The following is a 56,979-nucleotide window of genomic DNA, read 5'->3' on the forward strand; positions in this document are numbered from 1 at the left end:
CGTGGGCGGCGGGGCGGCGTGTCGCGGCGCAGCGGCGTCCACCGGGCGGGCCGCCACCGTTCGCAATACAGAGCGACGGCACGGTGTTCTAGCGCGTCGCGCATGGATCGAACGCACGGAAGCAGGCAGCAGCTAACAGACAGCAGACAACGGAAACGATTCGCTGGCAGCCCCAGGCGTGGCGGGCCCAAGGGCCGCCTTGCCCGAACTTCACGAGAGTTTGTCACTCAAGGAGCGCACCATGAACGATCTGCCAGCCGCGGCTGCGGCCGCGGAGACCTATGTCAACCCCGATAAGGCCACGTCGCCTTCGGTCATGGTCGTGAATCATCCACTGGTGCAGCACAAGGTCACACTCGTGCGCAACGAGGACACCACCACCGACAACTTCCGGCGCCTGGTGCGGGAGATCAGCCAGCTCCTGACCTACGAGGCCACGCGCGACCTGGCGATGGAGATCATCTCGATCCGCACGCCGATCGCGCCCATGCAGTCGCCGGTGCTGTCCGGCAAGAAGCTCTGTCTGGTATCGATCCTCCGTGCCGGCAACGGCTTTCTCGACGGGATGCTGGAACTGCTGCCGGCTGCTCGCGTGGGTCATATCGGCCTGTACCGCGACCCCGAGACGCTGGAGCCGATCGAGTACTACTTCAAGATGCCCGAGGACATCGGCGAGCGGATGGTGATCGTCGTCGACCCGATGCTGGCCACGGGCAACTCGGCCATCGCCGCCTTGAACCGTCTCAAGGAAGCGGGGGTGACCACCATGAAGTATGTCTGCCTGATTGCGTCGCGGCCTGGATTGCGCGCGCTGCAGGCGGCGCATCCCGATGTGTGCATCGTCACGGCGGCCATCGACGAGCAGCTTAACGAGCACGGCTATATCGTGCCCGGTCTCGGTGACGCCGGCGACCGGCTCTACGGCACAAAATGATGGGCGCGCCGGCGCTTGCGCCACCCGTGCGCGAATCGGGAGGCCGTATCCGGCAGGAGAACGAGGCGCAGATCCTGCGCGCCGCGGAACACGTGTTCGCGCGCGCGGGGTTCGCTGGGGCCACGATGGCCGACATCGCGCTGCACGCCGGCATGCCGAAGTCGAACCTGCACTACTACTTCCGGACGAAGCAGGCGCTGTACCGTGCCGTGCTGGCGCACACGTTGCAGCTCTGGCTATCCGAGACCGATATCATCAGCGCCGACCATGCGCCGCGCGTGGCGCTGGAGCAGTACATCCGCGCCAAGATGCGGCTGTCGGCCAGCCATCCGGACGCGTCGCGCGTGTTCGCCAACGAGTTGCTACACGGCGCCCCTGAGATCGGCGGCGTGCTGCGTGAAGCGTTGCGCGAACTGGTGACGCGCAAGGCCATGGTGATTCGCTCATGGATTGAAGACGGTCAGATGGCCCGGGTCGACCCCTATCACCTCTTCTTCACGATCTGGGCCGCCACGCAGACCTACGCGGACTTCGATGCCCAGGTCTGCGCCGTACTGGGCGTCAGCCAGCTCGACACCGAGGACTTCGAACGCGCCACCGAGCACCTGGTGGCGTTGCTGCTGCGTGGCTGCGGGCTGGATCAGAAAGCCTCGCTGGCCTGATCCAGCATCATGCGTGGCAGTTGCCATGCAGTCTTCGTCTACCATTGCCACGTCACCGCCATCGGGATCACAAGGGACGCCTCATGTTCGACACCATCCTGCGCCACTGCAATATGCCTGACGGACGTACCGATATCGATATCGGCATTGCCAACGGCAGGATCGCGGCGGTGGAGCCACGGATCGCGGCAACGGCGGGAGAGGAGATCGACGCCGCTGGGCAGCTTGTCTCGCCGCCGTTCGTCGACGCGCACTTCCATATGGACTCCACGCTGTCATATGGTCTGCCGCGCGTGAACCAGTCCGGCACGCTGCTCGAGGGCATCGCGCTGTGGGGGGAACTGAAGCCGCTGCTTACGCAGGATGCCATCGTCGAGCGCGCGCTGGCGTATTGCGACTGGGCCGTCTCCAAAGGGCTGCTGGCGATCCGTTCCCACGTGGATGTGTGCGATCCGCGCCTGCTGGCCACGGAGGCGTTGCTGCACGTGCGCGAGCGCGTCAGGCCCTACCTGGATCTGCAACTCGTGGCATTTCCGCAGGACGGTCTGTTGCGCGCACCGGATGCGCTCAACAACCTTCGCCGTGCGCTGGACCTTGGCGTCGATGTGGTGGGCGGCATTCCGCATTTCGAGCGCACGATGGCCGACGGCGCGGCGTCGGTGAAGATGCTCTGCGAGGAAGCCGCCGAGCGCGGGTTGCGCGTGGACATGCATTGCGACGAAAGCGACGACCCGATGTCGCGCCATATCGAGACGCTGGCGAGCGAATCGGTACGGCTGGGTTTGCAGGGACGCGTCACGGGTTCGCATCTGACGTCGATGCATTCGATGGACAACTACTACGTCTCCAAGCTGCTGCCGCTGATGCGAGAGGCCGGCGTATCGGCCATCGCCAATCCGCTGATCAACATCACGCTGCAGGGGCGGCACGATACCTATCCCAAGCGGCGCGGCATGACGCGCGTGCCCGAGATGCTTGCCGCCGGCATTCCTGTGGCCTTCGGTCACGACTGTGTGATGGACCCCTGGTACAGCCTTGGCTCGGGCGACATGCTCGAGGTGGCCCACATGGGTCTGCATGTCGCGCAGATGACGGGGCTGGACGCCATGCGCGCGTGTTTCACCGCTGTGACAGAAACGCCGGCACGTATCCTGGGTCTCGAAGGCTATGGGATTTCGCCGGGCTGCCGCGCCGATCTGGTGCTGCTGCAGGCGCGGGACCCGGTGGAGGCGCTCCGCCTGCGCGCGACCCGGCTGGTGGTGATGCGGGCAGGGAAAGTCGTTGCCCGCACGACGCCGGCCACCGCAATGCTGGCGCTCGAGGGGCGACCGGCCAAAGTCGACTTCCAGCTACACCGGGCATGACGGTATGGAGAGTTTTTTGAAGAATCGATGAATTTTGTGTTGACAGAGATGGTCTTGCTCAGCATAATCTCTTTCTTCGCATCGCAGCAGCAATGCAGCGAAACGAAGCCCAGATGGCGGAATTGGTAGACGCACTAGGTTCAGGTCCTAGCGGTGGCAACACTGTGGAGGTTCGAGTCCTCTTCTGGGCACCAAATTCAGAAAAGCCCCGCGCAAGCGGGGCTTTTTTCGTTTCTCCGCCCGGAAAGAAAGGCCCTTGAGGGCCTTTCGCGAGGACGAGAAAAGGTTGCGCTTGCAAGCGCAACCCGGGGTCGCGCATGGGTGACCGAGTCCTCTTCTGGGCACCAGATTCGAAAAGCCCCGCGCAAGCGGGGCTTTTTTCGTTTCTACGCCCGGAAAGAAAGGCTTCCCTCAGCCGTTGCCCACCACCAATCCGCCAACGCCCACGCGCCCTTGCTGCTCCGTAGCGGCGTGGCGCACGACATCCCCCACCATCTCGGCCGTCACGGCGGACAGCGTCCAGCCCAGATGCCCATGCCCTGTGTTGTAGAACACGTTAGCGGCATGGCCCCGACCGACGCGCGGCATCATGTTTGGCATCATCGGTCGCAACCCCGCCCAGGGCACCACGCTGCGGGTGCTGACGCCGGGGAAGCAAGCATGGACCCAGTCGATCAGCGGACGGATGCGATCGGCGCGGATGTCGCGGTCGACGCCATTGAACTCTGCGGTGCCGGCTATGCGGAATCGGTCCACGCCCAGACGGCTGGTGACAAGCTTGGTTTCGTCGTCGAGCAGGCTGACCGTGGGCGCCGAGGCCTGGCTTTCGGCGTCGTTGAGGTTGACCGTGATCGAATAGCCCTTGACCGGGTAGATGTTCACGCGGTCTCCGAGTTGGCGCGCGAATTCGCGGCTGGCAACGCCGGCGCAGACGACCACGGCGTCGAATTCGCGTGATGTCGTCTGGCCATCGTCAGCCGAGACGATCGTTACTCGCCGGCCGCTGGTCGACACGGCGCTCACGTCCTGGTTGTAGAGCATCTGCACGCCCAGTCTGCGCGCCGCCGCAGCGATACCGGTGGTGAACTTGTGGATGTCGCCGGTAGAGTCGCTTTCGGTGTAGTAGCCGCCGTAGTACTCGCCTGCCAGCGTCGGCTCGATGCTTCGCATCTCGTCCGGGGTCACTGCGCGCCGTTCGAGTCCGCCTTCGGTGAGCAGCTTCGAGACTTGCCCTGCGTGATCGAAGCCCGCCTTGTCCCGATAGATATGCAGGATGCCGCGCCGCTTGAGGTCGAAGTCGATGCCCTCCGCCTCCGCCCACGCAAACAGGTGCTGGCGCGCGGCAATGGCAAGCCGCGTGGTCTCCACCGTGTTGCGGCGGTAATGCGGGATCGATGCGATGAACTCGGCGAACCAGCTCAGCTTGTGCCAGGTCGGACGCGGATTGACGAGCAGCGGCGCGTCATTGCGCAGCATCCACTTCAGGCCCTTGGCCAGCGTGGACCAGTGCGTCCAGACTTCCGCGTTGGAGGCGGAGAGCTGTCCGCCGTTGGCGAACGAGGTTTCCATGGCCGCATAGCGGTGCCGTTCGAACAGGGTGACGGAGAACCCGCGTTTGGCCAGGGCGTAGGCCGTCGTGGCGCCGGTGATGCCGCCGCCGATCACTGCAATGGATTTCATGTCGAAGGTCTTTCAGGACGTCGTGGGATGGCAGTCCGCCGCGCACCATGCGCGGTTGCGGACGCCCCCTCTGTCCTTGACCTGAGAGATTCGCGGCACACGAACAATACGCGTGCCGCTTGCTCCTTCGGTACCGCCGGCTGACGTGCAAGCCGGGGTTCTTCAGAGTTCAATGGCGGGTACCGGTCCTTTTGCCTGAGAGTTTCCGGGGCGGTTGCTCCTTCGGCGCTGTGTCGGCCGGGCGGCTGGCACAGACTCTCCCGATACACGCGGGGTAAAACGATGGCAACTATGCCATATAAATCCGCTAGCGGTGCGGATCACCTGGCTTGCGCCCCGTGATCATGGCAGCGACGAGGTTCTCGCGGCCCTTGATGCTCATGACGATGGCCGCGGCCACATGCAGGATCACCAGCGCCAGCAGCCCGTTCGCCAGCCAGCGATGGATGTCGACTGGCAAATCCTCGCCCCAGAACGCATCGAGACGCGAGATCCAGCCGGTGACCGCCAGCGCCAGGATCAGCGCCCACATGGCCAGCATGGCGACGGCGCCCAGCGGCGTATGGCTGACATACCGCGGCGCGCGGCCGGCGACCAGTGCCTTGCCATAAGCCAGCATGGCGGACGGACGTGGCAGCCATGTGCGGAAACGCGCAGGCTGGCTGCCGATGAAGCCCCACAAGACCCGGAACAGCACCAGCCCCGCGGCGATGTAGCCGAGGGTCCGGTGCACCTTGTCTCCGGAGTCCTGGACGAGGTCAAAGCAGACGATGGCCGCCACGCTCCAGTGCGTGAAGCGCACGACCACGTCCCAGACGCGAATCGTGTCGGGGGCGTTCGTCCGGTCCGCGGGCGCCGACATGCTTAGCTGCCGATTTCCGATTTGACGATTTCAAGCGTCTTGGTGTCGAAGTAGATCTCGGCCTTCTTGCCATCCTTGGTCGTGCCGTAGATCTCGTAGCAATTGCCGTCCACCTTGAACTTCTTGATGTTGTAGCCCTGTTCCTGGATCTTGGCCTTGGCATCGGCTTCCGGCATCCATTCGGATTTCGGGTGCTTGGCGCAGTTGGCGCCGGCGAAAGCGGCGGTCGAGAACACTCCGGCAACGAGGAAAGCGGCAATCTTCTGCATGAACTTCTCCGGCAATGAGCCCCGCAAGGGGCGATGGCGGCATCCTAACTCAGAATGAGAGCCATTCTCAACACTGGGTTTCCCAGGGGGTGTCGGGCGCTCGCGGCCCAGCGGCTGGTCTTGGACCATTGCAGTCACCTGGCATACGATGAAACTGCCACGTGGGGGGCTCCAGCTTCTGGCCAATCCGGACCCGCAGGGAGATGTCATGCAGGGCTATCAACTCACCTTCTACACCCAGGAAGGTCGGCGCTATCACGGCAAGCAGCTATCGCACTGGCTGATGCAGGTGATGCGGGAGATGCAGATTCGCGGCGCCACGCACACGGTGGCGGCGGAGGGAATCGGGCACGACCATCGCTTCCACTCCTGGCACTTCATTGAACTTGCCGATCGGCCGGAAGAGGTGACTGTGGTTGCCACGGTCGAAGAGGTGGAGGCGCTGCTGGAGCGCCTGCGTCACGAAGACATCCGCCTGTTCTATGCGAAGACGCCGGTCGAGTTCGGCTTCGTCGGCACGCTCGATATCTGAGCGCCTGGCTCAGGCCGGATTGATGACGGATACCCCGGCACGCGCCGCGGCCCGGGCAAGCCGCGCCACGCCTTCCTCGATCTGCGCCGGATCGGCGCCCACGAACGACAGCCGGAACGCGGGGCGCGCGCGACGCTCTGCATAAAAGCCGGCACCCGGCACGAACAGCACTTTCTCTGCGATGGCATGGGGCAGCAGCGCCGCCGCGTCGTCGATGCCATCCACGGATACCCACAGGAACATGCCACCGGCGGGATCCGCAAACCGGATGCGCGTGCCGAACGCCTGGCGCAACGCCGTCGTCAGCCGATCGCGCTTGTCGCGGTAGACCGCCACTTCCCGCCCGACCTGCGCGGGCAGGTTTCCGGCCTGAAGGTAGTGCGCGGCGGTCAGTTGCAGCCATGGCGGCGTGCACAGGTCCGACACCTGCTTGGCGATCACCGCGCGGCGCACGATCTCCGGCGCGGCCACCATCCAGCCCAGCCGCAGTCCTGGCGCCAGCGTCTTCGACAGGCTCGCGAGATGCACGAGCCACGGGCGCGCGCCGGGTACCTGATTGCAAAGCGCGAGCAGCGACGGCGGCGGCGGACCGTCGAAGCACAGCGCGCCGTAAGGATCGTCCTCGACCAGCACGATCCCGTGCTGTGCCACCAGTTCCAGCAATTGAAGCCGGCGCGCGGGTGACAGCGTGGCGCCGGTTGGATTGGCGAAGGTCGGCACCGTGTAGATCATGCGCGGACGTGCCGGCGCGTCCGCGAGCATCGCCTCCAGTGCGTCGACGTTCATGCCGTCATGGTCAGACGGCACGCCGCGCACGTCAGCGCCGGCCAGCCGCAGTGCCTGCAGCGTGGCCGAGTAGGTGGGTTCTTCCACCAGCACAAGGCTGCCCGGCTCCACCAGCGCGCGCACGAGAAAATCGAAGCCCTGCTGCGAGCCGCTGGTGACCAGCAGTTCGTCCAGGGCGACGGCCGCGCCACGCTCCGCCATCAGGGCCGCCAGCGCCTGGCGCAGCGCAGGCGTGCCCTCCGTCGCACCGTACTGCAGGCACTCGGCAGGACGTTCACGCAATGCCTGCGCGGATGCCGCGCCGATGCCTTCCACGTCGAACAACGCGGCGGACGGATAGCCGCCAGCGAACGAGATCATCTCCGGGTCGGAGAGATACTTGAACAGCTCGCGGATCGGCGAGCCTTGCGGCTCGCGTAGCGCGGGAACGAAGGGGTAGGCGGTCATGGCGCGCTCGTGGTTGCGGACGTCGTGCTTCAGCAGGCCGCGGCGGTCATCTTGAAGATGCCCTGCGCATTGCCGGCGTCGAAGCCCAGGTCCGTGCGCGTGATGGCCTGTGCCTCGTCGACGTAGCGATCGCGCGTGATGAACTCGTAGAACGAACCCGGTACCTCGCGCACCACCTCGTCACCGCTGGCGCCAACGAACGCGCGGCGAACCGGATCGGCGCGGAACGCGGTCTGCTTCACGCGGCCGCTTTGCGACACCTCGACCTTCTCCTTCATGGGGCGGCCCACACGCTTCTGTTCGTCCGATACCGCGAAGACGTCCTCCACGCGGTCGGTGGCGTGGTTGAATGCATTCCCTTCGGTGGCGATCCACGCCATCTCGGACGACTCGGCCAGCAGGCGTTCGTAGTCGTTCAGATGCGGTGTGGCGTGCTGACGCTCGAAGCAGCCGGCCAGCAGGTCGATCAGCTCCCCGGCATCGGCCAGCGGCAGCGCGCCGTCACGTTCCAGTTCCCACAGTAGCGACTGCGCGCGCGGCGTGAGCGGATCGACGGAGTTGCCGACGACGTGGCTCACGGCTTGCTGGAATTCCTCGCTATAGCGCTCGGGATGGAATTCGCTGAGGAAGAACTGCGCGATTTCCTCCGGCGCATCGGCGTGGGCATACGAGCGGCCCGTCATGCCGATGCGGTCGAGCGGATACGTGCCATTGAGGCGGTAGCCGAGCGGGCGCAGGATACGCGTGAAGGCTGCCTCGCCTGCGGGCAACGCGCCGTTCTCCTGCCAGCGCACGGTGCGCAGCGCGCCGTGGTCGAAGTGCACCTTGCCGCCCGCGGCCGCTACATCCTCCGTGTAGGCCTTGCCGGTGGGCACGCGATCCAGGATGCCGGCGAACAGCACCAGGTTCAGCGCATGAGCGATCTCGGCGCGCGTGGGGTGACCCAGCTTGCCGGTCGGCAGCGTGGGTGTGGCCACCAGTTGCGAGAGCCGCGTGGCGGCTTCGGTGCCGAGGCTAAGGGATACGAGCGAGGTGACGTTGGAAATCATGATGAGATGCCGCGCGGGGACGCGCGGAAAGGCAGTTGGAATAACGTAGGTGGTTTTCAGTCCACCGAGGCGCCGGACAGTCGGACGATGTCGCCCCACTTCTGGCGATCCTTCTTCAGAACCTCGGCGAAGGCATCGGGCGTGCTCGGTGCCGGTTCGGCGCCGAGTTCGCGCATCTTGGCCTGCACGGCGGGCTCGCCGAGCACGCGCGTCAGGTCCTGGCTAATCTTCTGCGCCACGGCTGCAGAGGTACCACGCGGTGCGAGCAGACCGAACCACGGGCTGGCGTCGAAGCCTGGCACCGGGCCGGCGGCGGCGACGGTTGGCACATTGGGCAACGCCGACGAGCGTGCCGGCGTGGTCACCGCCAGCGCCTTGAGCTTGCCCGAACGGATGAACGGCAGCGAAGCCGGCAGGTTGTCGAACATCACGTCGACGCTGCCGCCCATCAGGTCGGCGATGGCCGGGCTGCTGCCCTTGTAGGCGACGTGGCTCATCTCCGTGCCAGTCATGCGCTGGAACAGTTCGCCCGCGAGGTGCGTGGAGGTGCCATTGCCGGCCGATGCCATGTTCACGTGTTTCGGATGCGCCTTCAGATAGGCGATCAGTTCGCCCAGCGTCTGCACATGGGCGCGCTCGGCGAAGGCCGGTGACACCACGACCACGTTCGGCACCTTGGCGACCATCGTCACCGGCACGAAGTCGGCGCCGGCGTCGTAGGGCAGCTTCTTGTACAGCGTCGGATTGATGCCGAACTCGCCCACCGAGCCCATCAGCAGCGTGTACCCGTCGGCCGGGGACTTGGCCGCCGTGCCGGTGCCGACGATGCCGCCCGCGCCCGGACGGTTGTCGACGAGGACGGTTTGCTTCCACTGGATCGCGAGCTGGTCGCCGATCAGGCGCGCCACCATGTCGGTGGTGCCGCCCGGTGGATACGGCACGATGATGCGTACGGGTTTGGCCGGGAATTCCTGGGCGGCGGCGATGCCGGGAACAGCCGCGCCGAATGCGAGGCCGGCAGCTGCGAGGGCGCTGATCAAACGCTTCATGTTGTCTCCCTGTCCTGCTTGTCTTTGTTCGTTCTGGGGTGCCGCGTTAAGAGGGGGCGCGGCGGTGCGAGTTCGAATCGTTCCTCATCAAGCTGACGGTTTCAAGCGAGATTTCGGTATAGGATGATGACTTTTAGTCAACAAGTCCGTCCCCGCCTCATGCGCCAACGTCTTCCGAGTCTGTCCAACCTGCGTGCCTTCGACGCGGCGGCGCTGCATCTGAATCTGCGGCGCGCGGCGGCGGACCTGTACATCACGGAGAGCGCGGTATCGCGCCAGATCGCCTCGCTGGAAAGCCTGCTTGGCGTGCAGCTTTTTCACCGGGCCAATCAGCGCATCACGCTGACGGCGGCGGGGGTGCTCTACAGCCGCCAGGTGCGCGAGATGCTGCGCAAGCTGCAGCGCGACACGCTGGACATCATGGCGCACGAAGGTGTGGGTGGCACGGTGGAACTGGCGTGCGTGCCAACGCTGGCCGTCGAGTGGCTGATTCCACGGCTGCCGGGTTTCTATGCCCGCCACCCGCAGGTCATCGTCAACATCCGCGCGCAGTCGGATGTCTTCCTGTTCGAGGGCACGCCGTACGACGCGGCGATCCACTTCGGCGAGGCGGTCTATCCGGGCGCGCGGGTGGACCGGATGTTCGGCGAGGAGTCGGTGGCCGTCTGCCATCCAGACTTTTTTGGCGGCAAGAAGCGGGTCAGCGTCAACGACATCGCGCGATCGCCGCTGCTGCACCTGGTCACGCGCAGCTTCGGCTGGAAGCAATGGATGGAGGCCGCCGGCATTGACGATGTCAATGCGTTGCGCGGCGCGCGCTATGACCACCACAGCATGGTCATCAGCGCGGCGCGCGCGGGGCTTGGCATCGGGCTGGTGCCGCGTTTCCTGGTGGAGGAGTACCTGACGCGCGGGCTGCTGGTGACACCCGTGGCGCGATCACTGCGCGCGACGAGTGCGTACTACCTCGTGGTGCCCGACAACCAGCCAATGAGCGATGCGATGGGGCACCTGCGCGAATGGTTGCTGGAGGCAGCGGGTGAGTTCGTGGGCGTCGCGACGTAGAGGGAGCCTCGAGGGAACGACCTTGTGACTTCGCGTTGTGACTTCGCGTTGCGCCAAGGCTTGAGTGCCGTATACGATGGGGTACGGAACATGGTCGTGGTCCCGGAAACCCATGCCAAGGTGTGGCTTTCCCAACTAGTGCACGTGTTCTAGTCTTGAAGACTGTCTGGCGCAGTCAGCGTCTGAAGCTATAACCATACTCACTCCCCATGCCAAACGACCCGATCGAACCCCAGGCCGTCTATCAACCTATTACCCGCAGCGCGATCTTCATCGTCGCGACGCTGACGCCCGGTGCCGAGCACGCCGCGACCGTGCGCGCCTGGTGCGCGGATGTCGCAGCGCTCGTGCGGTCCGTCGGCAAACGTGTGCCGGGCGGCAACCTGTCATGTGTCTGCGGCTTTGGCACCAACGCCTGGGATGCACTGTTCGGGGGCCCGCGTCCCGCATCGCTACATGCATTCCGCGAGTTCGGCGCCGGCGATCGACGCGCCGTGGCCACACGGGGCGATCTGCTGCTGCATATCCGCGCGGAACATATGGATCTGTGCTTTGAACTCGCGACTCAGTTGATCGGCCGGCTCGGCGCGGCGGTGACCGTGGTCGACGAAGTGCATGGCTTCCGCTACTTCGACATGCGCAGCATGGTGGGCTTTGTTGACGGCACTGAGAATCCAGTGGACCGCGAAGCCGTGGATTTCACGATCATCGGTGACGAGGACCCATCGTTCGCAGGCGGCAGCTACGTGATCGTGCAGAAGTACCTGCATGACATGACCGGCTGGAACGAGCTTTCCGTCGAGGCGCAGGAGCGCATCATCGGGCGGACCAAGTTGTCCGACATCGAACTCGATGAGTCGGTCAAGCCGACGTGCTCGCACAGCTCGCTGACGACGCTGGAAGAGGACGGCAAGGAAGTGAAGATCCTGCGTGACAACATGCCGTTTGGCTCGCCCGGCAAGGGCGAGTTTGGCACCTATTTCATCGGCTACGCGCGCTCGCCCGCGCCAATCGAGCAGATGCTCGAGAACATGTTCGTCGGGCGTCCGCCGGGCAACTACGACAGGCTGCTCGACTACAGCAAGGCAGTCACCGGCAGCCTGTTCTTCGTGCCGTCTCAAGCGCTGCTCGAAGCGCTCGCGGAACGCAACCCATAGACCACGGGCCTAGAGCGGGGCTGCGGGCTGGGAAGTGACCTGTCCTGCTTCTTCGATGGCATGGAGCCCGGCGCGGGCCGCGACGATGATGACGGCCTCGGCATGTCCGTCGAGGCCGAGCGCCAATCGTTGAATCGACTGACGTGTTCAGCGAGCAGGCGCTGGGGCTGCCGCAGCGCGCCAAGGCCACTTCAGACGCCACTGCATCCGATTCGCACCAAAAAAACTGACCCTGTCATACTCCCGTAATACCCACACTGAGAGCATGGACTCCATCATTGTTCGTGGTGTGGGACAATCGCGCCCCATCGGGTAAGGGTTTTCCCGGTATTCGCGTGAACAAGGTGCGCAATGAAATCGATCGACTGGAAGGACTGGGAAATCTTCTGCCGCGTGGTGGAAGGGGGCGGCTTCACACAGGGGGCCGAACTGGCCGAAGTCCCGAAGTCATCGGCGAGCGCCGCGGTGGCGCGGCTGGAAGGGCAACTCGGCGTGCGATTGTTCGAGCGGACCACGCGTCGGGTGCGCGTCACTCAGCGCGGCCAGCAACTATATGATCGCGTGGCGCCACTGTTCGGCGAACTGCGCGAGATCAGCGCGGAAGCGGCGTCCGTCAGCGAAGAGGTCAGCGGCACGATCCGCATCGCCACACCCTATGAAGTCGGTTCGCAGCACCTTTCGCCGACGGTGAACCGGCTGCTCAAGCTGCATCCCTCGCTGCGCGTGCAACTCGATGTGAGCTGGGACCAGCCAGACCTGATCCGCCACGGCTACGACCTGGCCTTCGTCATGACAGACACGGGGTTGAGCGATAGCTCGTTTGCCAGCAAGCGGGTGGTGCTGATCGAACGCGCGTTCTATGCCGCGCCGTCCCTGATTCGCGAGCGCGGACTGCCGCGCACGCCGCAGGATTTGCAGGGCTGGCCCACGGTCGGCAATCTTGACGATACGCGTTGGGAATTCCTGCGCGATGGGGTGGAAACCTTCGCCATGGATGTGGAACCCCGCATCTGCACGCACAACGCGGAAGTCCGGTTTAATGCCGCGGTGGATGGCCTGGGCGTGACGCGCCTGTCGCCGCGATTTGTGCGCGAGGCACTTGTGGAGGGCAAGCTCGTGCGCGTGCTGCCTGGCTACGCATCGTCCCCGCTGAAGGTCTATGTGCTGATGCCCGCCCGCAAGCTGATGCCGGCCAGCGTGCGCGCATTTCTGGATGCGCTCGAGGAAACGCTGGGTGTGCCGGAAACGCGTCGGCCCGGAGTGCGCGTGACGGCCGCAACGCGCATTGAGGAGCGCGCGGAAGATCAGAACGATGACGATGGCGAGCCCACCGTCATCACCCTCGACTGAGCGTCAGAAAGGCTGGTCGCCGCTGCGGGCGTCGAAGCCCAGCGTGTCGGCGATTTCCAGCATTTCGTCGTCGTCCTCGCTGCGCGTGATCCAGCCGGCATAGGCATCGCCGCCCGTATCCCAGTTCCAGAGCGTGTAGCCCGCCACGCGGAGCTGATCGGCCGCCAGCTCCATGAGTTCGGGCACGCTGGTGCCTTCGAGGAAATCCTCATCCTCGGTATCGTCGGTGCCCCAGTCGATCTCGAGATCGATACGCTCGCATAACTGGTTCAGGCAGCCGATGAAGGACTCCACGTCCTTCCAGTCGACATAGAAGCCTGATTCCCAGTCGATGATCTCCTTGATCTGAGAGAGCAATGCCTCCGCATCGACGTCGTCTTCCTCGGCGTCTTCCAGGGCTTCCTCTAGGAGCGTGAGCTGCCGTGTGGTCTGTTGCGTGTCGCCCAGGTTGATCAGCGCGAACAGCCGGCTTACGGCGTCCTGCGCATCGTCTTCCAGTTCTATCGCCATCTGTTCTCTCCTGCCGCTACCTTTCCGATTTCATTTTGCCCACGCGGTGTCACGCGCAGCGCGCGCGACGTGCTTGTAGGTTCTATCCAGCCGCGCGCCAGCATCGCCTGCAGCATCGCGGCCCCGAGCGCCCCGCCCAGATGCGGCTTGCGCTCGCTCCAGTCGGGGCACGTGCAGGCGAACTGCCGCCGCTTGCGCCGCGCCGCATCCACGTCGATCCCCAACTGCCCCATGGCCTGCGTGCCATCTCCGGTCAGGTCGACCCGCGTGCCGTCCACGGCGATCCAGCCCGCCTGCGACATTCGTTCGAAAAGCCCCACAGCAAGTTCCCCGGCCAAATGGTCGTAGCAAGTTCGTGCCTGCTTCAGCGCAGGCGGCGTGGTGCGCGAAACGGGCACGGCACGCATGCGCGGCGGCTGGCTGGCCAGCGACGCGGTGGCCAGCGCCTCGATGGCCACGCCAATTTCCGGCGTGGCAAGCCGATAGTAGCGATTGCGCCCGCGAGTTTCCACCACCAGCAAACCGCCTTCGGAGAGGCGGGTCAGGTGTCCGCTGGTCGATGACGCGGACAATCCGGCGATCAACGCCAGTTCGCCGGCGGGCCGGGCGCTGCCGTCCATCAGCGCCCATAGCATCGCAGCGCGACCCGGGTCGGCCAGCAGCCCCGCAAGCTGGCTAATGCCAGGAGCGAATTCCATAGTTCATGCTTCCGTGAAGGGACGGATGCAGTATAGGGGAGTCGGGGAGGGCCGCACTGAGCAGTGCAAACGAAGTCCTTGCTAGCAGACTATGTTCTTACTAGTAAATTAAGCTCTTGTGAAGAGACGAAATCGGCGCACGCGAAGCGACCGTCCTGGCGGTCCAAAAAGGACGCTGGAGAAACGTACGGTGGCGGGGACAGGCTGGATCGCGAGCGTTGCGACCTCATTTATGTCGATGATGAGCGGGCGCAAGTCATCGTCCTCCAAGGCCACGATTCGGACCGAGTCGAACGAGCCACTCCAGTCAAGAAGTGCAACGCCTTGACCACGTCGATTGGTAGCGATTGTTTCAAACGTGCTGTAAGTGCCGGGCCATTGTGGTTATCCGATAAGCTGATCGAGGAGGACCATAGTCGACCCTGAGCGGGCGTCGAAACTTCCCAAAAGCAGACGTTCTCAGGACTTACCGGCTCAAGGTAGGGGTAGGGCTTCGCCATCGCGCCGCTACGCACACATTTTGCGCGGGTGGTTGGGTGTGAGGGCAAACGGGCGGTCCGGGCGATCCCACCTGCGTCCCCGCCCTCAAGCATCGCCCTTGTTCCGCCGATTTCTCGTGCAATGTACCTCCGCCATGTTGCGTGGCGGGTACTCCGCATCGGCGAGAAGAACAATGGGTAGGTTCGATAATTTGATTCCGAGCTTTGACGGCGAGGGTGACGATAACAGCCGCAATCACGGCGGTACGGCCGCCGGCGGACATCACTCCGCGGGGAATTACGCCGACAACGTCCCGTTTGGCGCCAGGTAGGGGCACGGTTTTGCCGCGGAGCGTGCAAATGACCTCTATGACCGTCTAACGGGCCGAGACGCTCAACTGGTGGGTGGCAACAACGCGAAGGACGGTCCTGATGGGATCGTGGACGGGAGTGTCATCCAGACCAAATACTGCGCAACGGGTAAGAGATGCATTGAAGAGTGTTTCGACGGTGACCGCTTCCGGTACACCACCGACGGCAAGCCCATGCAGATCGAAGTCGCTTCGGATACATACCCCGAAGCGCTCGTCGAGATGCAGGAGCGGATCCGTAAGGGGCAGGTCCCGGGCGTAAAGAACCCCAAAGAAGCCGAGAACTTGGTTCGCAAGGGGAACTTCACGTACGCCCAAGCGAAGAACATCGCCCGTTTCGGCACCATCGAAAGCCTGACCTATGACGCGGTCAACGGCATATCGGTGGGTCGACCATGGGCGTTACCGCCATCATTACCCTGACCGTCAAGCTGTGGAACGGAGAACATACAAGCGGGATTTCGCCATCAAGCTGTGGTTGCCATTCGTCGAAGAGCAAGTTCGCAAACGCGCGTACGTTGCGCTGCCGTCATCCAAGCAGCTTTCCGATTCGATCGTCCGGATAGCAGGGCAGATCGAACCCGACGAGCCATTTGCAGAGTACGCCAAGGCGGAGACCTTGGATGTGCCGGACGAGATCTATCGAAAGATCACTGGCAAGGGCGGCGAGCCGGCACCAAAGGTGCCTGCGCAAAATGCGATGCCCACTGGCGATGAATTAGGCAACAAGGACGTGCGTGAACTCATTCGCGAGCATTGGGGGGGCGACGTGAACAAACTCGAGGCACCTCGGAACAAGGCTGCCAAGGAGGGCGCGTCCGAGGGTTTCTTCGCGCGGACAAGAGTTCGTGGAGCAAAATTGGCTGGGCAGTGGTCGCGCCTGCTCAAAATTCGCACACTCTGGCAAGGTGACAGCTCCGAAGGAGACTTGGATACGCCCATGTACGGGAGGGGGTAATGCGGTTTGCCACGTCGCTATCTGGAGCAAGGTCTGTCCACAAAGGAGATCGCGCGGCGACTGGACGCGAGTCTGCGCACCCTCCACTAATGGATCGACATAGGGCAACTCGATCGCTCACGGGATAACGAGTCACTGCGGTACAGATGCCGCCCGTCCGTGCCGCACAAGATCGAAGAGTTTCGCGGCATCATCACGGCGCGCCTGGCTGAATATCCTAGGTTGACCGCGATGCGGCTGTTCGAGGAGATTTGCGCTGCCGGCTACCAGGGCGGCTATTCGCAGGTCAAGGACTTCGTGCGAGGAGTTCGCACAAGTGCCGTCTCCCAGCCAGTCGTGCGTTTCGAGACGCCGCCCGGACGGCAGGCTCAAGTTGATTTCGCCGCATTTCGGCTGCCGTGTGGCAGACGCTATGCCTTGTTCGTCCGCTTCACTACGGTCGCTGCCATCTGGCCTATTCGCGTGCGGGGGCGTCTTGCGCCAGAGGCAGCTACAGACTCTTCTGGGACATCAAGCGTCTGAGGTGGATTGTCGGTAGCGCTTCAACACTCAGTCATTCACTCTGGTGTCTCAATGGCCGCCACGTTCCGACATGCCTGGCGCGGCGCTAGCACGGCCGGCTCTGCGCTCGTGTGAGCAGCACGTGCAATCGCGCTAGCGACGTCGTCAATCAAACCGACGTTGGAATCAAGTACACCGCTGACGGCATGACCTACGCCGGTCAAGACCAATTGTTCGACGTGCTCGGCGTGAACCGCGTTGCGAACGAGATCGCCCCCAATGGCTGCTGGTACCACGTCGTCTTCACTAGCCTGAATGACGGTAACGCGGCCAGCGAAGGATTGGATCGCCGAGAAGATCTCGGATCTTCGCCAACTCTCATGGTTGCGCAGAATCTCGGTGAATCTAGGGCCAAAGGCGACATCGAATGCCGCAGGGTCGTACGCGGCGCCGACAATGGTGACAAGTCCCGAAATTCTATGCGACGCTTGCACCGCAAGACGCACCGCAATCTCACCGCTCATGCTCACACCGACAACCACGCGCGGCTCATCGGCGTCAACATAGCCTAACGCGTGGCAAGCTTCCGAGTATCGCTTTGCAAGCGAGCCAGGAGTTCTGGCGCTACTGTCACCGTGTCCCGAAAAATCGATGGCAACGGAGCCAACACCTTGCTTCGCAAGCGCAAGGCGCAAATGCAACCAACGCGCACGACTGCTGCTACCGGCGCCATGAAGGAACAAGCACTGCGTTTTTCCGTTCGCCGAAATACGGTCTGCGGCCAGGGTTTCGGTTCCTGCCTCAATTGCGAAAGTGTCTACTGAATGCATGTGCAGCGCATGAGCCTCTGTCGAGATTGCCGTTCAACGCTACTTCAGTGATCCGCCTTCGTCCCAAAATAGCCATGGCCTGAATGGTACGTTTTTTAGCTCCAGGCGTCAGACTTTGAGCTGAGCGGGGCTTGGTGGCTTTTCGCTCGGCCCCACTCCCATCACACAGTCACTTTGCTGTAGGCATCGCGAACTCAGCCCCACGCGCCGTGTCGTTGGGCCAGCGTTGCATGATGCTCTTCTGACGGGTGTAGAAGCGCACGCCTTCTTCGCCATAGGCATGCATGTCGCCAAACAGCGAGCGCTTCCAGCCGCCGAAGCCATGCCAAGCCATCGGGACAGGAATTGGCACGTTGATTCCCACCATGCCCACTTCGATGCGTCGGGCAAACTCGCGTGCGACTTGACCGTCGCGGGTGTAACAGGCGACACCGTTGCCGAACTCATGGCCGTTGATGAGCTTCACGGCCTGGGCGAAGTCGTCGACACGCACGCAGCCAAGAACCGGGCCGAAGATCTCTTCCTTGTAGATGCGCATCTCGGGAGTGACATTGTCAAACAGTGTCCCGCCCGTAAAGAATCCTTGCTCGTGGCCAGGAACCTTGTAGTTCCGTCCGTCGACGAGAAGCGTGGCGCCCTCTTCAACTCCCAGCGCAATGTAGTTTTCAATGCGTTCGAGTGCTTGGCCCGTGACGACTGGGCCCATTTCCGCGTCGGCCTCCATGCCGTTCTTGATAACGAGTTCGCGTGCTCTGGCTTCGAGCTTTGGCATGATCTTGTCGGCTACGTCGCCCACGAGCACTGCCACGGAGATGGCCATGCAGCGTTCGCCAGCGGAGCCATATGCAGCGCCGATCAATCCATCCACGGCCTGATCAATGTCCGCATCGGGCATCACCACCATGTGGTTCTTCGCACCGCCCAGCGCCTGGATGCGCTTGCCCAGCTTTGCGCCCGTTTCGTAGATATAGTTGGCGATAGGGGTCGAGCCAACGAAGCTCACGGCCTTCACGTCATCGTGGTGCAACAGTGCATCGACAACCGTCTTGTCCCCCTGAATGACGTTGAACACGCCGTCGGGAAGTCCCGCTTCCTTAAGGAGGCGAGCCATGAAGAGCGATGCCGATGGGTCGCGCTCGCTGGGCTTCAGAATGAAGCAATTTCCTGTGGCGATGGCGACCGGGAACATCCAGCACGGCACCATGCATGGGAAGTTGAACGGCGTGATACCCGCGACAACGCCGAGGGGCTGGCGCAGCGTCCAGTTGTCCATGCCCGTCGACACCTGATCAGTGAAGTCGCCCTTCAGCAGTTGAGGCACGCCGCAGGCGAATTCGATGATGTCGATGCCACGGCTGACTTCGCCTGCTGCATCGCTCAGTACCTTGCCGTGCTCGGCTGTGATGATCGCCGCAAGCTCGTCCTTACGTTGGTTCATCAGTTCCAGGAACTTTAGCATCACCCGCGCTCGGCGAATGGGGGGTGTGTCCGCCCACTTGGGAAATGCAGCTACCGCCGAGGCCACAGCGGCGTCGACGTCCTCGGCCGTGCCCAGGCGAACTTGGCGTGCTACTGCGCCAGTGGCGGGATTGAACACCGCCTGAGCGCGCTTGCCATTGCCTTCATACGGCTCGCCGGAAACGTAATGAATCACCTCGGAAGGGTTGGTGTAGGGCGCAGTCATGGGCGTCTCCTGTCAGTACTGGGCGGGGCGGAATTGCCCGTCGCGTTATCGATGGTTGGAGTGTATGGACCGAGTCGCCGCCCGGGTAGTCGCTCGAGAGCGAACTTACTGTTCAGGATTTTGATCTGCTGCCATGCTATAGATGTGAAACACGGTCGACTACATGTGCTGATTAGAGAGGTTCATGATGCGTAAAGAGCAGGTTGAGGAACTTTGGGAGCACCTACATTGGCTCGTCGTACTGCAGCAGCAGGGCAGCTTTAGTAAAGCCGCCGCGCGTCTCGGCGTTAGCAAAGCCTCCATGAGCCAGCACATTACGGATCTCGAGAAGGCGGCAGGTATCGCCCTGGTTCAAAGGACCACGCGTAGCGCTAGTTTGACCGACGCCGGTCGGCAACTGGTGGAGTCCATGCGTGGCGCATTCGAGCAGATTGCAACGGGGTACGCCAATGTCCGTGACCTTGCCGGGGCGCCGCGAGGCTTCCTGCGCGTGACAGCGCCGGTGGCCTTTGCGAGGCAGCAACTTGTGCCGTGTCTGCCTGACTTCTTGCGGAAGTATCCCCAGATTCAGCTAGAGCTGGATATGTCGGATCGCTTGCGGCCGTTGGCTCAAGAAGGCTTCGATATCGCCGTCAGACATACCTCCGCCCCACCGGAAACCCACGTCGCATGGACGTTGGCGGCGACGCGCGCCGTTCTCGTAGCTAACCGAGCATACCTGCGTAGCCGAGGAGCGCCAGAGACGCCGCAAGCGCTAGTCGATCATGCGTGTCTCCACTATCCACGGCGACAAGGAACGACCACTTGGACGTTTGTTTCGTCCGTTGCTGGCTCCGGCGGACGGTACGCTGATCCGGTGACAGTCCCGGTCACGGGGCCGCTAGCGGTGAACAACAGCGAAGCGCTGCGTGATGCTGCGATCGAAGGCTTAGGTATCGCGCTATTGCCGGACTTCAGCGCGCAATCTGCCTTGGAAACTGGCCGTCTTGTCGAGGTCTTGCCGCACTGGCGCTCCACCGGAGCATTTGGCGACTGGCTCTACGCCATCCGGCCTTATTCAGCGCACGCCTCGCGGGTCTCGCAGGTGTTTGTGGACTACTTGCGCGAGACGTTTTCAGAGGGCTTTACGTCCACGCCACCCACACTGATCTGAGATAGTGAGAAACAAGTAATCCATAAGCCATTTTTTGTTCTTTAGTTCAAAAAATATCAAGTAATAAATCATTGATTCAGAAATATCGATTACTTAAACTCATTTCAACTCAACCACAAAAGACTACGGCCGAAAAACGGCCGGGTACGGAGACAAATGCTCGGTTCCGAACTCGTCATTCGAGCGCTCGCGCGCCGCGGTGTCACTACGATCTTCAGCCTGTCTGGCAATCAGATCATGCCGCTGTATGACGCCTGCATCGATGCCAACATCCGCATCGTGCATGTCCGGCATGAAGCCGCAGCGGTGTTCATGGCAGATGCTTGGGCGCAGATGACAGGGGAGATCGGCGTAGCCATGCTCACGGCTGCGCCTGGAATCGCTAACGGCATTGCGCCGCTGTACTCGGCATCCCAAGCGGAAAGCCCGGTCCTGTTGCTCTCGGGCGACTCCCCCGTCTCTGAGGACGGGATGGGATCCTTTCAGGAACTGGACCAGGTCGCGATGACTTCGCCTTTAACCAAGTGGTCGAAGCGAGTAACCGACGCGCGGACCTTGGCTTCCGCGGTCGACACAGCGATCTCCATAGCGATGGCAGACCGCCGTGGCCCGGTTCACCTGGCGCTTCCATTCGATCTGATGACTCGCGAATCCGAGGTAGATGCTTTGCCTCAACAGATTCCGAAAACGCCGCCGGTGGAACCGGGGAGCGCGGCCGTTGAATCGATCGTAAACCTGATTGGTCAGGCACATCGACCGCTGGTCCTTGTGGGACCGTCGCTGTGCCGCGGGGCGAGCAAAGCTTCCCTGCGTCTGAGCAGCAAGGCATTGAGTGCTCCCATTGTGCCGATGGAGAGCCCGCGTGGCCTGCGCGATCCTTCCCTCGGCGCCATCGCCGAGGTAGTCGCGGAGTCGGACCTGATTGTGTTGTTGGGCAAACGCCTTGATTTCACGACTGGATTTGGCCGCGAAAACGTCTTCGGCAAAGCAGCACGGGTCGTCGTCGTCGATGCAGACGTCGAGATGGTACGGCGGGCAGAGCGGCTACTCGGTGACCGCCTGGCTGCCCGTTGCGTAGCGGACGTTTCCGCGACGCTGAATGCTCTGACGTCCGCAACTCATACTCCCCGCGGCGACCGGGGGGCATGGATGGAGCGTGTAGCGGCGACGAGCCTTGAGCGTGGCGCCCCGGCTTCCCCAACCACCTCCGGCATCCATCCTCGCGCACTTTGCGAGATGGTAGACGCCTTTCTGCGCAATGCCCAATCGCCCGTTCTTGTTTGCGACGGCGGTGAATTCGGTCAATGGGCGCAGGCGTACTGCAACGCTCCGACGCGGATCATCAATGGCATGTCAGGTGCCATCGGCGGTGGCATCTGCTATGCCATCGCGGCAAAGATCGCCCGGCCTGAGTCAACGGTGGTGTTGCTGATGGGTGACGGCACAGCCGGCTTCCATCTTTCTGAATTTGATACGGCCGTACGCGAACAGGCTGCAGTTGTGGCCGTAGTGGGTAACGATTTGCGCTGGAACGCCGAACACGTGATTCAACAACGCACCTATGGCGAGGATCGCCTGCTTGGCTGCTCTTTGAGCGCAACCGCTCGTTATGACGCTGCAGTGGCTGCCCTTGGCGGATTCGGGGCCTTGGTGGAGCGCCTCGACGAACTGGCCCCCGCCCTCGAAGCCGCCATCGACAGCCAGCAGCCCGCTTGCATCAACGTTCAGATGGAAGGACATCCAGCGCCGGTCTTTGCACGCAACCAGGTTGGCGCGTCAGCGCATTGAATGAAACGGGAGAAAGTGATGGAGGCGACAAAGGCCGCGCAACGCACGCTTACGGTACGCATTGCCCGCGGCACAGAGGAAGGAAACTTTGAGACGTATGAGGTGCCATGGCGCGAGAACCAGACCGTGCTTGATGTGGTGACCGAGGTGCAACGTCGCATTGATTCAACGTTGTCCTACCGCTTCGCATGCCGCGTAGGTGTGTGCGGGTCCTGCGCGATGACGGTGAACGGCAAGCCGCGCTGGACATGCCGAACCCACGTCAGTCGGGTCGAAGAGGATGGCGTGATTGTCATCGAGCCGTTGCGTAACATGCCGCGCATCAAGGACCTGGTGGTCGACATGTCGGAGTTCTTCGAAAAATGGAAGAAGGCCGGTAGCACCTTTGTCGGCACCGCCACCCGTAACGACCCGCCTGCTGCGGTGTCTCCGCAAAGCAAGAAGCGAAAGATGGCGGATGCCGCTATCGAGTGCATCAACTGCGGCGTCTGCTATGCCTCCTGCGACGTGGTGGCGTGGGACAAGGAATACCTGGGGCCGGCGGCGCTGAATCGCGCGTGGACGCTTTTCAACGACGAACGTCACGCAGACCCGAAGGATGTGCTGAAGAAGGCAACCTCTGGTAGCGGATGCAATTCCTGCCACACGCAGGGAAACTGCATGACCCACTGCCCCGTCAGCCTGAGTCCGACTGGCAGCATTGCGGGTCTGAAGAAGAATGCACTGCTGCAGTTCCTGAAGGGAGGTGGCTGATCATGGAGCAGCGTCTCTTCGCCCTCCAGCGCCTAAGCGCGATGGTCATGGCGCCGTTCGTGCTCGTGCACCTTGGCGTGATTCTGTATGCGGTGCGCGGTGGACTGACCGCAGCAGAAATTCTCTCCCGCACACAGGGCAGCCTCCTCTGGATCCCGTTCTACTCGCTGTTCGTGGTGAGCGTGGCAGTCCATGTGCCAATCGGGCTGCGCAATATCCTGATCGAGTGGGCAAGGGTTGGCCGCAGTGCTGCATCGGTCTTCTGTTTTTTGTTTGGGCTGTTGCTGCTGTCGATGGGTCTGCGCGCCGTGGCAGCCGTGGGAGGGCTGCTGTCATGAAGTCTCCGAGAAATCACCGTGCATATTGGGCGTTTCTTGGGCACCGGCTGTCGGGTCTTGCGCTTGGCATCTTCCTGCCCGCTCACTTCTATGTCCTGGGTCTCGCACTTGACCAGCGGGACCGTATGGACGCCTTCCTGAAGTTTGCCGATATGGGCGCCGTCAAGTTTGGCGAATGGGGTCTGGTATTGCTCTTGTCCATTCACATGTGCTTTGGCCTACGACTGTTGGCGCTGGAGCTTCTCCCATGGAGTACCACGCGTGATGCGCGCTTGTCGTGGATCAGTTGGGGAGGTGCGCTTTCGCTCTTCATCGGCGCCATCTTTGCTCTGGGGGTAATCTGAAATGCAAATCGATAATCACAAGACAGACATCCTGATCCTGGGCACGGGTGGGGCAGGATTGTTTGCAGCCTTGCATGCCAAGAAGGCTAATCCCGCGCTCAAGGTATCCGTGGCTGTCAAGGGCCTGCTGGGAAAGTGCGGCTGCACGCGGATGGTCCAGGGCGGCTACAACGTGGCGCTGTCCACTGGCGATTCGATCGAGCGACATTTCATGGACACGATTGAGGGCGGCAAGTGGCTACCGCGTCAGGACCTAGCTTGGCGCCTCGTCGAAGGTGCAATCGAGCGCGTGCGTGAACTTGAGAATGAGATTGGATGCTTCTTCGATCGCAACCCGGACGGAACGCTGCATCAGAAAGCATTCGCAGGTCAGAGCTTCGATCGTACGGTTCACAAAGCTGACCTGACTGGCATTGAGATCATCAACCGCCTGATGGAGCAGGTGCGGGCGCTCGATGTGGAGGAGTTGGAGGAGCATCGGGCCATCGAGCTGATTCCGGCGGCGGATGGCTCGGGTATCTCCGGCGTGCTGTTCATCGATATGCGCCGCGGTACCTATCGATTTGTCCAGGCCAAGGCCGTTCTGCTGGCGACGGGTGCGGGCCCGACGATGTATCGTTACCACACGCCTTCCGGCGACAAGACCTGTGATGGCCTGGCGATGGCCATGCGCTACGGCCTGAGTCTCCGGGATATGGAGATGGTCCAGTTCCATCCGACGGGTTTGTTGGGCGGTCCCGATACCCGCATGACGGGTACGGTGCTTGAGGAAGGACTGCGAGGCGCCGGCGGTTGGTTAATCAATGGCAACGGTGACCGCTTCATGACCAACTATGACCCTCGTGGAGAGCGCGCGACGCGGGACGTGGTCAGCCGTGGCATCTACTCCGAAATGCGCGCCGGTCGGACTGGACCAATGGGGGGCGTCTATATCCAGATGAGCCATCTTGGGCCGGAGAAGGTCGCAAAGACCTTCCCAGGGATGGTTAACCGATGCAAGGATTGCGGCTTCGACCTCGCTGGCGGACGCGTGGAGGTCGTGCCAACCGCCCACTATCTGATGGGTGGCGTGGAGTTCGATGTCGATTGCAGTACTGCGTCTCCGGGCCTGTTTGCGGCCGGGGAAGATTGCGGTGGCGTGCATGGCGCCAATCGGCTGGGCGGAAACGGCGTGGCAAATTCGACCGTATTTGGCGGCATTGCGGGTGATTCCATGGCGGCGTATGTATCGAAGGTGCAGCACTGGAAGGAACCGGACAAGCGGGTCATCCTGAGCGGCGTCGAGCGCGCCGAGTATCCCTTCTCGAAGACGCCGGGCGCGATACACGAACTGCGCGATGTACTGGCGCAAACGATGTGGGATGACGTTGGCGTGCTGCGCAATGAGCAGGCGATGCGCCGAGGACTTTCTTCCATCGCTGGCCACCGCGAGGCCCTGCTAGCCATGGGCGTTCCGGATGGTGACCGGCGCTACAACGTCACCTGGCACGACTGGCTCAATCTGCAAAGCCTGGTGGACATGTCTCGGGTGATTACCGTATCTGCGCTCGCTCGCGAGAACAGCCGGGGAGCCCACGCGCGCGAAGATTTTCCGGAGCCCGGCGATCTGCACAGCAGTTGCTATACCCGCGTGACGGCAGATGGCGATGACATTCGCCTGGAAATGGTTCCGGTGAAGTTCAACATCGTTACGCCAGGCAAATCACTGATAACCGGTGAGGCCGGTCAACCCCCAAAAGTTGCAGCATAAGGACCGCTACGATGACCATCTCTATCGATCGGGTCGAGGAAGCCGCGCTCGAAATCATGAAACGCGCCGCGATCGAGATCCCCAAGGACTACAAGGAAGGCATCCAGGCATTGCAGAAAACGGAGACTGGCAAGCTGCCGCGATTCGTGATCCACGCGATGCAGGACAACTGGGACGCCGCCGACCAGGACCGCCGTCCAATGTGCGCCGATACTGGATTGCCTCGCTACTACGTGAAGGTGGGAAACAACGCGGCGGTGCAGCGCGGTTTCGTTGCAGTCGAGCGCGCTTTACGCAAGGCAACGGCAGACGCCACGCTGGCGGTTCCGCTGCGCCCCAATCGCGTGCACCCCCTCTGGCGCACTGATAACAACAACAACGTTGGCATCAATGCACCCGAGATCGAGTGGTCATTCGAACCCGACGCCGATTGGGTAGACATCACTACCGTCCACAAGGGCGGACTGTTCGGCACCGATTACCGGATGTTGTTTCCCGGGGACGGCATTGACGGGATCAGGCGGTTCGTGCTCGACACCCTGATTGCATTCGGCAAGCGTGGCCTGGCCTGCCAGCCAGCGATTGTTGGCATCGGCCTGGGCGGCTCCAAGGATACGTGCATGCAGCTTGGCAAGCAGGCGGCTTGCCTCCGTGTCGTGGGTGACCGCAATCCCGACCCGAAGATTGCCGAGCTGGAACTTGAACTCATGAAGCTCGGTAATTCGATCGGCATGGGTGCGATGGGCTTCGTGGGCTCGTCAATGGTGGTCGACTGTCATATCGAAGTAGGCCACACCCATACGGGAGGGATGCCCATCAGTCTCCATACGTTCTGTCTGTCTTCGCGACGTGCCACGGCTCGTATCCATGCAGACGGCAATATCGAATATCGCACGGACCCTCAGTGGTTCACCCCTTATCTGCGCAGGGAGACGGTCGAATGGTAAGCCCTCAAGATGATGAACTGAAAGTATTCCACATCAACCTGCCCGCGACAACGGAAGACATCGCCAAACTCGAACTCGGATCCGCCGTCTACTTGACGGGGGTAATTTATACGGCCCGGGAAGGCGTCTACAAAAAGGTGCTCGACGAAGGCCTGGAACCCCCGGTTGATTTGCGTGGGCTCAGCAATGTCAATTTTCATTGCTCACCAGCCGCCGCGCCCAATGAGGACGGGAGCTATAACGTTGGCGCCGTCACTGCCACTGCGAGCTTTCGCTTTTCCAAGTGGATACCGAAGTGGATGGAAAAGACGGCGTGTCGCATCTTCATCGGTAAGGGTGGCATGCCGGCTGACGACTACAAGCGGGTGCTCGCGCCTGGCGGGGCCATCTACCTCACGACCGTTGGCTATGGAACCGGGGCGCTGCTCGGCCGTGGCATCAAGCAGGTGAAAGACGTTTTCTGGCTCGACGAACTAGGCATCGCGCAGGCGATGTGGATGTTCGAGGTGGAGAACTTCGGTCCGTTCATTGTTGAGAGCGACCTGGAGGGCAACTCGCTGTTCGCGCAGCACGCCGAAGTCATCAACGCTGGGATCGAAAAGCTCTACGCTGGTCTCAAGCCACCGGCATTACACCGATACGGCGAAACGGATGACCGCAAGAACGAGGTGATGTAAGGACATTCTTGAACAGAGCTAGAGCCAGGAACACGACATGATCATTGATTTCAGACTCCGCCCTCCGGTTGGTGGCTTCCTCGATACGCTGATGTATGCGGCGGGTGAGCGCCGTGATGGCTTTACCCGCACTGTTGGCTTCGAGCCGTCGCCAGCCGCTCAACAGCAGTCTATGGAACTGCTGCTCAAGGAAATGGATGAGGCCGGTGTGGACAAGGGCGTCGTGGTTGGGCGTCTCGCCGGCACACTGGGCAGTGTTTCGAACGAGGATGTCGCGCGAATCGTGCGTGACTATCCGCAACGATTCATTGGTGCCGCGTCCATCGACCCGACGAACCGGGTGACCGCGTGCAAAACGATCTCCGACGCGGTCGCTAGCGGGTTCAAGGCCATCAATATCGAGCCGGGCTCTTACCCCATCCCGATGTATGCCGATGACAGGCGTCTGTACCCGATTTACGCTCATTGCGAAGATCTGGGCGTACCCGTGATCATGATGGTGGGGGGAACTGCTGGTCCGGACCTGAGCTACTCGGATCCCGTCAAAACCGACCGCGTTCTGACCGACTTTCCCAGGCTGAGCGTGGTCGTTGTGCATGGCGGGTGGCCATGGGTGACGGAAATCCTGCATATCGCATTCCGTCGGCCGAACATGTATCTGTCGCCGGACATGTACTTCTCGCGCATGCCAGGATGGGAGGAATACGTGAAAGCTGCGGACTCGTTCCTGGCCGACCGCATGCTGTACGCAAGTTCCTTTCCGTTTTGCCCGGTACGGGATTACAAGCAATGGTTCGAGACGTTGCCGATTCGTCGCGAGAACATGGAAAAGGTGATGGGCGGGAACGCCCGTCGTCTGCTGGGGATCTAGCCCGTGTGCGCAACGTCCATGCGGCAGAATGACGGCGCAACGCGCTAGCGGATTGAATCACATATCAATTTGTCAGACATGGACGTCAAAACCCTTTACACCCTGGTAGCCATTGCCGACCGAGGCAGCTTCGCCGAGGCGGGCAACGCCATCGGGCTCACGATCTCTGCTGTCAGTATGCAGATGCGTTCTCTTGAGGAAGAGCTGGGCATCACGATCTTCGATCGCAGTCGCAGACCGCCAGTATTGACGGACGCTGGGCTTGCGTTCACGAGTCGCGCGCGTGACCTCCTGACCCATTGGGAGAGCATGAGCGCGGCTCTCAAACGCGAAGCGGCCGGAGGTGTGCTTAAGCTCGGCTCCGTACATACCTGCGTTTCGGGCGTCTTACCGCTTGCATTGAAGCGGTTGCATCAGCAGGGGCACCGAATCGACATCCACCTCACCACGGGTCTGACCCATGATCTGGAGCGGGCGGTATATCGACGGCAACTGGACGTGGCTGTCGTTACCGAACCAGAGGTTCCGCGCCTGGACCTGCAGTTCATGCCTTTCTTTAACGAAGAGTTCGTGGTGATCACACATGCCACGACCAGAGGGGACTCGGACAAGGGGATTCTGGAGACAACGCCCTATGTCAGATTCAATCGCACCGCTCGCGTCGGACTTCTTGTCCAGGAGGAAATGGTGCGACGCCAGATTGCGGTACGGTCGACGATGGAGATCGATACGCTTGAAGGAGTGATCGCCATGGTGGCCAACGGTCTGGGCTCGTCAGTCGTGCCGGCTCGAGGTGTCGAGAACGAGTTCCCGGCATCTATCCGTACCATCCCGTTCGGCTCGCCTCCGTTGATGCGTCGCCTTGGTATCTTGGTCCCTCGCGATAATCCTCGTGCACATCTTTCGCACTTGCTTTTGGAAGCGCTGGCCGATGTGACCAAGCCGAGCATTACGCCGGACGACGGGCGACCGAAATTGGTACAGAAGAGCTAATCATGGCGACGTTCCGATTCTCCCTCCGGCAGTTGGAACTGTTCTCGATAGTGGCGAGGACGGGATCAACTTCTGCCGCGGGAGAAGAGGCAGTGCTATCGCAGTCGGCCGTGAGCGCGGCCGTCAATGAATTGGAGCAGACGCTAGGGGTGACCCTATTCGATCGCGTCTCGAAGCGACTCGTACTCAATGATGCGGGGCGCGCACTCCAGGAACGGGCAACCCGACTCATATGGGACGCGCGTGCAATTGAACGGGATTTTTCTGGCGGGCATCCGCCCTGTCATCTGAGGGTCGCAGCGAGCACGACCATTGGCAATTACCTTATTCCGAGGATTCTGGCGTACTACCACGCCAGTTTTCCGGAGTGTCGGGTGGACACGCAGATCGGAAATTCGCACGAAGTCATCCGGTTGGTTTCCGAAGCACGCGCCGATGTGGGAATCATTGAGGGGCCAAGTCCAGCGGCGGACTTGGTCAGCCATAAATGGAGCGACGACGAATTGATTATCGTTGCATCGCCTCACGACAGGCTCGCTGTGACACAAACAGAATCCGGTCAACCGGTTTCCCGTGAGCAGCTTCAGGAGGCAAACTGGCTTTTTCGGGAAGAAGGGTCGGGGACTCGCGATGCGGTGATGAGTGCCTTGTTTTCTTACCTTGGGCCGCTCACTCCTCAGACCGTATTGGGAAGTTCCGAGGCGATCAAGTATGCGGTGGAGCTTGGCCTGGGCATCAGTTGTTTGTCGCGGATTCTGGTGCAGGGCATGTTGGACAAGGGGGCCATAATTGAATTGCGCACTGACTTTCCTCGGCTGATACGACCGCTATCCATCGTGTCGCATCCGGCGCGGCCGCCTTCGGTTGCCATGTCTGAGTTTCTGAATCTGTTTCGAACGGGATAGCGAAAATCAAATAATCACAATTATCAAATCACATCCAGAAGGATGTGGGTGGGATTATTTTGTCATAAAAAAGATAAGAACTTTAATTGCTATATATAAGTTCCATATCTCGTTTCCGTTTTATTGAATTTGTAATTAGGATTAAAAAAATAAAGCAACGCACACGATAGTCGTCAAATCATGGCGACGCCACAAAGGAGACAACGATGAACTCACGAGACACAGGCAATGCCATTGGCAGTTGGCTAGCGGGAGGGCGGCGGTGGTTGCGTCGCATACGCCAGAATCCCATCGTTAAGGAGCTGTGCCAGGACGCGGATGCCCCGCGGTACAAGACATCGACTGCCGTGGCCATGTTTGCGTTTGCCATTGCGCCTTTGGCGATGGTGCCTGCTCACGCGGAGGAGTGGCCGAACAAGCCGATCCGACTCGTTGTTCCGTTTGCGTCGGGTGGAGCAACGGACCTTCTGGCTCGTGCAGTTGCTGTTGAGCTGGGCAAACAGTGGAAACAGACAGTTGTCGTGGATAACCGACCGGGCGCCGGCGGCGCGGTGGGGGCGGAAGCGGTTGCCAAATCTGCACCAGATGGCTACACGCTCTTGCTCGCGTCGGGAAGCATGTTCACGGTCAATCCGTTCATTTATCAGAAGCTCCCGTACTCAGCCGAGAGTTTCGAGATGATCAGCAAGATTGCCAGTGGGCCGATGGTGCTGACGGTGAACACCAAGGTACCGGTGAAAACGATGGCTGAGTTTATCAGCTACGCCAAGGCCCACCCTGGCAAGCTGACCTTCGCGTCGGCGGGTAATGGCAGCCAGGTGCACATTGCTAACGAGGCCTTTGCCGAGGCCGCAGGAATCGAAGTGGTGCACGTGCCGTACAAGGGCGAAGGTCCGGCGTACTCAGACCTCATGGCGGGAACGGTTGACATGACCGTGGGCAACATCAATGCCATCTCACCGCTGCTAAAGGGCAACCGTCTTCGCGCGCTGGCGGTGACTGGCAAGGAACGATCCCCATTGCTGCCCGACGTACCGACCACTGCTGAGGCGGGTCTGCCGGGATTTACGTTTTATGGATGGTTCGCACTGATGGCTCCGGCGGGTACGCCTAAGGAGCTCATCACGAGGATGTACGCCGATCTGGAGAAGGCCACCGCAGGGCCAAGTATGCAGCAGTATCTCTCTGCGCAAGGCATGACCAGGACACTGACGCCAAAGGGTCAGCTTCCCCAGGAAATCGCACAAGAATCGGGCCGGTGGAAGCAATTGGTCGCCAAGCGAAAGATCTCCGCCAACTAAACGAACCGACCCCTCATCCTCCGGCGCTTGACTGGAGGGCGCGGCTCACAAGCAGAATCGCACGATCACGTGGCAGTGTTCGGTACTGCCACAGTCCTGGCGAGGAGACAGTCGAATGAATAGGATTGTCGGAGGATGCATCAAGGCGCTTGGCATCTGTGCCGCCGTAATCGGAACCACGGTGGCCGGGGCCGCACCTGCGGCGGCACAAGCCTATCCCAGCCGCCCCGTCACAATCGTGGTGCCCTTTGCGGCCGGAGGCGACGCGGATCAGTCCGCGCGGAACCTCTCCGTTACCGCGTCAGCACTGCTGGGCCAGCCCGTAGTTGTCATGAATCGCCCTGGGGCCAATGGCGCGATCGGTTCGCAGATAGCTAAGGATGCGAGTCCGGATGGATATACGTTGCTGCTGGCTCGGGTCGGCTCTCAGGTTCTCCTGCCGGCTATCCAGGATTCCGGACTTGCTTACAAGTGGAATGACTTTACGTTCATTGGCCTGCTTGAGTTGAATCCGGTGGTATGTGTTGTGCACCCGGACTCCAAGTTCAAGACGCTTGCAGACTTGGCGGCGGAACTTCAGGCGCATCCTGGAAAGCTCAATTACAGCGCGTCGGGCCCCGCCACGGTACAGAACCTCGCTCCACAGTTGTTGCTGCAGAGTCTCAATCTGAAGCCAAACGGAGCGGTGAACGTGAACTATAAGGGTGGAAACGAAGCTGCACTGGCAGTCATCTCCAAAGAGGTGGACTTCAGTTGCAACAACCTAAGCTCCATGGCGGGCCTGGTCGCAGGTCGCAAACTGCGTGCTCTAGTCACGACGACTCCAGAGAGGCTGAAGCAGTTCCCAGACGTTCCCACAGCGAGGGAAGCAGGCTTTCCAAAGCTGGAAGCGGTGATCGGGTGGAGCGCGTTGTATGGGCCCGCCAAGATGCCGCCGGACATCGTCAAGAAGTGGGCTGGTGTCCTGAAATCGGCATCCACGGACACCCGATGGATCTCCGCGAATGCGACATACGGTGGCATTCCAAGAGTTCTGACACCAGAGGAGACGGCCAAGTACGTTTCCGAGAACTTCAGCGCGTATCAGTCGCTCGCGAAAAGCGCTGGGATCAAGATGCAATAGGCTTCGGAACGCATTCCAAAAACAAATCGGACAGCCATGGGGATGGAACACTACGCAGTGCTTGGGGCAACCGTTGCGGGAGCCTACACAGTATTTGGACTCACCGGTTTCGGCGCGGCGATGGTGGCCGTGCCGATTTTGGTGCAGTTCATTCCCTTGCAGTTCGTGGTTCCTATGCTTCTCCTACTCGATCTGGTGACGACATTGATGGTTGGAATGCGCAACTGGAGTTCAGTGTCACGGCCGGAACTGCTTCGCCTGATTCCCTTCATGACGGTGGGTGTAGTACTAGGTACGACGGTGCTCGCGAAGATCGAATCACGTTGGCTCCTGGTCGGCCTCGGTCTCTTTGTACTTGTGATGACGGGACGGGCCCTCCTGATGTCCTCGGCTCGAGCGGAAGAGGAGGTGGCAAGGGGGTGGTCCGTACCTGCCGGCGTAGTCGGGGGCGTATTCAGTGCGCTGTTTGGAACAGGAGGCCCCATCTACACGATGTATCTGTCCCGCCGGCTTCCGCAGATTGATGCATTTCGTTCCACAATCGCTGCCGTCATTCTCTTTAGTGCACTGGTGCGCCTGGCAGCTTTTGCGAGCAGCGGGCTGCTGCATCAAGGAGACTTACTGCGCAGCGCCGCGTTCGCGATGCCGTTCAGCCTTGTCGGACTTGCAGTCGGATCGCGCTTGCGCAAAAGAATCTCTGCGGACAACGTGCGACGTGCCCTGTTGATATTTCTTTGCGCCAGTGGCGTTTCGGTGCTTTGTCGTGGCCTATCGATGCATTGAGATAAGAGCACATGATCAACCCCATAGAAGGGTTCGAGGCCGAATGCATGACAATTTCGACTATCAAGGTCCGGTTGCTGTTGCAGCGGATACGGAGCGCTATCTGGCCCACTGGAGCGCTGCAGTGCCGGGTAGTACTCGTTGTTCCGTTCGACCGCGCACCACGGAGGAGACCGTCAGAGGAATCGAGGGAAGATCATCCCCTTGCACCGATTGGTCCGGGGATTGCGCGTACTCGTGTCGCAGCGTAGCCACGGGCAGATACACGATCCGCCCAGACCAGGCAACGAGGCTGAAGACCAGCCCAAATGGAGCTGCTTTTTTGCGCGATAACGCTCCGTCATTGAGGGGTCCTGAGGGCCGATACAACCCGAACGCGTTTTAATGCCAGGCCCAAAAACTAACGCAAGGGGGTATTGGGTTTGAACCCCGTTGGGGTGCCTGTAAGAATCAAGGACTTAGGGTGGCGAAGTGACAGGTTCTTGATGTGCGAATTCAGCCGCGCGATGGGTGATGACACTAAAGTCCGCACAAGCCAATGTCGTTCGCCCAAGTTCTCCTGCCGTACCTTGAGCGGAGAAACTCTTACCAACGGTGCCGCTGTCTCCGGTGCCAGCAAGTTGCTTGCACGGAGCGATTCGCATGGAGTTGGGTAAGACGCCAGGACAAATGCTGCGACGGCAATCGCGCTACGTCCAGCGGCGGTGATCACACGCTTCCGAGAACACGCACGTGTCCCACGCTTGCAAGCGATAAAGCGGGATTTAGTGGCACGTGGCGACCGGAACCTCCTGGACGACCCATTCGGCCCATTGCGGACTGACTCGATTCCACCGTAAGCACCTGATTCGCGGAAGTCATTATTTGACTGGGTGTCAAAAAATCCGTATCTTTAATTATGTTGGTGTCAATTGTTGCGGCGCCGTAGTGCATGCCCCCATGCCAGCCGCACAAGGACAGCACATCGCAGGCTGCTTCAGGCCGCGATCGAAGAGAAATTTACGGAGGAGTAATGAAACGAAGTCTGGCCATCGCCGGGACGCTGCTAGCGACCGGCGCGACCGCGCACGCTCAATCGTCTGTCACGCTGTACGGCGTGGCGGATGCGGGCATCGAATATCTGAATCACGTACCGAATGCCGCCAGGCAATCGTCCAGCCTCGTGCGCATGACGTCCGGCAACATTGCCGGTAGCCGTTGGGGTTTGCGTGGCGTGGAAGACCTGGGTGGTGGGCTGAAGGGCGTGTTCTTGCTCGAAGGCGGTATGGTGCTCGATACCGGCATGGCCGCACAAGGCGGGAGATTGTTTGGCCGCCGCGCCTATATTGGTCTGGACACACCATACGGGCAGATCACCATGGGGCGTCACCATAATCTGACGTTCGACCTGATCATCGGCTTCGATCCGATGTACTTTGCACCCAAGTATTCGTCGTACTCGCATGACACCTGGCTGGCAGGGCGTACCGACAATGCAGTGAAGTACACCGGCAAGTTTGGTGCGCTGACGGCCTCGGCGCTCTACAGCTTTGGCGTGGACTCGACGATCGCGAACGGCAGCGAAGTTCCGGGCAACAGCCGCGTCGGCAGGGAAATGAGCGCGGGCTTTTCCTATGGCATGGGCAAGTTCCGCGTTGCGGGTGTTTTCGACCAGCTCAATGGCACCTCCGCCGCGACCGCGGGGCGGACCGAGCGTCGCTACGTGGTTTCGGCAGCGGCCGACTTCGGCCCAGTATCGGCCTACTTCGGCTATCGGCGGCTGGTCAGCCAGATCCTGACATCAATGACCCGCACGGACCTGTTCTGGGCTGGTGGTACCTACAACTTCAAGCAGGCACTTGCGCTGACCGGCGCGGTGTACAAGACCAATGACCGCACCTCGGCGAAGGATCCGATGTCCTTGGTGATGTCTGCCGATTACCGGTTCTCGAAACGCACGGACGCCTATCTGACGGCCTCATACACCTTGAACAAGGGCGGCTCGGCGCTCGGTGCCAACGGGTACGACGGCTCCGTGATTGCCGGCGCCAATCAGTTCGGCGCCGTTGTTGGCCTGCGACACAACTTCTGATTGGTGTCGACCGGACGCGCCGGCTGGGTCGCGTCTTTCGGGTGTGCCGCCTTCGCGGCACACCTTTTCTTTCCGGCGCGGCGTAGTTCGCGGGGCCTCTGGAATTATTTGACAGCATATCAAATAAGCACTAGATTATTGAGACGGTCGCATTTACGAAGGAGACAGCGTGAGCGAACAAGACAAGCCGCAAGTGACGGCAGGAATGCGAGGTGCCTCATGGGACGCCCGGCTGATGGACCGCCCCTATCAGATGGTGCCCTATGCATTGGGCACGGCCGATGGGCAGCGCACGCTCGGCTTCCTCTTCAGCATCACTGGCAAGGAAAAGACGGTTGTATCCCTGATGCACCCGCGCGAAATGGCCATCACTCACTACCTGGTGCCGTTCGTGCTCGATGCCGGATGTGCTTGCTGGGTGCAGGGCCCGCGCTCGATCGGCAACGACCTGCGTCTGGAGCATGAGATCGCGCTGTTCGATGTCGCAGCCGGTATGACGCACCTGCGCGATCTTGGTTATGAAAAGATCGTGCTGCTTGGTAATTCGGGCGGCGCGGGCTTGTACACGTTCTACAACCAGCAGTCGCTGACGCCGCGTGAAATGCGTATTGCCCGCACGCCGGGTGGCCGCCCGACGAACCTGGGTGAACTGCATATGCCGGAAGTCGATGCGTTCATCCTTGTGTCGCCGCACCCGGGCCAGGGCAAGCTCCTGATGAGCGGCATTGACCCGTCGGTCACCGATGAAGACGATCCCATGCAGACGGACCCGACGCTCGATCCGTTCTCAAAGGCCAACGGGTTCGATGTGGAATCCGGCAAGGGCCGATACGCGCCCGACTTCATCGAACGATATCGCGCCGCACAGACCGAACGCGTCGCACGCATCGACGCACGCGCGAGGGCAATGCTGCGGGCCAAGCAGGAGGCCCGCAAGCAAGTGAAGTCCGGTGCCGGCACCGATGCTGACCGTCGGCTCGCAGCCCATGCCCCGATCTTCGAGGTCTGGCGTACCGACGCCGACCTGCGCTCATGGGACATCTCGCTGGACCCGTCCGATCGCAAGACCGGTTCTCTCTGGGGCAAGGATCCCTTTGTGTCCAACTGGGGAAGTGTGGGTTTTGGACGTGTTGTCACGCCGGAATCCTGGCTCTCTACCTGGTCGGGGCTGTCATCCAACGCGGCGCTGGACAAGACGATTGGCACGTTGCATCAGCCCACGCTGCTGCTCGAATACACCGGCGATCAATGCACGTTTCCGGCGGATATTCAGGCTATCTACGATCAGATCCCTGCGGCGCACAAGCAGCATATTCGTGTGCGCGGCAACCACCACGGCATGGCGTTGAGCCGCGAGGAGGAGCCCGGGCAGCGCATTGCCGGACGTCATATCGTCGAGTGGCTGCGGGAATCGATGGCCTGAGCGGCACCGCAGACGAACTATATAAATACAGAGGTAGACAACGATGCTGCAACCCACCCACGTACGCCCATCCGTGTTGCTCGATGGCGTGCGCTATCCCGATGAAGACCGCCTTCGCCGTTATGTCGGCGACGGTTACCTGACCGGCGAAACGCTGGTTGGCGCCTTCCGTCAATCGTTCCGCGATCACCATGATCGGCTGGCCCTGGTGGGGCCGGAGGGCGAGTTCACCTATCAGGAGTTGGACGAACGGACTGACCGACTCGGGGCGGCGCTGCTGGCCCTGGGCCTGCGGCCGCTCGACCGTGCGGTCTTTCAATGCGGCAACAGCAATGAGCTGCTGTTCGCATTTCTCGGATGCCTGAAGGCCGGCATCATCCCGCTGTGTTCGCTACAGGCATTCCGCAAGCTGGAAGTGGGTTACCTGGGCAACTTGTGCGAGGCACGCCTGCATTTCGTTCAGGGAGATGACCCCAAGTTCGACGACGTGGCGTTTGCCGAGGAGATGCAGGCGGAAGTACCAAGTTTCCAGTTCATCCTTCAGGCGCGCGGTGAGCGCCGCGGACGAGCCGTATTGCTGGCTGACTTGATCCGCGATATGCCGCTGGCGCGCGCCCAGGCGTTGTTGGCTGACGTCGACCACGAGCCGTTCCAGGCGGCGGTGTTCCAGTTGTCGGGTGGCACCACCGGTGTGCCGAAGATCATCCCGCGCTTTCAGAACGAGTATCTGTACAACATGCGCGCAGTGGCTGCATGCAACGGATATACGTCTGAAGACGTGCTGTTCTTCCCGACGCCGTACATGCATAACCTCAACATGGGCTGCTTCTTCGGTCCGTTTCTGTTGTGCGGCGCGAAGGTGACGGTGGCCCCGGATATCGGCGAGGAAACGCTGCAGTCCCTCGTTCGCAACTACGAACCGACCTGGTTCGGCGTTGCCGGGCCGATCCTGAATCGCATCGCGCCGGAACTGCTGCGTGGCACCGCGTCGGACAAGGCGCGACGCAACTTCATTGCCCCGAAGAACGCTGCCAACCTGACGCGCCTGACCGGATCGCCGACACATCACATCTTCGGCATGACAGAAGGCGTGATCATGTTCACGCGCCCGGAAGACCCTTCGGAGATTCGCGAGCAATCGATTGGTTATCCGGTATCTGATGCTGACGAAGTGCGGATCGTCCATCCCGGCACCGAAGACCCCGTGGCCGATGGCGAGGTTGGTGAAGCGTTGTTCCGGGGGCCGTACACCATCCGCGGCTATTACAAGTCCGAGAAAGAAGATGTCACGCGCTTTACCGCCGATGGCTTTTACCGCTCCGGCGACCTGATGTCTGCTCAGGTGGCTGACGGCAAGCGCTACTACTTCTTCCTCGGGCGGATCAAGGATGTCGTCGATCGCGGCGGTGAAAAGATCAATGCCGAAGAACTCGAGAACGTCATCAACCAGCACCCGTCGATCCTGGCGTCAGCGGTCGTTGGCATGCCAGACAAGGTCTACGGCGAGCGTGTCTGCGCCTTTGTGCTGCTCAAGCCGGCAGCGGCTTCGGGCCTGACACTGCCCGAGCTTGCCCAATACCTGCAGGAAGCCGGCCTCGCCAAGTTCAAGTGGCCTGAGCGGCTGGAAGTCATCCCGGAGTTTCCGCTGACGGCATCGGGCAAGCTCAGCAAGGTCCTGCTGCGTGACCGCATCGTCCAGATGCTGCGCGCCGAAGCGGAAAACGACACTGTTCACCACGCAAAGTGAAGAAGGAAGAGACATGAACCAATCCACGCAAGGCGCCCACGCCAACGTGCCCGTCGTTGCACTGCACGGCGTCCATCACACAGCGCGGCCCACCTGGAAACTTGCGGAAACGGTGCACTTCTACCGCGACCTGCTGGGCCTTCCGCTCGTGCATGCGATTTCGGCGAAAGGGTGGGGACCCGACAATCACGCGGACTTCCTGCATTTCTTCTTCGATAGCGGCAATGGCAGCACGATCGCCTTCTTCTACTACATCGGTACCGAGCGGCCCGACTGGCTGACCGTGCGCGAGCACTACCAGGACCGCGCCACGCACACCGCATGGCGAGTGCGCGACGAAGCCGAGTTGCTGCAGTGGCGCCAGCGCGTGGAGGCGGTGGGCATTCCCTTGCGCTACCAGATTCGCCACGAGGTCATCGAGTCGATCTATTTCAACGATCCGAACGGATACCCGATCGAGATCACCTGGCAGCTGCGCCCGTTCAGCGACGCCGACAAGCAGGATGCCGCGTTCACGATCGATTCCGCCATCGAACTCGAACGCGCGCGGGAGGAGGGCGCCGCCTTTGCATCGATCGAGCCGGTCTGGCAGCGCAAGGCGGAGCGTATCGAGCGCGCCGCGCCGAATGGCGAGAAGGCTTCGGTCTATGTACTCGATGTGCCCGAGTTTGCGCCGCTGATCGACGTGGCCCGTAAGACCGCTGGCTATCAGACCACGGCCATTGGCAATGGCTACGTGCGCATCGACGGCAATCCGGTACTGCAGTTCCGGCGCAAGGAGCTCGGCTTCAAGCCGGCGGTCTGGTACGGGGCGCTGACCGGCGGCCTGGCGGGCAGCATTCGCCAGTTCGACATGGATGCGCTCGTGGTGGCTCCGGGAGATGCGCAATGAAGGTGGCGATCATTGGTGGCGGACCGTCGGGGCTGTTCCTGTCGATCCTGCTCAAGGAGCGGATGGCGCAGGTCGACATCGACGTGTTCGAGCAGAACCCGGAGGATGCGACGTTTGGCTTCGGCGTTGTCCTGGCCGACACAGGCCTGTCGAATCTTCGTGCAGCTTCGCCGATCGTGGTGGACCGCCTGGCCAAGGCCATGCGGTTCAACGACCAGCATTCGATCGTTAGTCACGAGCATCCCATCGTCATGAAGAAGCCCGGTGCAGGTGGTGGTGCCATTCCCCGCATCAGTCTGCTGTCTGTACTGCAGCAGCGCGCAAAAGAGCTTGGCGTACGGGTGACGTACAACAAACGCATTGCCGATTTCGATGCGCTCGATGCCGATCTCGTCGTCGGGGCGGATGGTATCGGCTCGCAATTGCGTACCGCCAATGAAGCGGCCTTTGGCACGACGCGCCGCACACTGACGAATCACTTCGCCTGGTTCGGCGTGGCAAAGCCCTTTGCGAGTCCGGCTCTGGTGTTTCGCAAGTACGAGGGTGGCTACTTTGTGGCCCACTATTACCCGTACTCCGATTCGATGAGCACATTCGTGGCCGAGTGCGACCACCAGACCTGGGTCGACTTCGGCATGGAAGAAATGAGTGCCGAAGCGCGGCAAGCGCTCTTCGAGAAAGTGTTTGCCCCGGAACTGGCTGGCCACGGATTGGTTTCGAACAATTCGATCTGGCGACAGTTCCCGGTGATCCTCAATGCCAACTGGCATGTCGGCAAGCAGGTCCTGATTGGCGATGCGCTGACCAGTGCGCATTTCTCGATCGGATCTGGCACCCGGATCGCGATGGAGGATGCCATGGCGTTGGCGGACGCCATCGTGGCGCACCCGGACGATGTGCCGGCCGCGCTGGAGCAGTACGAAGCCGTGCGCAAACCGGAAAAGGCCAAGCTGATCAGCGCTTCCGAGGCGTCGTATAACTGGTACGAGCGCATTCGGGAATGGATGGATCTTCCTACGCCGCACGAGTTCGTGTTTCGCTTTATGACGCGTACCGGCCGTATTGACGCGGAACGTCTGCGGGCTCAGTTTCCGGCGTTGATGGCCGAGTTGGCTGCCGGCGGAGTCGCGGCCGTGGCGGCAGAAGGGCAATCATGATGCGCGCCACGGAGTACGTGCTGAGCGAAAGCCCGTTCGTGGTGCGGCGTACCGTGCGTTGGGGCGACTGTGATCCGGCTGGTGTCGTCTATACCGGCCGCTTCACGGATTACCTGCTCGGCGCGGTTGGACTTTATACCGCGCACATGGCGGGCGGCGACGGCCGGCTGGGAGAGGTCCACGGCGTCGGTACCCCATGCAAGGCCATGCGTTTCGAATTCATCGGCACGCTTTGGCCGGATGACGTGATCGATATCACGTGCACGGTTGAAGCCATTCGGACCAGATCGTTCGATATCCGCTGCGTGGCCCGCCGACCCGACGGCGCCCCGGTCTTCGACGCCATGTTCTCGCCGATTTGCGTGCGGCTGGACCGGCGCGAAGGCACGCCGATTCCTGATTCGCTGCGCGCGGTGCTGAACCGCTTTCTGTCGCCAGCGCTCTGAACTGTTTCTGGAAACAACAATGTCGAAGTACCGAATCGGGCAAATCGTGCCCAGCTCCAACATCACGATGGAGCGCGAAGTCCCTGCCATCTTCAATGCCCGCATGCAGGTGCTCCCAGAGCAGTTCAGTTTCCACGCGAGCCGCGTGCGCATGCATCGCGTGGTGGCTGAGGAACTGGAGAGGATGAACCGGGACATGGGCCGCTGCGCGCTGGAACTGGCCGACGCCCGCGTGGATGTCATGAGCACGGCGTGCCTGGTGGCCACCATGTGCATGGGTAACGGTTATCACCGTCAGGTCATTGAGGAACTCGGTGCCGCCATCGGGGACGCGCCGTATCGCCCGCAGATCATGACATCGGCCGGCGCGCTGGTGGAGGAACTGAAGGACTTCGGCGCCCGGCGCATTTCATTGATGGCCCCGTACAGCGATGCCCTGACGAAAACCGTCGTCGAGTACATCGAGCAAGAAGGCATCGAAGTGAAGGATGTCATCAATTTCTCGATCCTCGACAACCTTGAGGTTGGAGAGCGGGATCCGCTACGACTGCTCGAAGACGTGAAACGGTTGGACACCAAGGGTGTGGACACCGTGGTCCTGTCCGCCTGCGTGCAGATGCCGTCGCTGGCGGCGCTTGAGCCCGCTCAGCAAGCGCTTGGCATTCCGGTGACGTCGACGGCAGCCTGTACCGTGAGGCAGATGCTGCGCAGGCTCGGCCTGGAAGCCACGGCGCCGGGCGCAGGCGCCTATCTGGGCAGCCAGACCGGACTGCGCTGAGCCCCTGCGCAAACCACAAGGCGGCCGCCCACGTAAGGCGCCGCCATGACCACGGAGACCGTGATATGCATGACGCCCCCCAAGTATTGCCCCGTGCTGCCGGCTGGATTTACGTTAGCGTGATCCTCGGTGCCGCCCTCGGGATGCTGGCTGGATACGCCCCTTTGTTCAATGCCACGGCTGGCGTCTTCGTCAGGCCGCTGGCCGCTGAGTTCGGCTGGGGACGCTCGCAGGCGTCCCTGTCGTATGCGGCGTCGATGTTCGGGCTGGCCGTTGTCAGCCCCATCGTTGGCGCCATGATGGACCGTTTCGGTGTTCGTCGGGTGATCGTGTGTTCGGCGATCGTCTTTGGCCTGGCCACTGCCGCGATGTCACTGCAAAACGGCAGCATGTTGATGTGGGTGGCGCTCTCGGTTGTTGTCGGCGTGTCCGGTGCGGCGACCTCGGTGCTGGGCTACCTTGCAGTGCTGCCCCAGTGGTTCGATCGTCGTCTGGGCCTCGCGCTGGGCATTGCGATGTGTGGCCTCGGGGCTGGCACCGTCATCCTGCCGATCACGGCGCAGTTTCTGGTCACGACATTCGGCTGGCGTATGGCCTATGTGGGTCTGGGTGTTGGCTCGGTCGCGCTTTCGTTGGTGGCCTGCGGGCTATTGCGGGAGCGGTTCTCCGGTAGTCGTGGGGTAAAGCATGTGCCGGAAGGTGTAGCGCTGGCTGTGGCGATGCGTAGCTACCGGCTTTGGGCGATCTGGCTGGTGTTCGTATTGAGTTCTGCGGCCACCTTGTCGCTGGGGCCGCATCTCCCATCGCTGTTCGCGGATCGCGGCTTCGATGCGGCCATGGCTGCGCGGAGCGCCTCGATGGTCGGCGTTGGGCTCCTCGTCGGGCGTCTGCTCACCGGGCTACTGATCGACAAAATCCATGCGCCACTGGTGGCAAGCGTCTTCTTCGTCGGGGGCGCGGTCGGGGTATTCCTGCTGCGCGGGACTCACGACTACGCCGCGTTGCTGGTGGCAACCACGCTCATCGGCCTGACTATTGGGGCGGAGGGCGACCTGATTTCCTATCTGGTCCGGTCATACTTCGGTCTGGCCTCGTTTGGCTCGCTGTTTGGCATTGCCTTCTCCGGCTACGGCTTGGGTGCAGTCATCGGTCCAATCGGGCTGGGCGCCTGGTTCGATCGGCATGGCAGCTACGATGTGCCGTTGCTGATCCTGCCCTGCATGCTGCTGGCTGCCGCCGCGCTGGTCCTGTCTCTCGGACGCTACAGAGCCGGCGCGAAAGGGCAGGACGTAACGGCGGTGGCGTCAGCCTAGGGGTACGCGGTGGATGGCATGTGGGGTGATCGGGGATAGAATTGGCATACCACCAATTTCTAGTCGGTCTGATCGTCCAACGCCCATGCCTGCCGCCCGTAAGTCGCCCGCTGCCAAGGTTGCCGCACAGCCCACGCCCAATCCGGTGCCGCGTCGACGCGGCCGACCACCGAAAACGGAGTCCCCGATCGGCGCCGAGCCCATGCTCAGCCGCACGACGATCCTGCAGCATGCGATCAAGCTGACGAAGACCTTGCCGCTGGACCAGATCTCGATGGTCCAGCTTGCCAAGGACTTTGGCGTGGCACCGGGGCTGATCCACTATTACCTTGGTGGCCGCGATCAACTGGTGTCAGGTGTACTGAATGATTACTATCGCCAGCGCACCCTGCGGATCCCGCCTTTGACGGGCGACTGGCGCGCGGACGTCGAGCGCATCGCGCGGCTCAGTTTCCAGGTGGCAGTGGAAAACCCCGGCGTCAGCAACTATGTGGCGTCGCATAACCGGTACCGTCTGTTCCAGGATGTGCAGCCGGGCGAAACCGACTATGGCCTGGAGTTCTTCAACCGGATGACATCGGCGATCATGCAGGGCGGTTTTTCCGCCGAGCAAGTCGCCTTGGGTTACCACTTGCTGGCGCAGTACCTCGTCGCGGCAAGCATGGCGGAAGCCTCGCGCCAACTGCCTGCCTATCACCAGGCATTTATTCAGAACAAGCTGGATTCGGTATCGGCCGAGCAGTATCCCGGTGCGCGCTTTGTCAGCCGATCGTTCTCGCAACTGTCCTCCGATACCGCCTTTGAAGAAGGACTTCGCATTACGCTCGACGGCATCGCTGCTTGGCAGCGCGAAGCAAAACCTGCGAAGAAAAGAAGCGCGCGTTCCGCGTAACCGGTAGGACGGGGGCCCCCACTTTCTCGATGCCACCTCGCTAGTGGTATCTACTTATTTGAGATGCAGTCAATAAAACTACAATCATTATTTGACGGTATATCAAATAAGTGCCGCGACGATGGCGTCGCCGGTACGCCAGACGTGGAGACAACATGAAACGCCCCTTTCTCGCACTGACGTTGCTAGCCTTGGCCCTGCCGGCCGTTGCCAGCACGTATCCAGACAAGATGGTTCGGATTCTCGTGCCATCAATTGCGGGCAGCGCGCCGGATATCATCGCCCGGCAGGTTGCCGAACGCCTGACCAGCGCCTGGAAGCAGCAGGTGATTGTGGAGAACAAGCCCGGCGGTAACGGCATCGTCGCGATGAGCGCGCTCAAGCAGGCGCCGGCCGACGGGTACACGCTTGTGCTGTTTCACGCAGCGGCGGCTGTCACGACGCCCGTCATGTACAAGGAAGCGAAATTCGATATCCAGCGCGACACGGAAGTGGCTGCGACGCTGGCGTACACGCCGATGATGTTCGTGACCGGCCCCGCGACGCCCTACAAAATTCTTGGCGATGTCATCAAGGACGCCAGGGCACGTCCTGACGACGTCGTGATCGGAAGTCCGACCCGTGGCTCCGTTCCCCATCTCACGGCGGAGATGATGGGGCAGTTGCAAAAGGCAAAGTTCCGGCAGGTGAGTTTCAGCGGCACAACTCAAGCCATCCAGGCTGTGGTGAAGGGCGATATCCCGGTCTATGTCGATGGCATCGCGCCGCTCGTGCCCCTGGTGCGTGGCGGTCGCCTGAAGGCGCTTGCCGTGACTTCGGATGTGAACCTGCCCGGTCTGGAGGGCATTCCGCTGGCCAAGGACGTCGCGCCCGGTCTTGTCGCCAAGGGCTGGTTCACGATCTTCGCGCCCAAGGGGACGCCAGCGCCGGTGCTGGATCGCGTCAACGCTGCCGTCAACCAGTCGTTGACGCAGCAGCCGTTTGTCGATCGGCTCAAGGACCTGGGCACGTATCCAATGCCGATGTCGCGGCCGGAAGGCGCAAGGTTCATCGAGGCCGAGAAGCTCCGTTGGGAGAAGGTGATTTCGGACGCCGGCGTGAAGCCGGAATGATGCCGATCCAGTGCTGATCTTCCTTCGGAGAACATATGCGTGATCTTTTTTCCCGGGCAGGGACCGGCCCGGTCATCGGCTTCCGCCTGTTTTGTGCGGGAGCATGCGCGGCGCTCGCCGTCCTGGCTTCGACTTCCTATGCAGATTCGATCGGACAGCCGCACAGTACCTCGGCGGCGCAGTCCGGCGCCAGCCTCGTACTGCTGGGAACGGCCGGCGGCCGGACCTCCTGGCGAGGTTCGCAGTCTGCGGGAATCGCTTCCGCGGTAGTGGTCAATGGCCAGGTCTACCTTGTCGATTTCGGCGCGGGCTGGCTGCGACGCTACTTCCAGGCGGGCTTGGGCGCGCCGCCACCAGGACGCGGCCTCGAAACATTACGAGCGGCATTTATCACGCATTTGCACGCCGACCACATCGTGGACTATCCGTCGCTCGTCCTGTTTGGTGCGTCGGACGGCTTGGCCGAACGGCGTCAGAAACTCAAGGTGATCGGGCCCGGCTCACGCGGAAAACTCCCGCCCGCGAGCGGTGGCAACGACGGGGTGGCGGATGTCGTGGCACCCGAGCAGCCGATGCCTGGCACGGTTGCCATGACCGAGGCGCTGTACCGTGCGTTCGCCGCGGACATCAACGACAACATTCTGGATAGCCGCAAGCCGAATCCCCATAGCCGCGTCGATGTGATGGATATCACGCTGCCTGCAGGCCTTGACGTTGATCCTGATCGCGATCCCGCGCCGGCGATGGCTCCGTTCGAGATCTACCGTGACGAGAACGTCAGGGTGACGGCAATACTGGTGAACCATGCCCCCGTCTATCCGGCATTCGCATTTCGGTTCGACACCTCGACTGGGTCCGTTGTCTTCTCAGGCGATACCAGCCCTGACCCGAATCTGATTCGGTTGGCGCAAGGTGCCGATGTGCTGGTGCATGAGGTGATCGACACCGCCTGGGTGGATTCCCTGTACCCGAAGCCCCGGAGCGCGGCAGAGGAAGCCAAGGCGCACCATCTTGTTCATGCGCATACCGCCGCATCGGATGTCGGTGCCGTCGCCGAAGCGGCTCACGTCAAGACCCTCGTCCTGTCGCATCTGGCGCCCGCCGACAGCGATCCCCACCGATGGGCAGCAGCCAGCCAAGGCTTTTCGGGGAAGGTGATCGTTGGTCGCGATCTCCTGTGGATTCCTCTTGTGCCTGCTGCACCGGAATCGAAACTGCGCGCGGGTAGCACCCCCTAGCTTTCCAGATTTTTTCCTATGGCAACTGCGCGCCCTCGGCGTGCGGCCTGCGCTCGTCCCGACGGCGAGGCTGAAGATGCCTGCAAGCCAGATGTATCACGACAACAAAGGAGATAGTGGTGAAATTGAATCGTTTTGCAGCAGTTGCCCTGGCCGCGTGCTCGGGTTCCGCATTGGCCCAGTCGAGCGTTACGCTCTACGGGGTGGTCGACGCAAGCATCGAGTACGTGAACCACGTGGGCGCGGTGCCTACAGCGGCCAATGGCTTCAATCCAGGGCCGGGGCGTGACGTCGTTCGCATGAATTCGGGCGGCTTGTCCGGTTCCCGTTGGGGTATCCGCGGCGTTGAGGACCTTGGCGCAGGAACGCAAGCTGTATTCGTGCTCGAAAATGGATTCAGCGGCGACACCGGCACGATGCAACAGTCGAGCCGACTGTTCGGTCGGCAGGCCTTTGTGGGGATAAAGAACGCGACCTATGGCCAGATCAGTCTGGGGCGCCAATACACCTCGTTGTTCGACAGCATCGTCAACTTTGTGCCGGCGTACTTTGCTACGCAGTACGAGCCGATCACGCTCTTTGCCGGTGCGAACTTCCGTGAAGACAATACGATCAAGTACACCTTGAATGCGGGCCAGTTCACCGGCGTTGCGCATTATTCCTTTGGCACTGGTCTGGCTTTGCCGCAGACCGTGCAGTCAGGCCTGGCGATCGGTGGCAATGGCGAAGTGCCGGGTCAGGCGCGAAGAGACAGTGCTTATGGCGCGTCTCTGTCCTACGCTGGCGGTTCGCTGTGGGCAGCCATCGCGTACGACCAGTTCAATCCCACCATTGGCACGACAACCAGCGCGAGCAGTGGCAGTTTCAAGAAGGCGACGGCGGCGCTGAGCTACAGCCTGCCTTGGGGGCGCATCATGGGTGGCTATCGTTGGGGGCAAAACAAGACACCGGCGGGCGCGACAATCGGGCGAGATGACTTCTTCTGGGTTGGTGGCATATATCAGGTAGGGCCGGCGCTCAGCCTCACGCTCGAGTACGACTATGACAAGGTCCGGAATGTATTCGGTAACACGAGCGTCGCTAATCCCTGGCAGGTGAACCTGATTGCCGATTACAGCTTCTCGAAGCGAACGGATGTGTACCTGTCGGCCGCCTACGCAAAAAATGCAGGGTTGATGCTTGACTCTGCGCTGATTGCCTATGCGAATAGCCTCTCGCTCGGTAACAGCTATGTGCTTGGCAACGGCAACTCGTCGATGGTGGGTGTGTCGGTTGGCGTTCGTCACAAATTCTGACGCATAGGAACACATACCGTCCGGTCCCGTGCTGCCGATTGTTGGCAGGCGCAATCGGACGGAAATGCAGCGGCATCCCAGCGTCGTCAGTCGGCCAGAGTGCTCGACGCTGCGTCCTTCCGATGGCCGCTGGATTGCGTATGGCTACACTGCTTCTCACTATTTGGCTGTTCGCGCTCGCGCTCCTCAGCTCCGGCTGTTGCCGGGGGCTGTCGGCCGTGCGGCATGTCTGGAGCATAGTCATCGACGTTCGAGATGAAGTGCTATGGTAAGGTCGCTACGATGAGTTCCTAGACTTCAACATGTGGTGCATGGGCGAGCACTTTTGTGCTGGTCGAAGAGAGTGAGGCAGTGTGAGTGATGCCAAACAGGACGCGCAGCGCGCGCTTCGGGCTGACAGAGTTTCAATCAGCAGGGCTTTGCGCCTGAGTGTGCCGCCAGAGGCCAGGCCGGCCCCGGTCAACATGAAGGACTGGATTCGGCAACGGAAAGAGCAATTGCAAGCTGCCCGTGCCGCAGCCAAGCAAAGGCGTGATCTGCTAAAAGCCGAAATCCTGTCGGCGGCGCAAGACGTTGCCCGAGAGGAACGTATTGCCGCACGGCAGGAGGCCGTGCGCCGGAAAGCGGAAGCCAGGACCGCACGAACCTACGCGCGGGAGGACGCACGCGCTATTGTCGAATTCGAGCGCGGCAAAAAAACCCGCCCGGAGTCAAAGCCAAAGACGCTTGCCCAGGAGAAGCACAAGCTGGTCTCTTACGCGGATCTGCTGCGAATGCGTGGGTGATTCCTGGACAACGACGTCGGTTTGGTGAGCGGGCAGGTTTTGGTGCCTAGTCGACACGAAAGCGTTCCAGGGACTCCCCAACATTGAAGGCTGCGTTGCAGCGATTCTGGCACTGGCCGGAGTCTGACGATGGAGTAGAGCTATTGAGCCGCCCAACTGGGCGGCTTTTTGTTCGCCGGCGCCGCATCAGGCGAGACAGGCAGGGGGTGATACACCCGGAACTTTCGGTACCAATATGATTGACATGGTACCGAAATGGGACTTACATTGCCTTCAGACCTAAAACAAGGCGATGGAGACAGAATGGCCCCCCAGGCATCCGCCCGATACGGCTGCGCCACGATTGCGCAGCTCTACACCTCTGCTTTTCGTGCTTGTCCCCAGGCCTTGGCGCTGGTCGAGGACGGTGTGACACTCACCTATGAAGCGTTGGCCCGGCGCTCGTACCGCATGGCCAGGTTGTTCCATGCACGCGGCCTTGAACGTCAGGATGTCGTGGCCTTTCTGGTGGGCAATCGAGTCGAGGCAGTCGTGGCGATCATCGCGGCGCAGCTTGCAGGACTCAAGGCGGTTTCATTGCATCCGATGGCGTCGGAGGAGGACCACGCCTTCGTGCTTGGCGACGCCGGTGTGAAAGCGCTGGTGGTCGACGATGCGCGTTTCGCGGCGCGCGCGCAGGTCCTGCAGGCGCGTGTTGCAAACGTGCTGATGATGCCGCTGGACGACGGCGTGCTCGGTGCTGGTCTCGCGAGTCAGGCGGCGGCCATGGACGACGCGGAGCTCGAACCGGGCGACGACGCCGCGGAGATCAGCAAGATCTCATACACCGGCGGTACCACGGGTCGCTCCAAGGGCATCCTCCATACGCACCGCACGGTGGTGACGATGCTGCAGGCCATGCTGGCGACGTATGAATGGCCGCAGCAGATCCGCTATCTGGTGACCACGCCGATTTCACATGCTTCGGGCAGCCTGATCCTGCCGACGCTTTTGCGCGGCGGTACCGTGTACCTGTGTGACAAGTTCACCCCGTCTGACTTTGTGACGCGGGTAGCAACGCATCGCATCAATCTGACCTTTCTGGTGCCAACGCAGATCTACGCCTTGCTGGATCACGCTGGCCTCGCGGAGGCGGACTTGTCCAGCCTGGAGCTGGTGCTGTATGGCGCCTCGCCGATTGCGCCGTCTCGCCTGCAGGAAGCACTGAACAGGATTGGCCCGGTATTCGGCCAGGTCTACGGTCAGGCCGAGGCGCCGATGACCATCAGCTATCTGTCCAAGCGCGACCATGACTTGTCTCGCTCGCACCTGCTGAGCTCATGCGGCAAGGTCATGGTCGGCAATCAGGTCAAGTTGTTAGACAGTGCGAGGCGAGAAGTGGCGGTCGGCGAAGTCGGCGAGTTGTGCGTGCGCGGTCCGCTGGTGATGGATGGTTATCTCAACCGGCCCGAAGAGAACGAGAAAGTATTCGCTGGCGACTGGCTGCATACCGGTGACATGGCGCGCCGCGATGCGGCGGGCTACCTCTACATCGTCGATCGTGCCAAGGACATGATCATCACCGGTGGGTTCAACGTTTATCCGAGCGAGGTTGAACATTGCCTGGCACAACACCCGGCCATCGCCATGTCCGCGGTGTTCGGTGTGCCCGACGAGAAGTGGGGCGAATCCGTCACGGCCATTGTGGTGCCGAAGCCGGGACAGACACCAGATGCGGGCGAGCTTGTCGAGTTCGTCAAGAGCAGGAAAGGCGTGGTCAATGCGCCCAAGACGGTGATCTTCGCGGAGCAGTTGCCGATGACCGCGCTTGGCAAGATCGACCGCAAGGCCATCCGCGGCAGCTACTGGAACGGCAAAGACCGACAAGTAGCCTGAAGTCGCAGCGGCACCGGCCATGAAGGTGTCGCGCAAAGCCATCCAAAAAAGAGAAGGAGACAATCATGGGTTTGACCCGCAAACTGCTGGGCGCGTGCGCCCTGACGCTTGCCTTTGCCGGCACTACCGTGCACGCGCAGGACAGCTATCCCTCCAAGCCGATCCGCTTCATCGTGCCGTTCGCGCCCGGCGGCGTGACAGACCTGACCGCGCGTACTTTCGCCAAGTACATGGGCGATGCCCTCAAGCAGCCGCTCGTTACCGAGAACAAGGCGGGCGCTGGCGCTACCATCGGCGCCAATTTCGTTGCCCATGCCGCACCTGACGGCTACACGATGCTGCTGGGTACCAACGTCACCCATGCCATCAACCCGCGCCTGATCGCCGCAACGCCGTATGACCCGCTCAAGGATTTCCAGGCCGTGGCGATCTTCGGCCTGAATGGCAACGTGCTGCTAGTGAGCAATTCGTTCCCGGCGAAGACCTTCGCCGAGTTCCTGGCGTACGTGAAAGCGCGCCCTGGCCGCGTCAATTACGCTTCCGGCAGCGTCGGCAGTTCCGCGCATCTGGCGGCCGAATTACTCAAGCAGGACGTGAAGGGCCTCGACTATACGCATGTGCCATATGGCGGTCCCTCCGAAGCCATGAGCGCGCTCATGGGTGGGCACGTCGATTTCCTGTTCGCCAACATTGGCGCAGCGGTCACTCAGATCCAGTCTGGCAAGGTAAGGGCGCTCGCCGTTACCACCGCCAAGCGCGCGCCTCAGCTTCCCGATGTGCCGACGGTGGCAGAGTCCGGCGTGCCTGGGTTTGAAGTCGTGGGCTGGATGGCGGCATTCGTACCAAAGGGCACGCCGGCGCCTACCATTGCGCGCCTGAACCAGGTCATCAATCAGGCGCAGAAGAACCCCGATCTGCGCAAGACCCTGGATGCCGCAGCGCTGATCCCCATTGTGGATAGCCCCGAACAGAGCAGCCGATTTGTGCAGGAGGAATACGAGAAATGGGGGCGCGTCATCCGAGCCGCCAACATACCGCCGCAGTAGGCGGCGAGCGTCGGCTCGGCGCCTTCCCTGCGTGGGGTGAACGGGGGTATCCGTTCAGCCCCCGCAGGAAGGCGCGTTTGGCCGTGGCCTTGTCGCAGCGTTCCTGCAGTCATGTCACCGCGAAGGCAATGCAGATCTGCCACGCACGACGACGATCTTCGGGCTATCGCCCGGTCAACGCGACGCAAGCGGCCTCCAGGCTCACCGGTTCACCCTGCAGGAGCAACCGGTCTGCCTCCGATTCCCCCTTGGACTCCGGCGAACCTAGCGGATCGCGGGGCAGCAGATAGTGCTCGAGGACAGCATGCGCGAGCAGCAGGCGACGCCCGTCCACACCGGGCTGCGTGGCTTCCCAGGCAAGGATGGTTGCTGCCGTCGCGTAGTAGAGCGCGCTTGCTGCGCGGCGGACTTCCGCCTCCAGCGCTGCATCGCTGGCAACGGTTTCGGCCAGCGCGATCGCTCGGCTCAAGCTGCGCTGCAAGACTGCCCGCAGGTCCGCCGGCAAATGCGTGGCTTGCTCGAGCCGCGCCGACATCAACGCCAATAGCGCGTGTTGCGCACCATCCTTGCGCACCGCACGTTGGATGGCATCGAGCGCATTGATGTTGCTGGTCCCCTCCCACAACACCCCAATGTGGGCGTCACGCACCAGGCGCGCATTGACGAAGTCCTCGATATAGCCGTTGCCGCCTCGTACCTCCATCGCACCCGTAGCAACCTCGATGTTATCGCGGCAGGTCCGCAGCTTGAGCAGCGGCGTAAGGAGGCGAAGCGCCAGTGCCGCGGTCTTGTCCCCCCTGCCAGCCCGGGCCATGATGTCCGCAGTAGCCATGACCATCGATAGTGCGGCTTCGGTCGGCACCATGACTTTGAGTAATTGCCGGCGCAGCAACGCATGGCCGACGACTTCGCGGCCGAAGGCGCGGCGGTGTCGTGCCGCGACAAGGGCTTCATTCAGGCAGCGACGCATCATGGCGGCCGCGCGCACCGCGTGCGACAGCCTGGACAGGTTGACCTGCTCCATCATCTGCTTCAGCCCTTGCGTGGGATCACCCACCAGGTAGGCCACGGCCCCATCAAGGCGTATCTCGCCGCTAGCCATCGAGCGTGTGCCCAGCTTGTCCTTGAGCCGCACGATGCGATAGGCGTTACGGCTGCCATCATCGAGCGTACGGGGCAGCGCGAACAGCGCCAGACCGCGCGTGCCATCCACCGCCCCTTCGGGACGAGCCAGCAGAAGCGCGACATCGGCATCGGTATGCGAGCAGAACCATTTTTCTCCGTACAGGCGCCACTCTCCATCAACCTCGCGCGCAATGGTCTCGATGGCGCCAACATCCGATCCGCCGGCCTTCTCGGTCATGAATTGCGTGCCCTTCCACATGGTGCCCGGGTCCAACGAGAGTAGGCGCGGCAGCAGCTTTTCCTGTAGCGCGGCGCTGCCGTACTTGCGAATCAGGTGGATCGATGTATCGGACACGCTGATCGGGCACATTTGTCCGAACTCTGCCTGTACGAACAAGTACTGGAATGCATACTTGGCCGCCGCAGGCAGTGGCTCTTTCCATCCCAGCACACCGCCACGGTGGCTCATCGCATGGAACTGGAAGTCACCGAAGGCAATATGCTCCATCTCCTGATAGGCGGGGTGATACTCGATCCAGTCAGCATCTTCGCCCCAGCGAGTGCGTACGTGCAGCACCGGTGCGTGCTTGTCCGCAACGATGGCAAGGGTGTTCAGTCGACCGCCTGCCAGTTTGCCCATGCGCTCCAGGTGTGGCAGCAGGTGAGCGTGCGCGTCGGCCGGGAGGTAGAGCCGCAGCATGTCCTGAAGACCCCGGTCAAGGGCAAGGAAGTCGAGCCCAGCGCAGTCGGGCGCGAGATGCTGCGAACTCTGGCGGGAGCGCGCTGGACGGGGGCTAACGTAATCGGCGTAGTCGGGTTCAAAGGACATATGGAAGTCTCACTGGCACAGGTTGGATGCAATCCGCGCCCGGTCCCGGGCATACGGAAATCAGATGGCCCCGGCCTCGCGCAGGCGGGAAAGTTCGGCAGGTAGCAGGCCCAGACACTCCGTCAGCACGGTGTCGGTGTGCTCACCCAGGGCCGGCGGCGCCGCGCTGTGTTCAAGCGGCGTGGCAGAAAAGCGCATCGGGCTCGCAATCGACGGGCAAACGCCGCCATCCGGCAGCGGCAGGTCCACGCGGATGCCGCGGTGCCGTACCTGCGGGTCCTCGAATGTCTGGCTGAAGTCGTTGACGGGGCCGCATGGCACGCCGGCAGCCTTGAGTCGGGCAAGCCATGATGCGGTGGAATCGGTACGCATCACATCCACCAGCATGGGCAGGAGCACCTCGCGGTTGACAATGCGTCCGGTCACCTTGGCAAATCGTGTGTCGATGGCCAATTCCGGCTTGCCGACTGCGCGGCAATAGGCGGCAAACTGACTATCGTTGCCCACGGCGACAATGAGCTTGCCATCCAGACTATCGAAGACCTGATAGGGGACGGCGTTGGCATGTGCGTTGCCCTGCCGCTTCGGAAGCTTGCCTGAGACGAGGTAGCTGACGGCCTGATTGCTGTTGAAGGCGAGCATGCAATCGAGCAGTGCCATATCGATATGCTGGCCCTGGCCGCTACGCTCACGCCATGTGAGGGCGGCGGCTATGGCCAGGCTGGCATACATCCCAGTTGTAATGTCGGCCACCGCGATACCGACCTTCTGCGGACCGCCGCCAGGCAGGTCGTCGCGCTCCCCGGTAATGCTCATCAGGCCACCCATGCCCTGGAAGACGAAGTCGTAGCCTGGAAGATGCCGGTATGGCCCAGTCTGTCCGAAGCCAGTAACGGAGCAGTACACCAGACCTGGATTGGTCTCTCGCAGGTCGTCATAACCCAGCCCGTAGCGCGCGAGCGTACCGACCTTGTAGTTCTCGACCAGCACGTCGGCGCTTGCCGCAAGGCGACGGATGATCGCCTGGCCGTCAGTACTTGCAAGGTTCACCGTAATCGACTTCTTGCCGCGGTTGGCTGAGGCGTAGTAGCTGGAATCGCGGCGTTCGGACTCTTCCGCGGCCGGCAGCCATGGCGGTCCCCATCCGCGCGTCTCGTCGCCGACTTCCGGTCGTTCCACCTTGATAACTTCCGCACCCAGGTCGGCGAGATTCTGCGTACACCAGGGCCCGGCCAGCACACGCGTCAAGTCCAGTACTCGAATATGGGAAAGTGGCTTGATCATGGTTGTACGTTGCGTTCAGTCGGCATGTATGCGGGCGTCAGCGATGACCTTTCCGTACCGGGCGGTCTCGTCACGCAGGTACGCGGCGAAGGCGCCGCCGTAGTAGCCGGCGGGCTCCGCGCCATTCTTCAGCAGCGTTTCCAGAACCGCCGGATCGGTCAGGGCATGCTCGACCTCACTTGCAAGCTTTTTCACGATCGGCGTGGGCGTGCCCGCGGGGGCCATCAAGCCGACCCAGGCCGCCATTTCCATCCCGGGATACCCTAGCTCAGCCGTCGTGGGCACATCGGGAAGCACGGCCGAGCGCTTGCTACTCATGACCGCCAATGCGCGCAGCTTGCCGCTAGAAATCTGTGGCAGACCGGTGAACGCTGGCTCGAACGTCATGTTGACCTCGCCGGCTATCACTGCCGCCTTGGCGGGTGCGCTGCCCTTGTATGGCACATGCAGGAGTTCGGCTCCTGCGCGTGCGGCCAGCATTTCACCAGCCAGGTGCGCCGTGGAACCGTTGCCGTATGAGGCATAGCTCAGTCCGCCATGCCGGGCCTTCGCGAGCTGCATCAGCTCGCTCAATGTCTTCGCCGGCACGAGGGGGTTGACCACAATCACGCTCGGCGCGGAGGCTACCAGCGCGATTGGCGTGAAGCTCTTGCCCGCGTCGTAGCGGAGCTTTGGATACAGCCATGGGTTGATGGTGAGCGTGGTATTGGTGGCTGCCAGCAGCGTATAGCCGTCCGGTTTCGCTCCGGCCACCACTTCTGCGCCGACGATGGTTGCGGCACCGGGACGGTTATCGATGACGACGGGCTGCCCGAGATGCTCGCCGAGCTTCTGGCCAATAACGCGAGCGACGATGTCCGTCATGCCGCCCGCGGCATATGGAACGACGATCCTGATTGGCTGGCTGGGGAATTCTTGCGCGCCAGCATTTGCAACGCAGAACAGAAGGCTCGCGGCAATGCTATGGGCGAGCGCGGCCCGACGGGGCAGGTTCATCAATGGGTCTCCTCGTTCTCGTTATGGCGCTGTGGCCTGACAGACTCGCCGACGCGCTTCTGGCCATTCTTGTCTCCGTGCTCACCTGTGTCCAATAGAATTGTTGGGCTCATTCATACACGGCTTGAATCAATCCCCGAGGCTTCCATGGATCTCAGGCAACTACGCTATTTCGTCGCGCTGGCAGAAGAGCTGCATTTCGGGCGCGCGGCAGCCCGGCTGGCCATTACCCAACCCCCGCTGAGTTTCAATATTGCGAAACTGGAGGCATCACTCGGGGTGCAATTGCTGCAACGCACTACCCGAGAGGTAGCGCTGACGGCAGCGGGCAAGGAGATCTACAAGGAGGCGCTGAAGATCCTGGCGCTAACGGCGAATGCACGTGAACTGGCCGGGCGCGCAGCGCGCGGCGAGATTGGCGCAGTCCATGTGGGTTTCGTTGGGTCCGCGGTCTTGACCCCATTGGGGGAACGCATCCGAGCCTTCGGAGCTACTCACCCGGATGTCGATGTGGTGCTGCACGAGCTGAATAGCTTCGAGCAGATCGACGCGCTGCAGGGCAGGCATATTGACATCGGCATTATTCATCCGCGCGTGATCCCTAACGGGATTGCCTCCCACTCCCTGCACGGCGAGCACTTCATTTGCCTGCTGCCCGCAGATCATCCACTGGCGCGCGACAGGATCATTGATGTCCGCGAGCTGCGACACGACGACTTCGTCCTGTTTCCGCGACATTTTTCGCCAGAGTTCCACGACCAGATTGTTGCGCTGTGCGCGAGTGTCGGATTCACACCAAATATCCGCCACCAAGTTCGTCATATGCTGACCATTGCCACGCTGGTCGCGAAGCGCTTTGGTGTGTCGATTGTGCCGCGGTCAGTAGATGTGGTTACTTTGCCTAATCTGGCATGCCGCCCCTTGGGAAAGCAAGCGACTCCGTCGGAACTGGTCGGGATTTGGCGTGAGGACGAGCAAAGCTCAGCCGTGCTTTCCATGTTGCAGGCACTTGGCGCGCCAGTACAACAACGCGAGCTTGCAAACTCGCCGCCTCTCGCCTGACGGATACCGGCTCAGCCGCGGGGTTGCTTTGCCCGTGGGGTGGGCGCTGACGGCCTGACCAAAAGGCCGTTCAGAATGAGTTCGTAGAATTCGCTGAAGGCATCGCCGATCTTCATGCCGGTCTGCTGCAGGAACTGCTGGTTGCGCAGACGGTGTGCCGCGCCCAGGATGGCTTCGGAAACCAGGCGCGGATTGTGCGGGGCCATCAGCCCCTGTCTCACACCTTCCTCGATCATGCTTTCCAGTCCGCGCACGCGCGCGAGCTGGTAGTCATCGAACACCTTGCGGCCGGTCTCGATGGCGTCCAGGTCGGTAAGGGCTGCCTTGCTCAGCCCCGTGGCATTCAGCGTGGCATGCATATAGGCCGAGATGGCGCGCGCTGCGTCGGGAGCGCGCCTGGCTGCCGCGTAGCCTTTTTCCAGATTGGCTTCCAGCACATTGCGGCAGACGTGAACAAACAGCTCCTCCTTGGTTTCAGCGATCTCGTACAAGCGCCGGCGCGAGCATCGCATGCGCTGAGCCATCTCGCCGATGGTCAGCGACGAGACACCCGTGGTGATCAGCAGGTGCGTCAATTCCTCGAGGAAGGCTTCGTCGGTACGTCGTGTTGCCATGGGATGTGAGGCGTGCCGGGCGCAGAAGGCGAGCAG

General features: G+C 61.7%; 55 protein-coding genes, 1 tRNA gene and 1 riboswitch. Of the genes, 42 read left to right on the forward strand and 14 right to left on the reverse strand.

Going from position 1 to position 56,979, the window contains the following annotated elements:
- From D769_RS32035 to D769_RS26695, 5 genes are all read left to right on the forward strand, one after another.
- Positions 1–92: DUF1688 family protein (locus D769_RS32035; protein ID WP_152415076.1), on the forward strand; the 92-nt coding region annotated here is incomplete at its 5' end.
- 149 nt (positions 93–241) lie between these two features.
- On the forward strand, positions 242–934 hold the full coding sequence (upp, locus tag D769_RS26680) for a uracil phosphoribosyltransferase (protein ID WP_008651376.1): 693 nt from the start codon (positions 242–244) through the stop codon (positions 932–934).
- Positions 934–1,596 carry a TetR/AcrR family transcriptional regulator gene (locus tag D769_RS26685; RefSeq protein ID WP_008651378.1) on the forward strand — a complete coding sequence of 221 codons (663 nt, stop codon included), beginning with the start codon at positions 934–936 and terminating at the stop codon, positions 1,594–1,596. The genes upp and D769_RS26685 overlap by 1 nt, the downstream gene beginning before the upstream one ends.
- Positions 1,597–1,679: 83 nt before the next feature.
- The gene (locus tag D769_RS26690) at positions 1,680–2,960 is read left to right on the forward strand and encodes an amidohydrolase family protein (RefSeq protein ID WP_008651380.1); all 1,281 of its coding nucleotides are present in this window, start codon (positions 1,680–1,682) and stop codon (positions 2,958–2,960) included.
- A gap of 107 nt (positions 2,961–3,067) precedes the next feature.
- Positions 3,068–3,154 (forward strand) — tRNA-Leu (locus tag D769_RS26695).
- A 217-nt stretch (positions 3,155–3,371) separates the two neighbouring features.
- Here D769_RS26695 and D769_RS26700 read toward each other — a convergent pair.
- The 3 genes from D769_RS26700 to D769_RS26710 all read right to left on the reverse strand — a co-directional run bounded on the left by D769_RS26700 (position 3,372) and on the right by D769_RS26710 (position 5,771).
- Positions 3,372–4,640: a D-amino acid dehydrogenase gene (locus tag D769_RS26700; protein WP_008651381.1), complete on the reverse strand. Its 1,269-nt coding sequence runs from the start codon at positions 4,638–4,640 to the stop codon at positions 3,372–3,374.
- Between the two features lie 173 nt (positions 4,641–4,813).
- Positions 4,814–4,913, reverse strand: a riboswitch (glycine riboswitch).
- A 34-nt stretch (positions 4,914–4,947) separates the two neighbouring features.
- Positions 4,948–5,502 (reverse strand): cytochrome b/b6 domain-containing protein, encoded by a 555-nt coding sequence (locus tag D769_RS26705; protein WP_008651383.1) that lies wholly within the window; start codon positions 5,500–5,502, stop codon positions 4,948–4,950.
- 2 nt (positions 5,503–5,504) lie between these two features.
- Positions 5,505–5,771 (reverse strand): PepSY domain-containing protein, encoded by a 267-nt coding sequence (locus tag D769_RS26710; RefSeq protein ID WP_008651386.1) that lies wholly within the window; start codon positions 5,769–5,771, stop codon positions 5,505–5,507.
- Positions 5,772–5,979: 208 nt separating this feature from the next.
- Between D769_RS26710 and D769_RS26715 the strand changes: the two genes are divergently transcribed.
- Positions 5,980–6,303 (forward strand): DUF190 domain-containing protein, encoded by a 324-nt coding sequence (locus D769_RS26715; RefSeq protein ID WP_008651388.1) that lies wholly within the window; start codon positions 5,980–5,982, stop codon positions 6,301–6,303.
- A 9-nt stretch (positions 6,304–6,312) separates the two neighbouring features.
- Here D769_RS26715 and D769_RS26720 read toward each other — a convergent pair whose 3' ends face one another.
- Genes D769_RS26720 through D769_RS26730 form a run of 3 tightly spaced genes read right to left on the reverse strand, consistent with a single transcriptional unit; the run spans position 6,313 to position 9,634 of the window.
- Positions 6,313–7,536: a PLP-dependent aminotransferase family protein gene (locus D769_RS26720; protein ID WP_008651390.1), complete on the reverse strand. Its 1,224-nt coding sequence runs from the start codon at positions 7,534–7,536 to the stop codon at positions 6,313–6,315.
- A gap of 29 nt (positions 7,537–7,565) precedes the next feature.
- The gene (locus tag D769_RS26725; protein ID WP_008651391.1) at positions 7,566–8,585 is read right to left on the reverse strand and encodes a DUF1338 domain-containing protein; all 1,020 of its coding nucleotides are present in this window, start codon (positions 8,583–8,585) and stop codon (positions 7,566–7,568) included.
- A gap of 56 nt (positions 8,586–8,641) precedes the next feature.
- Positions 8,642–9,634 (reverse strand): tripartite tricarboxylate transporter substrate binding protein, encoded by a 993-nt coding sequence (locus D769_RS26730; protein ID WP_008651392.1) that lies wholly within the window; start codon positions 9,632–9,634, stop codon positions 8,642–8,644.
- 159 nt (positions 9,635–9,793) lie between these two features.
- Here D769_RS26730 and D769_RS26735 point away from each other — a divergent pair, with 159 nt between their 5' ends.
- From D769_RS26735 to D769_RS26745, 3 genes are all read left to right on the forward strand, one after another.
- The gene (locus D769_RS26735) at positions 9,794–10,699 is read left to right on the forward strand and encodes a LysR substrate-binding domain-containing protein (RefSeq protein WP_008651393.1); all 906 of its coding nucleotides are present in this window, start codon (positions 9,794–9,796) and stop codon (positions 10,697–10,699) included.
- Between the two features lie 209 nt (positions 10,700–10,908).
- Entirely contained in the window at positions 10,909–11,856 is a 948-nt protein-coding gene (locus tag D769_RS26740) for a Dyp-type peroxidase (RefSeq protein WP_008651394.1), read from the forward strand.
- A gap of 351 nt (positions 11,857–12,207) precedes the next feature.
- Positions 12,208–13,206, forward strand: a complete 999-nt coding sequence (locus tag D769_RS26745) for a LysR family transcriptional regulator (protein WP_008651395.1) — start codon at positions 12,208–12,210, stop codon at positions 13,204–13,206.
- A gap of 3 nt (positions 13,207–13,209) precedes the next feature.
- On the opposite strand, the gene D769_RS26750 is transcribed toward D769_RS26745, so the two are convergent.
- On the reverse strand, positions 13,210–13,716 hold the full coding sequence (locus D769_RS26750) for a hypothetical protein (RefSeq protein WP_008651396.1): 507 nt from the start codon (positions 13,714–13,716) through the stop codon (positions 13,210–13,212).
- Positions 13,707–14,414: a helix-turn-helix transcriptional regulator gene (locus tag D769_RS26755; protein ID WP_008651397.1), complete on the reverse strand. Its 708-nt coding sequence runs from the start codon at positions 14,412–14,414 to the stop codon at positions 13,707–13,709. Before D769_RS26755 ends, D769_RS26750 begins: the two co-directional genes overlap by 10 nt.
- An 880-nt stretch (positions 14,415–15,294) precedes the next feature.
- Here D769_RS26755 and D769_RS26760 point away from each other — a divergent pair.
- The 3 genes from D769_RS26760 (at position 15,295) to D769_RS32040 (ending at position 16,744) form a co-directional block, all read left to right on the forward strand.
- The gene (locus D769_RS26760; RefSeq protein WP_008651398.1) at positions 15,295–15,687 is read left to right on the forward strand and encodes a hypothetical protein; all 393 of its coding nucleotides are present in this window, start codon (positions 15,295–15,297) and stop codon (positions 15,685–15,687) included.
- A gap of 10 nt (positions 15,688–15,697) precedes the next feature.
- A complete protein-coding gene (locus D769_RS26765; protein ID WP_008651399.1) occupies positions 15,698–16,222 on the forward strand; it encodes a hypothetical protein in 525 nt (174 codons plus the stop codon).
- 159 nt (positions 16,223–16,381) lie between these two features.
- Complete coding sequence (locus tag D769_RS32040; RefSeq protein WP_152415079.1) at positions 16,382–16,744, forward strand: hypothetical protein; 363 nt, start codon at positions 16,382–16,384, stop codon at positions 16,742–16,744.
- Positions 16,745–16,779: 35 nt separating this feature from the next.
- Here D769_RS32040 and D769_RS31475 read toward each other — a convergent pair whose 3' ends face one another.
- Complete coding sequence (locus D769_RS31475) at positions 16,780–17,553, reverse strand: alpha/beta fold hydrolase (RefSeq protein WP_081596867.1); 774 nt, start codon at positions 17,551–17,553, stop codon at positions 16,780–16,782.
- 169 nt (positions 17,554–17,722) lie between these two features.
- Positions 17,723–19,237 (reverse strand): CoA-acylating methylmalonate-semialdehyde dehydrogenase, encoded by a 1,515-nt coding sequence (locus D769_RS26775; RefSeq protein WP_008651402.1) that lies wholly within the window; start codon positions 19,235–19,237, stop codon positions 17,723–17,725.
- Between the two features lie 187 nt (positions 19,238–19,424).
- Between D769_RS26775 and D769_RS26780 the strand changes: the two genes are divergently transcribed.
- From D769_RS26780 to D769_RS26920, 29 genes are all read left to right on the forward strand, one after another.
- Entirely contained in the window at positions 19,425–20,390 is a 966-nt protein-coding gene (locus D769_RS26780) for a LysR family transcriptional regulator (protein WP_035884529.1), read from the forward strand.
- A gap of 156 nt (positions 20,391–20,546) precedes the next feature.
- A complete protein-coding gene (locus tag D769_RS26785) occupies positions 20,547–22,178 on the forward strand; it encodes a thiamine pyrophosphate-binding protein (protein ID WP_008651405.1) in 1,632 nt (543 codons plus the stop codon).
- Positions 22,179–22,196: 18 nt separating this feature from the next.
- Entirely contained in the window at positions 22,197–22,931 is a 735-nt protein-coding gene (locus tag D769_RS26790) for a succinate dehydrogenase/fumarate reductase iron-sulfur subunit (protein ID WP_008651407.1), read from the forward strand.
- A 2-nt stretch (positions 22,932–22,933) separates the two neighbouring features.
- Complete coding sequence (locus D769_RS26795; RefSeq protein WP_008651409.1) at positions 22,934–23,269, forward strand: hypothetical protein; 336 nt, start codon at positions 22,934–22,936, stop codon at positions 23,267–23,269.
- The gene (locus D769_RS26800) at positions 23,266–23,613 is read left to right on the forward strand and encodes a succinate dehydrogenase cytochrome b subunit (RefSeq protein ID WP_008651411.1); all 348 of its coding nucleotides are present in this window, start codon (positions 23,266–23,268) and stop codon (positions 23,611–23,613) included. The genes D769_RS26795 and D769_RS26800 overlap by 4 nt, the downstream gene beginning before the upstream one ends.
- 1 nt (position 23,614) lies before the next feature.
- Positions 23,615–25,363, forward strand: a complete 1,749-nt coding sequence (locus D769_RS26805; protein WP_008651413.1) for an FAD-binding protein — start codon at positions 23,615–23,617, stop codon at positions 25,361–25,363.
- 11 nt (positions 25,364–25,374) lie between these two features.
- The gene (locus D769_RS26810; RefSeq protein ID WP_008651414.1) at positions 25,375–26,310 is read left to right on the forward strand and encodes a fumarate hydratase; all 936 of its coding nucleotides are present in this window, start codon (positions 25,375–25,377) and stop codon (positions 26,308–26,310) included.
- On the forward strand, positions 26,304–26,987 hold the full coding sequence (locus D769_RS26815) for a fumarate hydratase C-terminal domain-containing protein (RefSeq protein WP_008651415.1): 684 nt from the start codon (positions 26,304–26,306) through the stop codon (positions 26,985–26,987). Before D769_RS26810 ends, D769_RS26815 begins: the two co-directional genes overlap by 7 nt.
- Before the next feature lie 37 nt (positions 26,988–27,024).
- Positions 27,025–27,858 carry an amidohydrolase family protein gene (locus D769_RS26820; RefSeq protein WP_008651416.1) on the forward strand — a complete coding sequence of 278 codons (834 nt, stop codon included), beginning with the start codon at positions 27,025–27,027 and terminating at the stop codon, positions 27,856–27,858.
- Positions 27,859–27,936: 78 nt separating this feature from the next.
- Entirely contained in the window at positions 27,937–28,851 is a 915-nt protein-coding gene (locus tag D769_RS26825; RefSeq protein ID WP_008651417.1) for a LysR family transcriptional regulator, read from the forward strand.
- A gap of 2 nt (positions 28,852–28,853) precedes the next feature.
- Entirely contained in the window at positions 28,854–29,756 is a 903-nt protein-coding gene (locus D769_RS26830; RefSeq protein ID WP_008651418.1) for a LysR family transcriptional regulator, read from the forward strand.
- Positions 29,757–29,962: 206 nt separating this feature from the next.
- Positions 29,963–31,057, forward strand: a complete 1,095-nt coding sequence (locus D769_RS26835) for a tripartite tricarboxylate transporter substrate binding protein (RefSeq protein WP_008651419.1) — start codon at positions 29,963–29,965, stop codon at positions 31,055–31,057.
- 115 nt (positions 31,058–31,172) lie between these two features.
- The gene (locus tag D769_RS26840) at positions 31,173–32,180 is read left to right on the forward strand and encodes a tripartite tricarboxylate transporter substrate binding protein (RefSeq protein ID WP_008651420.1); all 1,008 of its coding nucleotides are present in this window, start codon (positions 31,173–31,175) and stop codon (positions 32,178–32,180) included.
- A 42-nt stretch (positions 32,181–32,222) separates the two neighbouring features.
- Positions 32,223–32,963, forward strand: a complete 741-nt coding sequence (locus D769_RS26845; protein ID WP_008651421.1) for a sulfite exporter TauE/SafE family protein — start codon at positions 32,223–32,225, stop codon at positions 32,961–32,963.
- Positions 32,964–33,975: 1,012 nt separating this feature from the next.
- Positions 33,976–35,034: a porin gene (locus tag D769_RS26850; protein WP_008651422.1), complete on the forward strand. Its 1,059-nt coding sequence runs from the start codon at positions 33,976–33,978 to the stop codon at positions 35,032–35,034.
- 169 nt (positions 35,035–35,203) lie between these two features.
- Positions 35,204–36,457, forward strand: a complete 1,254-nt coding sequence (locus D769_RS26855) for an alpha/beta hydrolase (RefSeq protein WP_234819063.1) — start codon at positions 35,204–35,206, stop codon at positions 36,455–36,457.
- A 43-nt stretch (positions 36,458–36,500) separates the two neighbouring features.
- Positions 36,501–38,204 carry an AMP-binding protein gene (locus D769_RS26860; RefSeq protein WP_008651424.1) on the forward strand — a complete coding sequence of 568 codons (1,704 nt, stop codon included), beginning with the start codon at positions 36,501–36,503 and terminating at the stop codon, positions 38,202–38,204.
- Between the two features lie 13 nt (positions 38,205–38,217).
- Complete coding sequence (locus tag D769_RS26865) at positions 38,218–39,096, forward strand: VOC family protein (RefSeq protein WP_008651425.1); 879 nt, start codon at positions 38,218–38,220, stop codon at positions 39,094–39,096.
- The gene (locus D769_RS26870; RefSeq protein WP_008651427.1) at positions 39,093–40,253 is read left to right on the forward strand and encodes an FAD-dependent monooxygenase; all 1,161 of its coding nucleotides are present in this window, start codon (positions 39,093–39,095) and stop codon (positions 40,251–40,253) included. Before D769_RS26865 ends, D769_RS26870 begins: the two co-directional genes overlap by 4 nt.
- The gene (locus tag D769_RS26875) at positions 40,250–40,699 is read left to right on the forward strand and encodes a thioesterase family protein (protein ID WP_008651429.1); all 450 of its coding nucleotides are present in this window, start codon (positions 40,250–40,252) and stop codon (positions 40,697–40,699) included. The genes D769_RS26870 and D769_RS26875 overlap by 4 nt, the downstream gene beginning before the upstream one ends.
- A 19-nt stretch (positions 40,700–40,718) precedes the next feature.
- Complete coding sequence (locus D769_RS26880; RefSeq protein WP_008651431.1) at positions 40,719–41,477, forward strand: Asp/Glu racemase; 759 nt, start codon at positions 40,719–40,721, stop codon at positions 41,475–41,477.
- A gap of 65 nt (positions 41,478–41,542) precedes the next feature.
- On the forward strand, positions 41,543–42,790 hold the full coding sequence (locus tag D769_RS26885; protein WP_008651433.1) for an MFS transporter: 1,248 nt from the start codon (positions 41,543–41,545) through the stop codon (positions 42,788–42,790).
- 202 nt (positions 42,791–42,992) lie between these two features.
- Positions 42,993–43,682: a TetR/AcrR family transcriptional regulator C-terminal domain-containing protein gene (locus tag D769_RS26890; protein WP_008651435.1), complete on the forward strand. Its 690-nt coding sequence runs from the start codon at positions 42,993–42,995 to the stop codon at positions 43,680–43,682.
- A gap of 155 nt (positions 43,683–43,837) precedes the next feature.
- Positions 43,838–44,794 carry a tripartite tricarboxylate transporter substrate binding protein gene (locus tag D769_RS26895; protein ID WP_008651437.1) on the forward strand — a complete coding sequence of 319 codons (957 nt, stop codon included), beginning with the start codon at positions 43,838–43,840 and terminating at the stop codon, positions 44,792–44,794.
- A 35-nt stretch (positions 44,795–44,829) separates the two neighbouring features.
- On the forward strand, positions 44,830–46,032 hold the full coding sequence (locus D769_RS26900) for an MBL fold metallo-hydrolase (RefSeq protein WP_008651439.1): 1,203 nt from the start codon (positions 44,830–44,832) through the stop codon (positions 46,030–46,032).
- A gap of 119 nt (positions 46,033–46,151) precedes the next feature.
- Positions 46,152–47,327: a porin gene (locus tag D769_RS26905; RefSeq protein ID WP_008651440.1), complete on the forward strand. Its 1,176-nt coding sequence runs from the start codon at positions 46,152–46,154 to the stop codon at positions 47,325–47,327.
- Positions 47,328–47,680: 353 nt separating this feature from the next.
- A complete protein-coding gene (locus tag D769_RS26910) occupies positions 47,681–48,112 on the forward strand; it encodes a hypothetical protein (RefSeq protein ID WP_008651442.1) in 432 nt (143 codons plus the stop codon).
- A 303-nt stretch (positions 48,113–48,415) separates the two neighbouring features.
- Positions 48,416–49,987 carry an AMP-binding protein gene (locus tag D769_RS26915; RefSeq protein WP_008651444.1) on the forward strand — a complete coding sequence of 524 codons (1,572 nt, stop codon included), beginning with the start codon at positions 48,416–48,418 and terminating at the stop codon, positions 49,985–49,987.
- 65 nt (positions 49,988–50,052) lie between these two features.
- Positions 50,053–51,033 (forward strand): tripartite tricarboxylate transporter substrate binding protein, encoded by a 981-nt coding sequence (locus D769_RS26920; RefSeq protein WP_008651446.1) that lies wholly within the window; start codon positions 50,053–50,055, stop codon positions 51,031–51,033.
- 163 nt (positions 51,034–51,196) lie between these two features.
- Here the strand turns inward: D769_RS26920 and D769_RS26925 are convergent, their stop codons facing one another.
- Genes D769_RS26925 through D769_RS26935 form a run of 3 tightly spaced genes read right to left on the reverse strand, consistent with a single transcriptional unit; the run spans position 51,197 to position 55,267 of the window.
- A complete protein-coding gene (locus D769_RS26925; protein ID WP_040011290.1) occupies positions 51,197–52,987 on the reverse strand; it encodes an acyl-CoA dehydrogenase family protein in 1,791 nt (596 codons plus the stop codon).
- A 60-nt stretch (positions 52,988–53,047) separates the two neighbouring features.
- Positions 53,048–54,271, reverse strand: coding sequence for a CaiB/BaiF CoA-transferase family protein (locus D769_RS26930; protein WP_008651450.1), 1,224 nt, complete (start codon positions 54,269–54,271; stop codon positions 53,048–53,050).
- 15 nt (positions 54,272–54,286) lie between these two features.
- Positions 54,287–55,267, reverse strand: coding sequence for a tripartite tricarboxylate transporter substrate binding protein (locus D769_RS26935; protein WP_008651452.1), 981 nt, complete (start codon positions 55,265–55,267; stop codon positions 54,287–54,289).
- Between the two features lie 147 nt (positions 55,268–55,414).
- Between D769_RS26935 and D769_RS26940 the strand changes: the two genes are divergently transcribed.
- Positions 55,415–56,329, forward strand: a complete 915-nt coding sequence (locus D769_RS26940) for a LysR substrate-binding domain-containing protein (RefSeq protein ID WP_008651454.1) — start codon at positions 55,415–55,417, stop codon at positions 56,327–56,329.
- 11 nt (positions 56,330–56,340) lie between these two features.
- Here the strand turns inward: D769_RS26940 and D769_RS26945 are convergent, their stop codons facing one another.
- On the reverse strand, positions 56,341–56,943 hold the full coding sequence (locus tag D769_RS26945; RefSeq protein WP_008651456.1) for a TetR family transcriptional regulator: 603 nt from the start codon (positions 56,941–56,943) through the stop codon (positions 56,341–56,343).
- Positions 56,944–56,979: the final 36 nt, after the last annotated feature.

It is taken from the genome of Cupriavidus sp. HMR-1 (genome assembly GCF_000319775.1).
In the GTDB taxonomy this organism is placed as follows: domain Bacteria; phylum Pseudomonadota; class Gammaproteobacteria; order Burkholderiales; family Burkholderiaceae; genus Cupriavidus; species Cupriavidus metallidurans.

Bases quoted from the DNA above. Each gene is read 5' to 3' on its own strand.
- D769_RS26830 (WP_008651418.1), top strand. From the start codon at position 28,854: ATGGCGACGTTCCGATTCTCCCTCCGGCAGTTGGAACTGTTCTCGATA.
- D769_RS26825 (WP_008651417.1), top strand. From the start codon at position 27,937: ATGGACGTCAAAACCCTTTACACCCTGGTAGCCATTGCCGACCGAGGC.
- D769_RS26840 (WP_008651420.1), top strand. From the start codon at position 31,173: ATGAATAGGATTGTCGGAGGATGCATCAAGGCGCTTGGCATCTGTGCC.
- D769_RS26790 (WP_008651407.1), top strand. From the start codon at position 22,197: ATGGAGGCGACAAAGGCCGCGCAACGCACGCTTACGGTACGCATTGCC.
- D769_RS26870 (WP_008651427.1), top strand. From the start codon at position 39,093: ATGAAGGTGGCGATCATTGGTGGCGGACCGTCGGGGCTGTTCCTGTCG.
- D769_RS26900 (WP_008651439.1), top strand. From the start codon at position 44,830: ATGCGTGATCTTTTTTCCCGGGCAGGGACCGGCCCGGTCATCGGCTTC.
- D769_RS26845 (WP_008651421.1), top strand. From the start codon at position 32,223: ATGGAACACTACGCAGTGCTTGGGGCAACCGTTGCGGGAGCCTACACA.
- D769_RS26725 (WP_008651391.1), bottom strand. From the start codon at position 8,585: ATGATTTCCAACGTCACCTCGCTCGTATCCCTTAGCCTCGGCACCGAA.
- D769_RS26880 (WP_008651431.1), top strand. From the start codon at position 40,719: ATGTCGAAGTACCGAATCGGGCAAATCGTGCCCAGCTCCAACATCACG.
- D769_RS26755 (WP_008651397.1), bottom strand. From the start codon at position 14,414: ATGGAATTCGCTCCTGGCATTAGCCAGCTTGCGGGGCTGCTGGCCGAC.
- D769_RS26810 (WP_008651414.1), top strand. From the start codon at position 25,375: ATGACCATCTCTATCGATCGGGTCGAGGAAGCCGCGCTCGAAATCATG.
- D769_RS26805 (WP_008651413.1), top strand. From the start codon at position 23,615: ATGCAAATCGATAATCACAAGACAGACATCCTGATCCTGGGCACGGGT.
- D769_RS26705 (WP_008651383.1), bottom strand. From the start codon at position 5,502: ATGTCGGCGCCCGCGGACCGGACGAACGCCCCCGACACGATTCGCGTC.
- D769_RS31475 (WP_081596867.1), bottom strand. From the start codon at position 17,553: ATGCATTCAGTAGACACTTTCGCAATTGAGGCAGGAACCGAAACCCTG.
- D769_RS26745 (WP_008651395.1), top strand. From the start codon at position 12,208: ATGAAATCGATCGACTGGAAGGACTGGGAAATCTTCTGCCGCGTGGTG.
- D769_RS26860 (WP_008651424.1), top strand. From the start codon at position 36,501: ATGCTGCAACCCACCCACGTACGCCCATCCGTGTTGCTCGATGGCGTG.
- D769_RS26890 (WP_008651435.1), top strand. From the start codon at position 42,993: ATGCTCAGCCGCACGACGATCCTGCAGCATGCGATCAAGCTGACGAAG.
- D769_RS26800 (WP_008651411.1), top strand. From the start codon at position 23,266: ATGAAGTCTCCGAGAAATCACCGTGCATATTGGGCGTTTCTTGGGCAC.
- D769_RS26935 (WP_008651452.1), bottom strand. From the start codon at position 55,267: ATGAACCTGCCCCGTCGGGCCGCGCTCGCCCATAGCATTGCCGCGAGC.
- D769_RS26925 (WP_040011290.1), bottom strand. From the start codon at position 52,987: ATGTCCTTTGAACCCGACTACGCCGATTACGTTAGCCCCCGTCCAGCG.
- D769_RS26930 (WP_008651450.1), bottom strand. From the start codon at position 54,271: ATGATCAAGCCACTTTCCCATATTCGAGTACTGGACTTGACGCGTGTG.
- D769_RS26795 (WP_008651409.1), top strand. From the start codon at position 22,934: ATGGAGCAGCGTCTCTTCGCCCTCCAGCGCCTAAGCGCGATGGTCATG.
- D769_RS26685 (WP_008651378.1), top strand. From the start codon at position 934: ATGGGCGCGCCGGCGCTTGCGCCACCCGTGCGCGAATCGGGAGGCCGT.
- D769_RS26850 (WP_008651422.1), top strand. From the start codon at position 33,976: ATGAAACGAAGTCTGGCCATCGCCGGGACGCTGCTAGCGACCGGCGCG.
- D769_RS26835 (WP_008651419.1), top strand. From the start codon at position 29,963: ATGAACTCACGAGACACAGGCAATGCCATTGGCAGTTGGCTAGCGGGA.
- D769_RS26730 (WP_008651392.1), bottom strand. From the start codon at position 9,634: ATGAAGCGTTTGATCAGCGCCCTCGCAGCTGCCGGCCTCGCATTCGGC.
- D769_RS26740 (WP_008651394.1), top strand. From the start codon at position 10,909: ATGCCAAACGACCCGATCGAACCCCAGGCCGTCTATCAACCTATTACC.
- D769_RS26700 (WP_008651381.1), bottom strand. From the start codon at position 4,640: ATGAAATCCATTGCAGTGATCGGCGGCGGCATCACCGGCGCCACGACG.
- D769_RS26940 (WP_008651454.1), top strand. From the start codon at position 55,415: ATGGATCTCAGGCAACTACGCTATTTCGTCGCGCTGGCAGAAGAGCTG.
- upp (WP_008651376.1), top strand. From the start codon at position 242: ATGAACGATCTGCCAGCCGCGGCTGCGGCCGCGGAGACCTATGTCAAC.
- D769_RS26735 (WP_008651393.1), top strand. From the start codon at position 9,794: ATGCGCCAACGTCTTCCGAGTCTGTCCAACCTGCGTGCCTTCGACGCG.
- D769_RS26875 (WP_008651429.1), top strand. From the start codon at position 40,250: ATGATGCGCGCCACGGAGTACGTGCTGAGCGAAAGCCCGTTCGTGGTG.
- D769_RS26715 (WP_008651388.1), top strand. From the start codon at position 5,980: ATGCAGGGCTATCAACTCACCTTCTACACCCAGGAAGGTCGGCGCTAT.
- D769_RS26895 (WP_008651437.1), top strand. From the start codon at position 43,838: ATGAAACGCCCCTTTCTCGCACTGACGTTGCTAGCCTTGGCCCTGCCG.
- D769_RS26820 (WP_008651416.1), top strand. From the start codon at position 27,025: ATGATCATTGATTTCAGACTCCGCCCTCCGGTTGGTGGCTTCCTCGAT.
- D769_RS26915 (WP_008651444.1), top strand. From the start codon at position 48,416: ATGGCCCCCCAGGCATCCGCCCGATACGGCTGCGCCACGATTGCGCAG.
- D769_RS26885 (WP_008651433.1), top strand. From the start codon at position 41,543: ATGCATGACGCCCCCCAAGTATTGCCCCGTGCTGCCGGCTGGATTTAC.
- D769_RS26920 (WP_008651446.1), top strand. From the start codon at position 50,053: ATGGGTTTGACCCGCAAACTGCTGGGCGCGTGCGCCCTGACGCTTGCC.
- D769_RS26815 (WP_008651415.1), top strand. From the start codon at position 26,304: ATGGTAAGCCCTCAAGATGATGAACTGAAAGTATTCCACATCAACCTG.
- D769_RS26945 (WP_008651456.1), bottom strand. From the start codon at position 56,943: ATGGCAACACGACGTACCGACGAAGCCTTCCTCGAGGAATTGACGCAC.
- D769_RS26780 (WP_035884529.1), top strand. From the start codon at position 19,425: ATGCGTAAAGAGCAGGTTGAGGAACTTTGGGAGCACCTACATTGGCTC.
- D769_RS26865 (WP_008651425.1), top strand. From the start codon at position 38,218: ATGAACCAATCCACGCAAGGCGCCCACGCCAACGTGCCCGTCGTTGCA.
- D769_RS26710 (WP_008651386.1), bottom strand. From the start codon at position 5,771: ATGCAGAAGATTGCCGCTTTCCTCGTTGCCGGAGTGTTCTCGACCGCC.
- D769_RS26785 (WP_008651405.1), top strand. From the start codon at position 20,547: ATGCTCGGTTCCGAACTCGTCATTCGAGCGCTCGCGCGCCGCGGTGTC.
- D769_RS26720 (WP_008651390.1), bottom strand. From the start codon at position 7,536: ATGACCGCCTACCCCTTCGTTCCCGCGCTACGCGAGCCGCAAGGCTCG.
- D769_RS26775 (WP_008651402.1), bottom strand. From the start codon at position 19,237: ATGACTGCGCCCTACACCAACCCTTCCGAGGTGATTCATTACGTTTCC.
- D769_RS26750 (WP_008651396.1), bottom strand. From the start codon at position 13,716: ATGGCGATAGAACTGGAAGACGATGCGCAGGACGCCGTAAGCCGGCTG.
- D769_RS26690 (WP_008651380.1), top strand. From the start codon at position 1,680: ATGTTCGACACCATCCTGCGCCACTGCAATATGCCTGACGGACGTACC.